61 protein-coding genes and 1 pseudogene (1 of these 62 only partly in view) are annotated in these 55,095 nt (G+C 69.7%); 20 read left to right on the top strand and 42 right to left on the bottom strand.

Annotation, left to right across the window (positions count from 1 at the left end; all coding sequences use genetic code 11):
* Positions 1 to 237 precede the first annotated feature (237 nt).
* Together EBN03_RS19755 and EBN03_RS19750 are read left to right on the top strand one after the other, a co-directional pair.
* Complete coding sequence (locus tag EBN03_RS19755; RefSeq protein WP_122189548.1) at positions 238 to 471, top strand: BldC family transcriptional regulator; 234 nt, start codon at positions 238 to 240, stop codon at positions 469 to 471.
* 105 nt (positions 472 to 576) lie between these two features.
* A complete protein-coding gene (locus EBN03_RS19750; RefSeq protein WP_158675682.1) occupies positions 577 to 1,269 on the top strand; it encodes an HD domain-containing protein in 693 nt (230 codons plus the stop codon).
* Between the two features lie 3 nt (positions 1,270 to 1,272).
* Here EBN03_RS19750 and EBN03_RS19745 read toward each other — a convergent pair whose 3' ends face one another.
* Both EBN03_RS19745 and EBN03_RS19740 read right to left on the bottom strand, forming a co-directional pair.
* A complete protein-coding gene (locus EBN03_RS19745; RefSeq protein ID WP_122189546.1) occupies positions 1,273 to 1,665 on the bottom strand; it encodes a hypothetical protein in 393 nt (130 codons plus the stop codon).
* 283 nt (positions 1,666 to 1,948) lie between these two features.
* On the bottom strand, positions 1,949 to 2,854 hold the full coding sequence (locus tag EBN03_RS19740; RefSeq protein WP_233608472.1) for an IclR family transcriptional regulator: 906 nt from the start codon (positions 2,852 to 2,854) through the stop codon (positions 1,949 to 1,951).
* A gap of 212 nt (positions 2,855 to 3,066) precedes the next feature.
* On the opposite strand from EBN03_RS19740, the gene cysD reads away from it, so the two are divergent.
* The 6 genes from cysD (at position 3,067) to EBN03_RS19710 (ending at position 9,573) form a co-directional block, all read left to right on the top strand.
* Complete coding sequence (cysD, locus tag EBN03_RS19735; RefSeq protein WP_122189545.1) at positions 3,067 to 3,972, top strand: sulfate adenylyltransferase subunit CysD; 906 nt, start codon at positions 3,067 to 3,069, stop codon at positions 3,970 to 3,972.
* Positions 3,972 to 5,849, top strand: a complete 1,878-nt coding sequence (gene cysC / locus EBN03_RS19730) for an adenylyl-sulfate kinase (protein ID WP_122189544.1) — start codon at positions 3,972 to 3,974, stop codon at positions 5,847 to 5,849. The genes cysD and cysC overlap by 1 nt, the downstream gene beginning before the upstream one ends.
* Positions 5,850 to 5,922: 73 nt before the next feature.
* On the top strand, positions 5,923 to 7,110 hold the full coding sequence (locus EBN03_RS19725) for a hypothetical protein (RefSeq protein ID WP_122189543.1): 1,188 nt from the start codon (positions 5,923 to 5,925) through the stop codon (positions 7,108 to 7,110).
* A 20-nt stretch (positions 7,111 to 7,130) separates the two neighbouring features.
* Positions 7,131 to 7,919 carry an SDR family oxidoreductase gene (locus EBN03_RS19720; RefSeq protein WP_122189542.1) on the top strand — a complete coding sequence of 263 codons (789 nt, stop codon included), beginning with the start codon at positions 7,131 to 7,133 and terminating at the stop codon, positions 7,917 to 7,919.
* Positions 7,920 to 8,009: 90 nt separating this feature from the next.
* On the top strand, positions 8,010 to 9,146 hold the full coding sequence (locus tag EBN03_RS19715) for a sulfotransferase family protein (RefSeq protein ID WP_122189541.1): 1,137 nt from the start codon (positions 8,010 to 8,012) through the stop codon (positions 9,144 to 9,146).
* 238 nt (positions 9,147 to 9,384) lie between these two features.
* A complete protein-coding gene (locus tag EBN03_RS19710) occupies positions 9,385 to 9,573 on the top strand; it encodes a hypothetical protein (RefSeq protein WP_122189540.1) in 189 nt (62 codons plus the stop codon).
* 4 nt (positions 9,574 to 9,577) lie between these two features.
* Here EBN03_RS19710 and EBN03_RS19705 read toward each other — a convergent pair whose 3' ends face one another.
* Entirely contained in the window at positions 9,578 to 10,231 is a 654-nt protein-coding gene (locus EBN03_RS19705; protein WP_233608471.1) for a nitroreductase family protein, read from the bottom strand.
* 68 nt (positions 10,232 to 10,299) lie between these two features.
* Between EBN03_RS19705 and EBN03_RS19700 the strand changes: the two genes are divergently transcribed.
* Entirely contained in the window at positions 10,300 to 10,683 is a 384-nt protein-coding gene (locus EBN03_RS19700) for a winged helix-turn-helix transcriptional regulator (protein ID WP_122189539.1), read from the top strand.
* A 67-nt stretch (positions 10,684 to 10,750) separates the two neighbouring features.
* Here the strand turns inward: EBN03_RS19700 and EBN03_RS19695 are convergent, their stop codons facing one another.
* Together EBN03_RS19695 and EBN03_RS19690 are read right to left on the bottom strand one after the other, a co-directional pair.
* Positions 10,751 to 11,167, bottom strand: coding sequence for a nuclear transport factor 2 family protein (locus tag EBN03_RS19695; protein ID WP_199742888.1), 417 nt, complete (start codon positions 11,165 to 11,167; stop codon positions 10,751 to 10,753).
* 147 nt (positions 11,168 to 11,314) lie between these two features.
* A complete protein-coding gene (locus EBN03_RS19690) occupies positions 11,315 to 12,355 on the bottom strand; it encodes a LysR family transcriptional regulator (RefSeq protein ID WP_233608470.1) in 1,041 nt (346 codons plus the stop codon).
* On the opposite strand from EBN03_RS19690, the gene EBN03_RS19685 reads away from it, so the two are divergent.
* On the top strand, positions 12,341 to 12,676 hold the full coding sequence (locus tag EBN03_RS19685) for a putative quinol monooxygenase (RefSeq protein WP_122189537.1): 336 nt from the start codon (positions 12,341 to 12,343) through the stop codon (positions 12,674 to 12,676). The genes EBN03_RS19690 and EBN03_RS19685 overlap by 15 nt on opposite strands.
* 159 nt (positions 12,677 to 12,835) lie before the next feature.
* On the opposite strand, the gene EBN03_RS19680 is transcribed toward EBN03_RS19685, so the two are convergent.
* From EBN03_RS19680 to hemL, 7 genes are all read right to left on the bottom strand, one after another.
* Positions 12,836 to 13,045, bottom strand: coding sequence for a hypothetical protein (locus tag EBN03_RS19680; RefSeq protein WP_122189536.1), 210 nt, complete (start codon positions 13,043 to 13,045; stop codon positions 12,836 to 12,838).
* 52 nt (positions 13,046 to 13,097) lie between these two features.
* Complete coding sequence (gene ccsB, locus EBN03_RS19675) at positions 13,098 to 14,072, bottom strand: c-type cytochrome biogenesis protein CcsB (RefSeq protein ID WP_122189701.1); 975 nt, start codon at positions 14,070 to 14,072, stop codon at positions 13,098 to 13,100.
* A 4-nt stretch (positions 14,073 to 14,076) separates the two neighbouring features.
* Positions 14,077 to 15,705, bottom strand: a complete 1,629-nt coding sequence (resB, locus tag EBN03_RS19670) for a cytochrome c biogenesis protein ResB (RefSeq protein ID WP_122189700.1) — start codon at positions 15,703 to 15,705, stop codon at positions 14,077 to 14,079.
* Positions 15,706 to 15,707: 2 nt separating this feature from the next.
* Positions 15,708 to 16,523 carry a cytochrome c biogenesis CcdA family protein gene (locus EBN03_RS19665; RefSeq protein WP_122189535.1) on the bottom strand — a complete coding sequence of 272 codons (816 nt, stop codon included), beginning with the start codon at positions 16,521 to 16,523 and terminating at the stop codon, positions 15,708 to 15,710.
* The gene (locus EBN03_RS19660) at positions 16,520 to 17,110 is read right to left on the bottom strand and encodes a TlpA family protein disulfide reductase (protein WP_122189699.1); all 591 of its coding nucleotides are present in this window, start codon (positions 17,108 to 17,110) and stop codon (positions 16,520 to 16,522) included. Before EBN03_RS19660 ends, EBN03_RS19665 begins: the two co-directional genes overlap by 4 nt.
* A gap of 110 nt (positions 17,111 to 17,220) precedes the next feature.
* Positions 17,221 to 17,826 (bottom strand): histidine phosphatase family protein, encoded by a 606-nt coding sequence (locus EBN03_RS19655; protein ID WP_122189698.1) that lies wholly within the window; start codon positions 17,824 to 17,826, stop codon positions 17,221 to 17,223.
* 95 nt (positions 17,827 to 17,921) lie between these two features.
* Complete coding sequence (gene hemL, locus EBN03_RS19650; protein ID WP_233608469.1) at positions 17,922 to 19,253, bottom strand: glutamate-1-semialdehyde 2,1-aminomutase; 1,332 nt, start codon at positions 19,251 to 19,253, stop codon at positions 17,922 to 17,924.
* A 163-nt stretch (positions 19,254 to 19,416) separates the two neighbouring features.
* Here hemL and EBN03_RS19645 point away from each other — a divergent pair, with 163 nt between their 5' ends.
* A complete protein-coding gene (locus EBN03_RS19645; RefSeq protein WP_122189533.1) occupies positions 19,417 to 19,806 on the top strand; it encodes a hypothetical protein in 390 nt (129 codons plus the stop codon).
* A gap of 10 nt (positions 19,807 to 19,816) precedes the next feature.
* On the opposite strand, the gene EBN03_RS19640 is transcribed toward EBN03_RS19645, so the two are convergent.
* The 4 genes and pseudogenes from EBN03_RS19640 to hemB all read right to left on the bottom strand — a co-directional run bounded on the left by EBN03_RS19640 (position 19,817) and on the right by hemB (position 22,536).
* Positions 19,817 to 20,050, bottom strand: coding sequence for a hypothetical protein (locus tag EBN03_RS19640; RefSeq protein WP_122189532.1), 234 nt, complete (start codon positions 20,048 to 20,050; stop codon positions 19,817 to 19,819).
* Positions 20,051 to 20,286: 236 nt separating this feature from the next.
* A pseudogene (locus EBN03_RS19635) lies at positions 20,287 to 20,763 on the bottom strand (hypothetical protein); the annotation flags it as partial.
* 247 nt (positions 20,764 to 21,010) lie between these two features.
* A complete protein-coding gene (locus EBN03_RS19630; RefSeq protein ID WP_122189531.1) occupies positions 21,011 to 21,562 on the bottom strand; it encodes a hypothetical protein in 552 nt (183 codons plus the stop codon).
* Complete coding sequence (gene hemB, locus EBN03_RS19625) at positions 21,559 to 22,536, bottom strand: porphobilinogen synthase (protein WP_122189530.1); 978 nt, start codon at positions 22,534 to 22,536, stop codon at positions 21,559 to 21,561. Before hemB ends, EBN03_RS19630 begins: the two co-directional genes overlap by 4 nt.
* A 225-nt stretch (positions 22,537 to 22,761) precedes the next feature.
* Between hemB and EBN03_RS19620 the strand changes: the two genes are divergently transcribed.
* Positions 22,762 to 23,034, top strand: coding sequence for a hypothetical protein (locus EBN03_RS19620; RefSeq protein WP_122189529.1), 273 nt, complete (start codon positions 22,762 to 22,764; stop codon positions 23,032 to 23,034).
* Positions 23,035 to 23,036: 2 nt separating this feature from the next.
* Here EBN03_RS19620 and EBN03_RS19615 read toward each other — a convergent pair whose 3' ends face one another.
* From EBN03_RS19615 to EBN03_RS19595, 5 genes are all read right to left on the bottom strand, one after another.
* A complete protein-coding gene (locus EBN03_RS19615) occupies positions 23,037 to 24,596 on the bottom strand; it encodes a bifunctional uroporphyrinogen-III C-methyltransferase/uroporphyrinogen-III synthase (RefSeq protein ID WP_122189528.1) in 1,560 nt (519 codons plus the stop codon).
* Positions 24,593 to 25,591, bottom strand: coding sequence for a hydroxymethylbilane synthase (gene hemC / locus EBN03_RS19610; protein WP_407671191.1), 999 nt, complete (start codon positions 25,589 to 25,591; stop codon positions 24,593 to 24,595). The genes EBN03_RS19615 and hemC overlap by 4 nt, the downstream gene beginning before the upstream one ends.
* A gap of 89 nt (positions 25,592 to 25,680) precedes the next feature.
* Positions 25,681 to 27,114: a glutamyl-tRNA reductase gene (locus EBN03_RS19605; protein WP_122189526.1), complete on the bottom strand. Its 1,434-nt coding sequence runs from the start codon at positions 27,112 to 27,114 to the stop codon at positions 25,681 to 25,683.
* Complete coding sequence (locus EBN03_RS19600; RefSeq protein WP_122189525.1) at positions 27,111 to 27,920, bottom strand: redox-sensing transcriptional repressor Rex; 810 nt, start codon at positions 27,918 to 27,920, stop codon at positions 27,111 to 27,113. Before EBN03_RS19600 ends, EBN03_RS19605 begins: the two co-directional genes overlap by 4 nt.
* 344 nt (positions 27,921 to 28,264) lie before the next feature.
* A complete protein-coding gene (locus EBN03_RS19595) occupies positions 28,265 to 28,543 on the bottom strand; it encodes a glutaredoxin family protein (RefSeq protein ID WP_122189524.1) in 279 nt (92 codons plus the stop codon).
* Positions 28,544 to 28,873: 330 nt separating this feature from the next.
* On the opposite strand from EBN03_RS19595, the gene EBN03_RS19590 reads away from it, so the two are divergent.
* Positions 28,874 to 29,794, top strand: a complete 921-nt coding sequence (locus EBN03_RS19590) for an HAD family hydrolase (protein WP_407671190.1) — start codon at positions 28,874 to 28,876, stop codon at positions 29,792 to 29,794.
* A 1-nt stretch (position 29,795) separates the two neighbouring features.
* Here EBN03_RS19590 and EBN03_RS19585 read toward each other — a convergent pair whose 3' ends face one another.
* The 9 genes from EBN03_RS19585 to EBN03_RS19545 form a co-directional block, all read right to left on the bottom strand.
* Entirely contained in the window at positions 29,796 to 30,833 is a 1,038-nt protein-coding gene (locus EBN03_RS19585; RefSeq protein ID WP_122189523.1) for a lysophospholipid acyltransferase family protein, read from the bottom strand.
* Complete coding sequence (locus tag EBN03_RS19580) at positions 30,830 to 31,903, bottom strand: NAD-dependent epimerase/dehydratase family protein (protein ID WP_122189522.1); 1,074 nt, start codon at positions 31,901 to 31,903, stop codon at positions 30,830 to 30,832. Before EBN03_RS19580 ends, EBN03_RS19585 begins: the two co-directional genes overlap by 4 nt.
* A 202-nt stretch (positions 31,904 to 32,105) precedes the next feature.
* Entirely contained in the window at positions 32,106 to 32,207 is a 102-nt protein-coding gene (locus EBN03_RS19575) for a 30S ribosomal protein bS22 (RefSeq protein ID WP_003402602.1), read from the bottom strand.
* A 252-nt stretch (positions 32,208 to 32,459) separates the two neighbouring features.
* Positions 32,460 to 32,684: a helix-turn-helix domain-containing protein gene (locus EBN03_RS19570; protein ID WP_122189696.1), complete on the bottom strand. Its 225-nt coding sequence runs from the start codon at positions 32,682 to 32,684 to the stop codon at positions 32,460 to 32,462.
* Between the two features lie 207 nt (positions 32,685 to 32,891).
* The gene (gene proC, locus EBN03_RS19565) at positions 32,892 to 33,713 is read right to left on the bottom strand and encodes a pyrroline-5-carboxylate reductase (RefSeq protein WP_122189521.1); all 822 of its coding nucleotides are present in this window, start codon (positions 33,711 to 33,713) and stop codon (positions 32,892 to 32,894) included.
* 64 nt (positions 33,714 to 33,777) lie between these two features.
* Positions 33,778 to 34,617, bottom strand: coding sequence for a thioesterase family protein (locus EBN03_RS19560; protein ID WP_122189695.1), 840 nt, complete (start codon positions 34,615 to 34,617; stop codon positions 33,778 to 33,780).
* A gap of 178 nt (positions 34,618 to 34,795) precedes the next feature.
* Positions 34,796 to 35,695: a sugar phosphate isomerase/epimerase family protein gene (locus EBN03_RS19555; RefSeq protein WP_122189520.1), complete on the bottom strand. Its 900-nt coding sequence runs from the start codon at positions 35,693 to 35,695 to the stop codon at positions 34,796 to 34,798.
* Between the two features lie 13 nt (positions 35,696 to 35,708).
* Complete coding sequence (locus EBN03_RS35130) at positions 35,709 to 37,736, bottom strand: hypothetical protein (protein ID WP_233608489.1); 2,028 nt, start codon at positions 37,734 to 37,736, stop codon at positions 35,709 to 35,711.
* Entirely contained in the window at positions 37,733 to 38,752 is a 1,020-nt protein-coding gene (locus tag EBN03_RS19545) for a Ppx/GppA phosphatase family protein (protein WP_122189519.1), read from the bottom strand. The genes EBN03_RS35130 and EBN03_RS19545 overlap by 4 nt, the downstream gene beginning before the upstream one ends.
* Before the next feature lie 186 nt (positions 38,753 to 38,938).
* Between EBN03_RS19545 and EBN03_RS19540 the strand changes: the two genes are divergently transcribed.
* The 3 genes from EBN03_RS19540 (at position 38,939) to EBN03_RS19530 (ending at position 40,861) form a co-directional block, all read left to right on the top strand.
* Positions 38,939 to 39,739, top strand: coding sequence for a hypothetical protein (locus tag EBN03_RS19540; RefSeq protein WP_122189518.1), 801 nt, complete (start codon positions 38,939 to 38,941; stop codon positions 39,737 to 39,739).
* 296 nt (positions 39,740 to 40,035) lie between these two features.
* Positions 40,036 to 40,395: an LSm family protein gene (locus EBN03_RS19535; protein ID WP_122189517.1), complete on the top strand. Its 360-nt coding sequence runs from the start codon at positions 40,036 to 40,038 to the stop codon at positions 40,393 to 40,395.
* Between the two features lie 112 nt (positions 40,396 to 40,507).
* Positions 40,508 to 40,861, top strand: a complete 354-nt coding sequence (locus EBN03_RS19530; RefSeq protein WP_122189516.1) for a hypothetical protein — start codon at positions 40,508 to 40,510, stop codon at positions 40,859 to 40,861.
* 104 nt (positions 40,862 to 40,965) lie between these two features.
* On the opposite strand, the gene EBN03_RS19525 is transcribed toward EBN03_RS19530, so the two are convergent.
* The 8 genes from EBN03_RS19525 to EBN03_RS19490 form a co-directional block, all read right to left on the bottom strand.
* Positions 40,966 to 41,655: a response regulator transcription factor gene (locus tag EBN03_RS19525; RefSeq protein ID WP_122189515.1), complete on the bottom strand. Its 690-nt coding sequence runs from the start codon at positions 41,653 to 41,655 to the stop codon at positions 40,966 to 40,968.
* Positions 41,652 to 42,920, bottom strand: coding sequence for a sensor histidine kinase (locus EBN03_RS19520; RefSeq protein WP_122189514.1), 1,269 nt, complete (start codon positions 42,918 to 42,920; stop codon positions 41,652 to 41,654). The genes EBN03_RS19525 and EBN03_RS19520 overlap by 4 nt, the downstream gene beginning before the upstream one ends.
* 408 nt (positions 42,921 to 43,328) lie before the next feature.
* The gene (locus EBN03_RS19515; RefSeq protein WP_147471642.1) at positions 43,329 to 44,063 is read right to left on the bottom strand and encodes a S1 family peptidase; all 735 of its coding nucleotides are present in this window, start codon (positions 44,061 to 44,063) and stop codon (positions 43,329 to 43,331) included.
* A 264-nt stretch (positions 44,064 to 44,327) separates the two neighbouring features.
* A complete protein-coding gene (locus EBN03_RS19510) occupies positions 44,328 to 45,065 on the bottom strand; it encodes a phosphoglyceromutase (protein WP_122189694.1) in 738 nt (245 codons plus the stop codon).
* 34 nt (positions 45,066 to 45,099) lie between these two features.
* Positions 45,100 to 46,005 (bottom strand): ROK family protein, encoded by a 906-nt coding sequence (locus EBN03_RS19505; protein ID WP_122189693.1) that lies wholly within the window; start codon positions 46,003 to 46,005, stop codon positions 45,100 to 45,102.
* Between the two features lie 105 nt (positions 46,006 to 46,110).
* Positions 46,111 to 46,614, bottom strand: coding sequence for a type III secretion system chaperone family protein (locus EBN03_RS19500; protein WP_122189512.1), 504 nt, complete (start codon positions 46,612 to 46,614; stop codon positions 46,111 to 46,113).
* A gap of 73 nt (positions 46,615 to 46,687) precedes the next feature.
* Entirely contained in the window at positions 46,688 to 48,037 is a 1,350-nt protein-coding gene (gene mshA / locus EBN03_RS19495) for a D-inositol-3-phosphate glycosyltransferase (protein WP_199742887.1), read from the bottom strand.
* 47 nt (positions 48,038 to 48,084) lie between these two features.
* On the bottom strand, positions 48,085 to 48,906 hold the full coding sequence (locus EBN03_RS19490; RefSeq protein ID WP_122189510.1) for an alpha/beta fold hydrolase: 822 nt from the start codon (positions 48,904 to 48,906) through the stop codon (positions 48,085 to 48,087).
* A gap of 55 nt (positions 48,907 to 48,961) precedes the next feature.
* On the opposite strand from EBN03_RS19490, the gene EBN03_RS19485 reads away from it, so the two are divergent.
* Positions 48,962 to 49,693: an SDR family NAD(P)-dependent oxidoreductase gene (locus EBN03_RS19485; RefSeq protein WP_122189692.1), complete on the top strand. Its 732-nt coding sequence runs from the start codon at positions 48,962 to 48,964 to the stop codon at positions 49,691 to 49,693.
* Positions 49,694 to 49,696: 3 nt separating this feature from the next.
* Here the strand turns inward: EBN03_RS19485 and EBN03_RS19480 are convergent, their stop codons facing one another.
* Positions 49,697 to 50,908, bottom strand: coding sequence for a L,D-transpeptidase (locus EBN03_RS19480; RefSeq protein WP_122189691.1), 1,212 nt, complete (start codon positions 50,906 to 50,908; stop codon positions 49,697 to 49,699).
* Positions 50,909 to 51,028: 120 nt separating this feature from the next.
* Entirely contained in the window at positions 51,029 to 52,135 is a 1,107-nt protein-coding gene (locus tag EBN03_RS19475; RefSeq protein WP_407671181.1) for a UDP-N-acetylmuramate dehydrogenase, read from the bottom strand.
* Positions 52,136 to 52,161: 26 nt separating this feature from the next.
* Between EBN03_RS19475 and EBN03_RS19470 the strand changes: the two genes are divergently transcribed.
* The 3 genes from EBN03_RS19470 to EBN03_RS19460 are packed head-to-tail and all read left to right on the top strand — an operon-like array spanning position 52,162 to position 53,962.
* Positions 52,162 to 52,647 carry a DUF2505 domain-containing protein gene (locus EBN03_RS19470; protein ID WP_122189508.1) on the top strand — a complete coding sequence of 162 codons (486 nt, stop codon included), beginning with the start codon at positions 52,162 to 52,164 and terminating at the stop codon, positions 52,645 to 52,647.
* Between the two features lie 11 nt (positions 52,648 to 52,658).
* Positions 52,659 to 53,183, top strand: coding sequence for a DUF2505 domain-containing protein (locus EBN03_RS19465; RefSeq protein ID WP_122189507.1), 525 nt, complete (start codon positions 52,659 to 52,661; stop codon positions 53,181 to 53,183).
* Positions 53,144 to 53,962 carry a class I SAM-dependent methyltransferase gene (locus tag EBN03_RS19460; protein ID WP_122189506.1) on the top strand — a complete coding sequence of 273 codons (819 nt, stop codon included), beginning with the start codon at positions 53,144 to 53,146 and terminating at the stop codon, positions 53,960 to 53,962. The genes EBN03_RS19465 and EBN03_RS19460 overlap by 40 nt, the downstream gene beginning before the upstream one ends.
* 107 nt (positions 53,963 to 54,069) lie before the next feature.
* On the opposite strand, the gene purU is transcribed toward EBN03_RS19460, so the two are convergent.
* Positions 54,070 to 54,951, bottom strand: coding sequence for a formyltetrahydrofolate deformylase (purU, locus tag EBN03_RS19455; RefSeq protein WP_122189505.1), 882 nt, complete (start codon positions 54,949 to 54,951; stop codon positions 54,070 to 54,072).
* A 137-nt stretch (positions 54,952 to 55,088) separates the two neighbouring features.
* Positions 55,089 to 55,095 carry the 3' end of a GNAT family N-acetyltransferase gene (locus tag EBN03_RS19450; protein ID WP_122189504.1) on the bottom strand. It continues 533 nt past the right edge of the window, so 7 of the gene's 540 nt are visible here — the last part of the coding sequence; its start codon lies off the right edge, out of view — the gene reads right to left on this strand; the stop codon is at positions 55,089 to 55,091.

The following is a 55,095-nucleotide window of genomic DNA, read 5'->3' as shown; positions in this document are numbered from 1 at the left end:
GTCCGGAGGGGCGCGAAGGCGGTAGTCGGGTGTGGCCCAGACCACGCTCGGACAGCGTAAAAATGGTCGCCAGAAGTTGTCTGGACCCCGTCTGATCTGCGTTTTTCAAGCAGTACGGCGATCCGTTTTGTCTATTACTTCCCCTTTACCAAAGTTAGATCATTCGAGTACGTAGGGGTACTAGTGCAACGATGTCGCTATCTGATGAGGGAACGTCGAGAACGGAAGGGTTTGCGAATGACTGTGATCACCGCGACGAACCGCACTTTCGGGTCCGTCACCGGGCAGGAGAGCCTTCTTACCCCGGGCCAGGTTGCGGCTTTGTTCCACGTCGACCCCAAGACCGTGACCCGGTGGGCACATGCGGGCCGGCTGGGTTCGCTGCGCACTCCCGGCGGCCACCGCCGCTTCCGTGAGACGGAGGTCATGCAGCTGCTGAAGTCACTCACTACTGAAGCCACGCGTATCTAGTTCTCCCCGATCCCGGATCGGCGGCGGCTGCGGCGGAATACTCCGTCGCAGCCGCTTTTTCGTCCGCTACCGTGTGGAGAACGGCGATCCGAGGAGGCCACCGGCGTGAACCAGCAGACCCCCGCAGATCGAACTCCGGACAACGACGCCGGCGAGCCGAACGCCCGGCAGTTCGCCGAAATCGCCCACGGGGACCAGAGATACGGCGACGGCCCGTACGTGAACCATCTCGCCGCCGTCCGCGCGGTACTGGCCGATTTCGGCTTCGGCGGCGACCTCGGGCAGGCGGCCTGGCTACACGACGTCCTCGAGGACACCCCCGTCACCCGCGCCGAACTCGAATCACGCTTCGGCGCAGCGGTTACCGACCTGGTCTGGGCGGTCACCGGAATCGGCTCCGACCGCAAAGAGCGAAACCTCGACGCCTACCGCAAGATCGCCGCCCACCCGCGCGCGGTGATCCTGAAACTCGCCGACCGCACCGCCAATGCCGAAGCCAGTCCACCGGATTCGAGCTGGATGGCGATGTACCGCGAGGAGCACCCCGGTTTCAGCGCGAAGCTGCGCCCGCTGCTGGCCGCCGACGAAACCGTCACCGCCATGTGGTCCCGCCTGGAGCGCCGGCTCAGCCTGCACGTCCGCGAAGCCGACCGGGCCTGGCCCGAGATCGACCGGCTCGCCCGTTCCGGCGCCCACAGCGCGGCCCTGGACCTGCTGCAATCGGCCTTCGGTGTCGAACGCGACGAAGCGGAAAGAGTTCTCGCCGAGCGCGGTCCGGGGCAAGACCGGATCGGTTAGGCGTCAGGGGCGCGACACCCGCAACTGGACGACCGGCACGCCGCCCTTCATGTCCCACTCGACGGTGTCAACGCGGAACCGCCCCTGGTCCAGCAGCAGGACCTCCTCGCGCGCCGGAATGCGCCAGCCGGCAGGCCAATCCAGGTCGATCGGGTCGGTGCGGGCCGCGCGGCCGTCGGCGGGGGTGACGTAGACCTCGACGGCCTGGCCGCCGGAACGGCGCTTACCGGCGCATTCGGCCTTGTGCGCGTCGATCAGCTCGTGCAACAGTTCCGCGCGCACGGTACCGCCGTGCCCGGAGAAGATCACGCCACCGCACCCACGGCATTCGACTGCCGTCTCCACGGGCATGAAAACCTTCTCCGCCTTCGGGACCCGGGTCTCCGTGTCGGTCATGCCGTCGATCCTCCTCGCACCTCCGCCCGCCTGCCAACCACGAGCGACACCCCGGCACACACGCCGGGTGATCCGACAACCGTAACGCCTCGCCTCCTTCACGGTGGGAGCAGCCGGACAGGTGCCCGAACTGGTCAGCGCACCGACCGCGACATGGGGATGCCCCCAGCGTCGCCGGGGCAAACACTCGCCACACCGGACTTCGGCCCGAGCGCACGATCATCGGCCCGAAACGACGGAAATCGCCTGCTATGGGCGAACATTGTGCGCTCAGGCCGGTGACTCAGCCGAGGTGACCCGCCGCGACCGTGCCCGCTGCGGCCACTGTCGCGGCGGCCAACTCGTGGATTCCGGCCTTTGACAACGTGGTGTCCGGGCAGGCGACCACGGATGCGATCACCTCGCCGCCGGCTGACGTGATCGGGGCGGCGATGGAGACGACCGCGTTGTGCTCACCGAGCTCGTCGGGCAGGTAGTCGATGGTGATGAGATCGGTGATCAGCGCGCCCAGGCCCTGCCGCAGCGGGTCGGTGGCGGGGGAATTCCGCAGCGCGGCAAGCACGTCCATCATGGGCCGGGAGTCGTCGGCGAGGCGCTCGACCGAGTAGCCGCGCTCGGCGATCGCGTCCAGCACCACCGCCAACCGCTCACGATGCGCCGGGATCGCGGAGTCGAGCCAGGCGCGCCGCTCGGGCTCCGGTGCCCAGGCGATGAATTCGCGGCACAGGGGCGGCGCCTTCGGCAGCCGGCGGCCGGCCCGGATCCACGGGACCGACGGGTCGCCGACCACCTCGGTGATCAGGATGGAGTCGGCTTCGCGCTCGGCCAGGAAGACCGGCACGTCGTGGCCGGCGGCGAGTTCGCGCAGGGCGGGCAGCGCGCGCCGGCGCAGCGGGAACGAGGCCTCGGCTCGGCGGGCAACCGTGACCAGCTCCAGCCCGAGGCCGTAGTTGCCGTCGGCGTCGCGGACCGTCCAGCCTTCGGCGGTGAGCTGAGTGAGGACCGCGTGAGCGGTGGCCCGGGACATGCCGGTGGCCCGGACGATCCGGGCCAGCGACAGCCGTTCGGCCGGGTGCCGGGAGAGCAGTTCGACGGCGCGCACGACCCGCTTGGTCGGCGGCGAGGCATCGGTATCGATCGGACTCTCCGGCGCGAGCAGCTCGCCGGCGGCCCCGTTGGCATCGGTCACAGCACATCCCTTGTTCACACGGCAGCACGCGGACACCGGAAACGGGTCTTGACCGCGGCACGGTCGCGACCTATCGTCAGTGTCACATTATCGAACAATAGCGTCGAGTATTCGACATTGCAACCCGGCCCTCCTGCCGTTCGGAGCATGCGACCTGTTCGAGGTGACGGATAGCCGACACGGCTAGTGGACGTAGCAAGCGAGACGACATCATGCGCACGGGATACGAGTTGCCGCATTCGACTGCCCTGGAGGCGGAATCGGTGCACATCATCAGAGAGGTCGCCGCCACGTTCGAACGTCCGGTGCTGCTGTTCTCCGGCGGCAAGGACTCGGCGGTGCTGCTGGAACTGGCGCGGCGCGCCTTCTGGCCCGCTCCCCCGCCGTTCCCGCTGCTGCACATCGACACCGGGCACAACTTCGACGAGGTCATCGAGTTCCGCGACCGCACCGTCGAGCGGCTCGGCATGGACCTGGTCGTCGGCAGCGTGCAGGACGACATCGACACCGGCCGGGTCGTGGAACGCGCGGGCGAGACCCGCAACCGGCTGCAGACCACCACCCTGCTGCGCACGCTGCGCGAGCACCGCTTCGACGCGGCCTTCGGCGGCGCCCGGCGCGACGAGGAGAAGGCGCGCGCCAAGGAGAGGGTGTTCAGCTTCCGCGGCACCGACGGCGGCTGGGACCCCCGTGCGCAGCGCCCCGAGGTCTGGAACCTCTACAACGGCCGGCACCGGCGCGGCGAGCACATCCGGGTGTTCCCGCTGTCCAACTGGACCGAGCTCGATATCTGGGAGTACATCGAGCAGACCGATATCGAGCTGCCGTCGCTGTACTACGCGCACCGCCGCACCGTCGTCGAGCGGGACGGAATGCTGCTGTCCGCCGGCAGATTCGTCACCCCCGAACCGGGTGAGCAGACCCGCGAGGCCACCGTGCGCTTCCGCACCGTCGGCGACGCCACCTGCACCGGGTGCGTCGAATCCACCGCCGCCACCGCGGCCGAGGTGATCGCCGAGACCGCCGCCGCCCGGATCACCGAGCGCGGCGCCACCCGGGCCGACGACCGAATCTCAGACTCCGGCATGGAGGATCGCAAACGAGAGGGCTACTTCTGATGCGCCGCAACATGTTGCGCCTGGCCACCGCGGGCAGCGTCGACGACGGCAAATCCACGCTGATCGGGCGGCTGCTCTACGACTCGAAGAGCCTGTTCACCGACCAGCTCGACGCCCTGGCCCGAACCCCCAGTGCCCGGCCGGATCTCGCGCTGATCACCGACGGTCTGCGCGCGGAACGCGAGCAGGGCATCACGATCGACGTGGCCTATCGCTACTTCGCCACGCCGCGAAGGAAATTCATCGTCGCCGACACCCCGGGACACGTGCAGTACACGCGCAACATGGTGACCGGCGCGTCCACCGCGGACCTGGCGCTGATCCTGGTCGACGCGCGCAAGGGCATCTCCGAGCAGACCCGGCGGCACGCCTTCCTGTCCGCGCTGCTGGGGGTGCGGCACCTGGTGCTGTGTGTGAACAAGATGGACCTGGTCGAGTGGTCCGAGCAGCGCTTCGAGGAGATCCGTTCGGAATTTTCCGATTTCGCCACCAAACTCGACGTCGGCGACCTGACCTTCATCCCGGTCTCCGCGCTGCTCGGCGACAATGTGGTCGAAACCTCTGCGAACACACCGTGGTACCCCGGTCCGTCGCTACTGCGGCATCTGGAGGAGGTGCACATCGCCTCGGACCGCAACCTGATCGACAACCGGCTGCCCGTGCAGTACGTGATCCGCCCGCACGGCGACAGCCCGCGCAGCTACGCCGGGACGGTGGCCGGCGGAATCTTCGCTCCCGGTGACGATGTGGTGGTGCTGCCGTCCGGACGCACCAGCCGGATCACCCAGATCTGGGGTCCGGGCGGCACCAAGGTCGAGGAGGCGTTCACCGGGATGGCGGTGGCGCTCACCCTCGACGACGACATCGACGTCGGCCGCGGGCACATGCTCGCCCGGCCCGGCAACCAGCCACGCATGGACCGCGATCTCGACGCCATGGTGTGCTGGTTCTCCGACACCACCGAACTGCGGGCCGGCAACAGCTACGTGCTGCGCACGGCCACCCAGCTGACCACGGTGCGGGTCAGCACGCTGGACTACCGGCTCGACGTCAACACCCTGCACCGGCAAGCGGACGCGGATCACCTGTCGCTCAACAACATCGGGCGGCTCACGCTGCACAGCCACCAGCCGGTCATGTTCGACGCCTACCGCGACAATCGCGCCACCGGCAGCTTCATCCTGATCGACGAGGCCACCGACCAGACCGTGGCCGCGGGCATGATCACCGGGCGCAACCCCGGGAAGCCCGAGGTGGCGGCGCAGGTCCGCGGCGAACGGCCGCCGCGCTCCGACGTCACCTGGCACCGCTCGGCCGTCGACCGCGAGGGACGCCTCAGCGCCGGCGCCACCGTATGGCTCACCGGGCTGTCCGGTTCCGGGAAGTCCACCATTGCAGTGGAATTGGAGCGGCTGCTGATCGAGGCCGGGCGGCCCGCCTACCTGCTCGACGGGGACAATCTGCGGCACGGCCTCACCCGGGACCTGGGGTTCAGCGACGACGACCGGCGCGAGAACATCCGCCGGGTGGCCGAAGTCGCGGCGCTGCTCGCGGACGCCGGTGTGGTGGCGATCGTTTCGCTGATCAGCCCGTTCCGGGAGCAGCGGCGCCTCGCCCGGCAACTGCACGACGACCGGCGACTGCCGTTCCACGAGGTCTTCGTCGACACCCCGCTCACCGAATGCGAGCAGCGGGACCCGAAGGGGCTGTACAAGCGGGCCCGCGCCGGGGAGATCCCGCAGTTCACCGGTATCGACTCCCCCTACGAGCGACCGCAATTCGCCGAACTGATCGTTACACCGGACGACGGCAGCCCGGCCGACATCGCCCGTCGCATCCGCCGTGAACTTCGCGAAACGCCCTGGGGCCCGGCCTGAACGGTCAGCGCCGGAGGCGCGGCGTGACCACGCAGGCCCTCCGCTCAGGCCGAAACTACAAGGAAGAGGACTGATGGAACAACCGAACCCCCCGCTCACCGAACCGTTCCTCGCGGCGGTGGCGGAGTCCGAAAAGCTCGTTGCCGACGCCGATTTCATCCGGGACGAGGCGGACCTCGCCGAAGGGTACGACTATCTGCAGGGCAGCATCGCCGCCGTGCTGCAACTGTCCCGCGCCCACGGCACCTCGCATCCGTACTTCGTGAGCTCCACCGGTCCGTATACCAAGATGGGCCTGGACAATCCGGATACGCTCTACTACCACGCCACGATCGAACCAGGTGCCGAGTACCTGGTCACCGGCGTGCGCGGCAGCACCGTGGACCTGAGCTTCCAAGTGCTGCAGGGCAATTACACGGCCGCCTCGGTCCCCGGCGGTGAGGACGCCTTCGACGACCGGCGGCTCGAGATCGCCGCGGACGGCAGCTACGCGCTGCGCTTCGGCCCGCCGATCGACAACCCGCCGTCGAACTACTTCCCGCTCGGCGAAGGTGCCTCGATGCTCGCCGTGCGCGAGGTGTACGGCGACTGGAACGCCGAGCAGAAGGGCAAGATCCGCATCGAGCGGGTCGACACCGTCGGCACCGCACCGGCGGAACCCGATGTGGCGCGGCTGCGCAAGCGATACCAGGCCGCCGGGCGAATGCTGGTGACCCGCATGCACACCTGGTTCAACTTCCCCAAGTGGTTCTACCTGGACCTGCCGGTGAACACGCTGACCGAGCCGCGGCTCACCCCGGGCGGGCTGAGCACGCAGTACTCGTCGGTGGGCCACTTCGATCTGGCGCCGGATCAGGCGCTGGTGATCACGGTGCCCAAGTCCGACGCGCCGTACATGGGCTTCCAGCTGGGTAGCCGGTGGTACATCTCGCTGGACTACGTGAACCACCAGACCAGCCTCAATCACGCTCAGGCGCAGGTGGATCCGGACGGAATGATTCGGATGGTGGTGTCGGCGAGCAATCCCGGGATCGCGAACTGGATCGAGACCACCGGGCGCAGCCTCGGGATTCTGCAGTTCCGCTGGCAGCGGGTGGACCGGCCGGTCACACCCGCCGAGGGGCCCACCATCGAGCTGGTGCCGGTCGACAAGGTCGCCGAGCGCCTGCCCTACTTCGAGCGCAATCGGATCGACGCGCACGGCTGGCAGGAGCGGATCGCCGCACGTCAGCGTGGTTTCGCAGAACGGATGCTGGGGTGAACACCCCAGGAGGAGACGATATGAGTACGAATCTGCTGGCCGGCAAGGTCGTCGTGGTGAGCGGCATCGGTCCCGGTCTGGGCCGTTCGCTCGCGCTGGAGTCCGCCGCGGCGGGGGCGAACGTGGTGCTGGCGGCGCGCACCGAGTCACGGCTGCTGGAGGTGGCCGGGGAGATCGAAGCGGCCGGTGGTGCGCCCACCCTGTGTGTGCCGACCGACATCACCAGCGACGACGAGGTGCAGAACCTGGTGGCGCGCACCACCGAGACCTTCGGCAAGGTGGACGCGCTGATCAACAACGCCTTCTCGGTGCCGTCCATGAAGGCGTTGGCCAAGACCGACTTTCAGCAGATCCGCGACAGCGTGGAGCTGACCGTGCTGGGCGGGCTGCGGATGACGCAGGCCTTCACTCCGGCACTGGCGGAGACCGGGGGCGCGGTCGTGATGATCAACTCGGCCGTGCTGCGGCACTCCGAACCCCGGTACGGCAGTTACAAATTGGCGAAGTCGGCGCTGCTCGCCATGTCGCAGACCCTGGCCACCGAGCTGGGCTCGAAGGGCATCCGGGTCAATACCGTTGCGCCCGGATACATCTGGAACGACCAGCTGAAGTGGTACTTCGGTGAGATCGCCAAGAAGTACGGCATCACCGTCGAGCAGGTCTACGAACAGACGGCCTCGAAGTCGGATCTGAAGCGATTGCCCGAGCCCGACGAGATCGCCCGCGCCGCAGTCTTTCTCGCCTCGTCCTGGGCGAATGCGATTACCGGCCAGACCCTCGACGTCAACTGCGGCGAATACCACGTCTGATCGCGACCGGGCCGGAGGAGACCGACCGCGTCTACCGGATCGGCGCGGCGAGCAGGCGAATCAGCACAACCTGAGGAGAATTGCGTAGCAATGACCGCACGCATCAACGTCGGCACCGTCGACGACCTACACGCCTCCGCGACGAAAGTCGTGGGGCTCACCGACTTCGGCGCCGACAGCGACTACCGGGAGGCGCTCGGCGTCCTGCTGGAGTCCTATCAACGCGATGCCGGGCTCACCGAACTCGGCAGCAAGATGAACCGGTACTTCCTGCGCGGCGCGCTCGCCGCCCGCGCGCTCAGCGAAGCCGGCTTCAAGGCCAACCCGGGCTACGCGGACACCGTGATCGACCGCCCGATCTTCGTCACCGGCCTGCCCCGCACCGGCACCACCGCCCTGCACCGCCTGCTCGCCGCCGACCCTCAGCACCAGGCGCTGGAGATGTGGCTGGCCGACTTCCCGCAGCCGCGCCCGCCGCGCGACACCTGGGCCGACAACCCGATCTATCAGGCGCTCGACGCCGGGTTCGCCCAGCACCGGGTGGAGCACCCGGAGTTCATGGGCGTGCACTACATGAGCGCGGCCGAGGTCGAGGAGTGCTGGCAGCTGTTGCGCCAGAACGTCACCTCGATCTCGTACGAGTCGCTGGCTTACCTGCCCACCTACTCGCAGTGGCTGCGCGGCCAGGACTGGACGAATTCCTATGCGCGACACAAGAAGAACCTGCAGCTGATCGGTCTCGGCGACACCCGCCGCTGGGTTCTGAAGAACCCCAGCCACCTGTTCGCTCTGGACGCGCTCATGGCCGTCTACCCCGACGCCCTGGTCATCCAGACGCACCGCGACCCGCTGCAGGTCATCGGCTCCTCCTGCAGCCTCTCCGAGCAGGCCGCCGAAGGCTGGTCCACCGCCTTCACCCCCGAGCGAATCGGCAGCACCCAGCTGGAACTGTGGTCCCGTGGACTCCGCGAATTCACCACGGCCCGAGCTAAATACGACCCGGCACAGTTCCTCGACATCGACTTCGAGGACCTGCGCGCCGACCCGATGGGCACCGTGGACAAGATCTACTCGTCCTTCGGCCTGGAACGCACTGAAGCCGGCATCGCCGCCATGCGGGCCCTCGACGACGAGAGCAAGTCCGGCGACCGCCGCCCGGTCCACAACTACACGCTGGAAACCTACGGCCTGACCGAAGCCCAGGTCAGAGACGCTTTCGCCAGCTGAACCGCGGTCCCGAACGAGCGAACCCGGTGTGCGACAAGCACACCGGGTTCGCTCGTCTCAGGGTGTAGGAGCTGGGGCCGTCGCCCACAATCTGTCTGCGACATAATGTCCAACCAAGACGACTGCTTCGAGCTCGGCAGCCGCATGCCAACCCGGAGCACCCCCGACCGGCACCCCAGCAACCCTCCGGCAGCACAGGGGCATACTGGACACCGGCCCCTACGACCGGAGGTGCGACATGTCCCATCAAGACCGCGAAAACCTCTCCCAGGACGCCCGCCGCAAGGAAGGTAACGAGCGCTCCGGCTGGCACGGACACCCGCATGAACGCGAAGCGGAAACTTCCGGCGAACGTCGCGAGGAGAACGTCGAAACCGAACAGGCCACCCGGCTCGCCAACACCGAACTCGGGGAGGACCCGCTGTAGCGGGCTAGGGGTTCGCCGCTGGATAGCGGTCGCGGAACACGGTGCGGTCGACTGCTCGCCGGCCGGGGTGGATCCGCTGCTCGGCGGCGTACCCGACCGACATGAGCAGGGCGACGGCCAGGTCGGGGCGGTCCTCGATACCGATCACCTGCTTGACCTTCGCCTCGTCCCAGCCGTTCATCGGCGAGGTGGACAGACCCAGCTCGGTGGCCGCCAGCATCACGTAGGTGGCGGCGATCATGGCGTCCTTGACCGCGTATTCGCGCAGCAGCCCGTGCGCCGCCAAGCCCTGCTGGAATTCGGTGGCGGCCGCCGCGAAGCCGGTCACGAACTCCTCACTCCACGCGCCGCGGCGGCGGGCTGCTTCGTACACGTCACTCCGATCCGCCTGCCACGCTTCGGTTTCGGCGACGAAGACGAGCATCACCGGCGCCTCCTGCGGCTGCGGTTGCCCATCGGTCGCCCAGGTCAGCCCGTCGCGACCGGCCGGATCAGTGATCACGACAATCGACCGATCCTGCAGGTTCCAGCTCGACGGCGCCTCCATGGCCAGTTCGAGCAGGGTGTCGAGGGTGGCCGCCGGGACCGGGTCGGGGCGGTAGTGCCGCACCGTGCGGCGGGTGCGGATGGCTTCGGTCACCGAGATCATCGTGTTCATGCCACTAACTATCGGAGAGTGACAATCCAATGGGAAGAAGGCACTAATTAGTGCGTTACTCTCGAATTGTGACCACTGTCGTTGAATCCTCCGGCCTGCCCGCCGACGCGTACTCGGCCAAGTGCCCCACCCGCCAGGTCCTCGACCACATCGCCGGCAAGTGGACCGTCCTCGTCATCGACGCCCTCAGCCAGGACGGAACCATGCGCTACACCGACCTGTTCAAGCGCATCGACGGCGTCTCCCAGAAAATGCTCACCCAAACCCTCCGCAGCCTGGAAACCGACGGGTTCCTCACCCGCACAGTCCATCCCACCATCCCGCCACGCGTCGAATACCAGCTCACCGCCCTCGGCCGCAGCCTGGCCGAACCGATCGCCGCACTACGCACCTGGACCGAACTGCACATCAACGAGATCGAACGCGCCCGCCACGCGGCGGCTGACCGCTGACCGCGCGACACCGACAATCGGCCGAGCAGACCGCCCACGAACGGGACCGAGGCCGCACCCCAGCGGTTCAGGCCTCCTCGGACAGCACCGCCAAGACCGCCGCGGTGTCGTGGTAGTAGGGCCGGAACTCGGTGATCAGGCCGTCTCGGAAGCTGATCCATTGCAGCAGAGACGTTTCCAGCACCCGGCCGGTGCGGCGCGCGCGCAGCCTGCCCCGGCTGTAGACCACGATCCGATCGCCCTCGGCGAGGAACCGCTGCTCGTCGAACCACAGTCCGTCCCAGCTGGCCTCCATGGCGGTGAGGAAGTCGCGGAAACCCGCGTGGCCCTGCCAGCGGCCGCCGTAGGGCAGGCTCGGCGCCTGGTCCATGACGATGTCGTCAGCGAGATGCCTTGCCATTTCCTCGAATCCGGCTCCTTCGGTGAGGAAGGCCGCCTCAGCGGCGTAGAAGGCTTCCAGCGTGGTCATCGCATCCATGATCATGCCCCGATCCTCGCCGGGCATCTGGCACCGGCGCTGGCGAGAATCGGCCGTGGCGGTGAGTTGCAGGACCGCGACCCGCGGACTGGCTAGTTCGTCGACGCGCGGGAAGGAGGAGATCACCAAGCAGCGCCGGCCCCGAGCCGAGGTCTACGAATCGCCTGTGCTGCCAGTTTCGGTGGCCGCCGTACCGTTGAGCCAATTCGTCTCTGCAGCAAGATCTTTTGCAACCAACCGGACACGCTGATGCATCGGCAGCAGCGTGTACGGCAGCACCAGGCAGGTGGTGAGCACTGCGGCCGTCCGCAGCGGACGCCACGTCAGACCCGGCGGATGCGCCGACAGGGCGGCCTCCCCGGCCAGAGAGACGGCCGCACCGCTGCGCACCACGCGCTGCGACAAGTCGAAAGCGACTATGGGGGAATGGAAGCGAGGAACCGGACCGGCCCCCAATAGCCCGACGAGTTGGTCGTGGGCCACCGGGTTGGCGGCCCGCTCGTGTAGCTGGACGGGATATCCCGCCAGATCGGCGACGTCGATCTCCGCGTTCGCCGCCAGCGGATGGTCCGCCGCAAGCTGGACACCGATTCGCTGCTGCCGCAAGGGAAATCGGCGGACGCCTCGCCCCGGCTGTTCGGCACGGGTGATACCCACATCCAGTCTGCCCTCGGCAACCGCCGGCGAGATCTCAGGTGTCGGCATCGGTGCGGCCGTGACATCCAGGCCCGGCAGCGCGCGCACCAGCGCGTCGACCAGCATGGGGGCGGTCTCGGCGCCGGCGCTCAGGCTGTACCCGATCCGCAGCGGCCCGGCCGCACCGGCACCGATCCGGCGCGCCGCATCGAAGGCACGGTCCACCGCCGCCAGTGCGGCCGGCGCCGATTCCACCAAAGCCGTTCCCGCCGGGGTCAATTCCACCGTCCGCGTTGTGCGAACGAGCAGCTGTGTACCGAGATCCGCTTCCAGCCGCCGGATCCGGGCACTCAACGCGGGCTGCGCGATGCCGATCCGTACGGCCGCCCGCGTGAAGTGACGCTCCTCGGCAACCACCAGGAAGTAGCGCAGACTCAGAATGTCCGGCCCCACGGCGCCTCCAGCGGATTGATAACGATCGGCGCTGAGTCTAGTGCCAATCCGTCTTTCCCCCACCGCCGCCCACACCCTTAACGTGCAGGTATGCCGAATATTCAACTGTCCGCCGTGATCGAGATCCGACCCGAATTCATCGCCGACTTCGAACGAACCGTAGACGACCTCACCACCGCCGCAGCCGCCGAGCCAGGCCTACTCGAATACCGCATCTGGCGTGACCGCACGGACCCCCACCGCTTCCTCATCCTCGAGCGCTACCTCGACCAGCAAGCCCTCGACACCCACCGGGCTCTCCCCACCGTCCAGGCATTCGTCACCGCCCTCCCCACTTGGCTGGCAATCAGCAGCCGTGCCGCCCTCCACACCACAGAAGAATTCGGCACCATCCCACTGAACACCGCCGTCCCCACGCAAAGCTGATTCGACTGATTCCTGTGCTACCCGCCGCGCAGCTAAGGAACAACCAGCAGCTGGCCGACTTTGGATCTCACGATCGAGAAGCGCCTACGATCGAGTGTGGCGACGGTGATTTGTCCCGGCTGTTGACGAGCGCGACGATCGGCCCGGTGTCGACGGCAATCACTCGGCCGCGCCGCGGTCGAGTTCGTCGCGAACGATCTCCTTGGCATGCTCGGCCAGGTCCGGTTCTGCGGCGGCGACGCCCGCGCTACGAAAAGTCCGGCGACCGGCCTTACCCATCAGCTGACGCAGCACCTCGGTAGCCGCCGGCACCTGATCATCCGGAACCGATTCGGCCAGCCGAATCAGCTCCTCATGGCTCGCGCTCATGACGACAATGTAGGTCGGCCGGACCCGGGCAAGTCCGCACAGACGACAGCTGTCAGTTCAGCCCCGCGTAGCTGTGCAGCCCGCTCACCACGATGTTGATGATGAACAGGTTGAACAGCATTGCCACGAACCCGGCCAGGTTGATCCACGCCGACTTGGTTTCGCGCCAACCCGAGGTCGCCCGCGCGTGCAGATAAGCCGCGTAGATCACCCAGGCGATGAAGGAGACGGTTTCCTTCGGGTCCCAGCCCCAGAAGCGGCCCCAGGCGGACTCCGCCCAGATCGCGCCGAGGATGATGCCTGTGCCGAAGATCGGGAAGCCGATGATGGTGGTGCGGTAGGCGAGGCGGTCGAGGGTGCGGGCGTCGGGGAGGCGGCGAGCGATGGCGCCGAGGATGTTGTCGGACTCCGCGCCCTCGGGCTGGGCCAGGCGGAGCAGGAACAGGAGGCTGGCGACGCCGGCCACCAGGAATACGCCGCTGCCGAGGCTGATCACGGTGACGTGGATGGGCAGCCAGTAGGACTTGAGGGCGGGGACGACGGGGGCGGCGTCGGCGTAGAGCAGGGTGCCGGCCAGGAACATCAGGATCAGGACCGGGACCAGCAGGAACGCCCACATGCCGCGGTACTTCTGTTCCCGCAGCAGGATCACGCCGAGCGTGACCGCGCCGGCGGTGGCCATGGTGACGAACTCGTACATGTTGCCGAGCGGGAAGCGGTGAGTCGCGAAGCCGCGCAACACGATTGCCAGAATGTGCAGGCCCAGTGCGACGAACAGCACCGCGAACGCCATGTTGCCGAGGCGGTCCGGCAGCGGCTTCGACGGCTTCGGCGCCACCCGGCCCGGGCCGGCACCGGCGGGCACGGTGTCGCCGACGCCGGCGGCGACCAGTTCCCGTTCCTCCGCCCGCTGCGTGTACGCCAGCGCGAACTGCACCACCAGCATGACGAAGACCAGGCAGTAGACGACGATCGCGGACTTGAAGGCGAGATCGCTGTAAGAGGCGATGGTGCTGTCGATGGGCATCGTGTCAGTCTCCCGGTGTGGGCGGTTCGCCCAGCAGTCGTTCACGGAGGCGGTCGAATTCGCCACCCCAGCCGGCCTGGTCGGTGCGGGCCAGACCACCCATTTCTACTACAGTACGTCGTTGATCCTCGGAGGTGGTGTCAGGGTAGGCCCGCAGCCAGATCCGGCGGCGTTTCACCACCAGCGACACCAGCAGCCCCGCCATCATGCTCAACGCACTCAACAGCACCCAGCTCTGCGCCGGATTATGCGAAACCTGCAGGTTGGCGAACTGCTCGGCGCCGTCGAAGGTGACCTTCGTGCCGTCGCCCAACGTCGCGGTCTCCCCCGGCTTCAGGTTCACCCGCTGGTCCTTCACCAGCCGGCCCTGACTGATCATCTGCGGGTCCAGCGCGAACAACGACTGCGGCTTCCCGGTGTCGAGCCCGGTCTCGCCGCGATAGATGTCGACCGCCACCGCCGGATCGTTCATGGCCGGGAACTGCGAGGTCAACAGGGTTCCGTGCAGGAACGCGGTCGGCGCGAACAGGCCCTCGATCGCGACCTGATGCTTGCGCCGCTCGTCCTCGTTGGCGAACATGCCGCCCGGCGGGTCGAACCGCAGCACCCCGCTGGACAGGAAGGTGGAACCGTCGTCCGGCCGCCACTGCACCGCCTCGGTGCGGGTCTGCCCGTCCGGGTAGGTGATCGTGAACTTCGGCGCGTACCCGTGGCCCTGCAGATAGATCCGGTCACCGGCGACCCGCAGCGGGTGATTGACCTGAATCGTGGTGTCGCGCCACGTGTTCGACGCGATGTCGCCACCGGTCTGGTACCCGATGTGCGCGGTGAACATCGAGGCCTCACCGGTCGGCAGATAGTCGGCCTGGAAGTCCTGCACCCGCACACACACCGGCGTCAGCCCGGTCCCGTCCACCACCTGCCCGGCCCGGAACGAGTCGAACACGGCCGGCGACGTAGTGCAGAAGCCCGGCCCGCCGTCGGCGATCACGATGACATTGCCCTCGTACCCGAACAGCTTGCCCAGCGCCACCGAGGTCAGCAGCCCGACCAGCGACAGATGGAACACCAGGTTGCCGAACTCGCGCAGATACCCCTTCTCCGCCGACAGCGTGACGCCGTCCTGCTCGGCCCTTTCGATCACCCGCCACCCGCGCAGGCCCTTGCGCGCCCGGGCGATCACATCGGCCGGCGCGGCGTCCAACGTCGTCGCCTTCGCGTGGTGCGGCAGCCGGCCCAGGTTGCGCGGCACCTGCACCGGCGGGGTGCGCAATGCCTTGTAGTGGTCGAATACCCGCGGCACGATGCAGCCGACCAGCGACACGAACAGCAGCGCGTAGACGGCGGTGAACCAGAAGCTGCCGAACACGTCGAACAGTTCCAGCCGGTCCATCCACGGTCCGAGCGTGGGCCGGTCGGCGATGTACTTGTCGACCTTCGGCGCGTTGAGGCTGCGTTGCGGCAGCAGGGCGCCGGGGATCGCGGCCAGCGCGAGCAGGAACAGCAACATCAGCGCGGTACGCATGCTGGTCAGCCCGCGCCACGTGTTGCGCAGCAGGGCGAAGGCACGGCGCGGCAGTGACTGCCGAGGCGGCCGCGCCGGGGCGGCCGGGGTGAGAGTCGAAGTAGTCATCATCAGATCGGGAGAGTCACTCGGTCAACGAAAACGTCGCGCACATAGCCGACGAACTGGTCCCACACGCCGGTCACCAGCGCGACGCCGACCGCGACCAGCAGCACACCGCCGATCACCTGAATGGTGCGGGAATGGCGGCGCAGGAACCCCACACCGCGCAGGGCCGACGCGGAACCGAACGCCAGCACGACGAACGGCAGCCCCAACCCGAGGCAGTAGGCCACGATCAACACGACACCGCGCACGGCCGTAGTGCCCTCGGTGCCGGCCGATACGGCCATCACCCCCGACAGCGTCGGACCCAGGCACGGCGTCCAGCCGAGCGCGAACACCGCCCCCAGCAGCGGCGCACCGAGCACGCCGGTCATACGCCGCGGATGCATACGGGTGTCACGCTGCAGCGCCGGGACCAGGCCGAGGAAGGCCAGACCCATCACGATGGTGACCACACCGCCGATCCGTTGCAGCAGATCACGATTCACGTTCAACGTCTGGATCAAGCCGAACACGGTCACCGAGGCCAGCACGAACACCACGGTGAACCCGGCCACGAACAACCCCGCCGCGCCCGCGACCCGCAGCCGACCGGACTTCTCCGCCACCGCGGTCCGCTGCGCCTGCCCGACCGTCGCCGGCGGCGCGTCGGCGCCCACCAGGCCGGCCAGATACGACAGGTAGCCGGGGACGAGCGGCACCACGCACGGCGACGCGAACGACACGAGTCCCGCCAGCAGGCACGCGCCGAGCGCCAGCACCAGCGGCCCGGTGGCCGCGGTCTGCTGGAACGAGGTGCCGACGTCGGCAAGGACGGTCACAGGTCCGGCTCCGCCGCGATGCGGTCGACGGCCTGCTGCAGGTCGTCGGCGGTCAGTGAACGCAGGAAGACCTCGGCCACGCGGTGCTTGCGATCCAGGATCAGCGTGGTCGGGATGACGCTGGTGGGGAACTTGCCGCCGAGCGCGATCAGGGTGCGCATCGCCGGATCCCAGATCGACGGGTAGCCGATGTGGAAGCTGGTCACGAAGTCCTGCGCCTTGTCCTGCTGCGGATCCCGGACATTGACACCCAGGAACGCGACCCCGCGGTCCTTCGACTTCTCGTACACCTGCTGCAGCGCCGGCGCCTCACCGCGGCACGGGCCACACCATTGGCCCCAAATGTTCAGCACCACAACCTGATTCGGGAAGTCCGCGATACCGGTGGTCTTACCTTTGGTCATCAGATCGGGTCCGGAGAGGTTACCGATCGTCCCGCGCGAGGCCGGCGGGTCGTAGCTGATGTCGGTCTTGCCGCCGGGCGACACGAAATCGAAGGTGCCGCCGGTCGCCACCGCGTCCTTACCGGCGGACGAACACCCCGCGACCACCGCGACGACAGCAGCCGCCGCCGCGACCACCCGCACGTACCGCCCGAAACCCGACGCCGGCCCCCGCCCGCTCACGCTGTGTCGATGAGGCGTGAGCGGAGGGCCTGCGTGGTCACGCTTCGCTACCGCCTCCGGCCCTTGACCGCTCACGCCCCGGTCACCTGAGGATCCGACGCCCCCGCGGGCTCGGAGTACACGATGTCGACGAGGGTGTCGCCCAGGTAGACCAGCGAGGTCACCGACGCCAGCGAACACTGCCGGTTGCGGGGGTCGTGCCAGAGCCGCTTGCCCTCCAGGAAACGGCGCAGCGTCCACACCGGCAGCTGATGCGACACCAGCACCGCCTCGTGCCCGATCGCTTCCGCGCGCGCCTTGTTCACCGCGGCCAGCATGCGGTGCGCGATCTGCAGGTACGGCTCACCCCACGACGGGGTGAACGGGTCGCGCAGCTTCCACCAGTGCCGCGGCTTGCGCAGCGCGCCGTCACCGACCGAGACCCGCAGGCCCTCGAAGGTGTTGCCGGCCTCGATCAGGTTGTCGTCGGTGCGCACCGCCAAGCCGTGTTCGGCGGCGATCGGCGCGGCCGTCTCCTGCGCGCGCTGCAGCGGAGACGCCACCACCAGCGCGATGTCGTGGTCGGACAGGGCCTTCGCGACCATCGTCGCCTGGTTGCGGCCGTTCTCGGCCAGGGTGAAGCCGGGCAGACGGCCGTAGAGGATGCCCTTCGGGTTGTAGACCTCGCCGTGCCGCATCACATGCACGATCGTTTCCAGGTCGGCGGGCAGCGGCTGCGGGTCGAGCGCCGGGATCTCGGAAGGGATGACGCCGGATTCGAGCTGAGGATCGGTCACGCGCTGGGTCCTTCGGGTGTGGCGGCCGCCGCTGCCGCGGCCGCGGCAGGCAGAGCGGTGGCGATGCGGTCGAATGCGTCCTCGTCGAGCGCGGCCGACACGAACCAGGCCTCGAACGCGCTCGGCGGCGCGTACACCCCTCGATCGAGCAGGGCGTGGAAGAAGGCTGGGTAGCGCCAGGTCTGGCTTGCCTTGGCGCCTGCGTAGTCGGTCACCGGCTGATCGGCGAAGAACACGCTCACCATATTGCCCGCGAATTGGACCTGGTGCGGCACACCGGCCGCCACCAGCGCCTCGGTGAACAGCGCGCCCAGCCGGTCGGCGTTGCGGTCCAGTGCCGCGTACACCGCGTCGTCGGCGGCACGCAGCGTGGCCAGGCCGGCGGCGACCGCGACCGGGTTCCCGGACAGGGTGCCCGCCTGATAGACCGGGCCGTTCGGCGCGAGGTGGTTCATGATGTCGGCGCGGCCACCGAACGCGGCGGCGGGCAGGCCACCGCTCATCACCTTGCCGAAGGTGTACAGGTCGCCGGCGACGCCGTCGCGCCCGAACCAGCCGGAACGGCTGACCCGGAAGCCGGTCATCACCTCGTCCATGATCAGCAGGGCGCCGTTGTCGGCAGTGAGCTTGCGCAGGCCCGCGTTGAAACCCGGGACCGGCGCGACCGCGCCCATGTTGCCGGCGGCGGCTTCGGTGATCACACAGGCGATCTCACCGGGGTGCGCGGCGAACGCGGCAGCCACGGCGTCGAGGTCGTTGTAGGGCAGGACCAGCGTGTCGCTCGCTTGCGCGCCGGTGACGCCCGGCGAGGTGGGCAGGCCCAGCGTCGCGACGCCCGAGCCGGCGTCGGCGAGCAGCGCGTCCACGTGCCCGTGGTAGCAACCGGAAAACTTGATGATCTTGCTGCGCCCGGTGAACCCGCGCGCCAGCCGGACCGCGCTCATGGTCGCCTCGGTCCCGGAACTGACCAGCCGCACCCGCTCGACCGGCGACACCCGCTCGGCGATCGTCTCGGCCAGCACGATCTCCGCCTCGGTCGGCGCACCGAACGACAGCCCGCCGGTCGCGGCCCGCTGCACCGCCTCCACCACTGCCGGATGCGCGTGGCCGAGAATCATCGGCCCCCACGAACACACCAGATCGACATAGTCGACCCCGTCGGCGTCGGTCAGATGGCAGCCCTGGGCGGAGGTGATGAAACGCGGGGTACCACCCACCGACTTGAACGCGCGCACCGGCGAGTTGACCCCGCCCGGAATGATCGCGGCGGCACGTTCGAAGAGCTGAGCGGACACCGGCACCTGCGTTGCGCACGGAGAAGAACTCACGGCTCCCAGTGTCGCAGCCCGGCCGCACCGGTCTGCGACAGGGTGTAGGAGAGTGTGGCACGCGACAACACGCCGGGGCACGATATTCGTCAATCGGTCGCTGCGCGGTTGCCGCCGCATACCCTCGATCCGTTCATTCCGGTTCGAACGGGCGGAGGTTCTCATGCGGAAAGTCCTGCTGAGCGTGGCCATCGGAGCGTTGCCGGTGTGCGCCATCCTGGCCGGAACGGGCACGGCGAGTGCGCTGGAACCCGTCAGCCAGCCGGATCAGGGCCGGATCGGGGTGAACCTCACCCACGACGAGACGGTCGCGCTGGCCGACGGCCCGATCCCGGCACTACTGAGCATGGTGGTGTCCCCCAGCCACCTGGGCGCCGGCCTGCAGCCCGACACTCAGCTCGACCGCGACCCCAACGGCGGGGTGCACGCCTCGATGCGGCAGGTGATCATGGAACCGGCCGCGCACCCGGACGGCACCGTCACCATCTACCTCGACGCCCCGGGCTCGCACGGCCCGCGCATCCTCGACATCTACGAGCACTGGCAGCACTGAGCGGCCCGGTTCAGCGATTCAGCAGCCGGTCGCACAGGTCGATCAGCGCCACCCCGGCGAGCGTCCCGAGGGCGGCCGCCGACCCGAGCCAGGGGCCGACGTAGCGGGTCGCGGTGAAGGCGGGTTGATCGCCGACAGCGGGGAATTCGCTGGTCCGGACGCCGAGCCGGGAGCACACGAGCGCGGCCGCGACACCGACGATCAGGACCGTCAGGTCGGCGAGGATCCACCTGGTCCGGGTCACTGCGCCTGCTGCTCGCCGGAGTCGGATTCCGGGGCGCTGCCGGCGATGTCGCCGGTCTCACCTGCGGTACCGGCCGCGGATTCGGCTGCGGCACCAGCGGATTCGGCTGGGGCTGCGTCTCGAGCGGCACCAGCGGATTCGGCTGGGGCTGCGTCTCGAGCGACAACCGCGGATTCGGCTGAGGCTGCGTCTCGGGCGAGAACCGCGGATTCGACGGCGGCGCTGTCCGGACCGGGTTCCGCTGCCGCGCGGCCGACGAGCGCGGCTTCCAGCTCGGCCCGCAGTGTGTGGTGATCGCGGGCCCAGGCCTGCACCATGCCGCCGCTGCGCAGCAGCAGGCCGATCCCCGTCCGCCGGCGCGGCACCCCGCTCAGCTCGCCGAGCGCGCGGGCGGACTCCCATTTCTCCTCGTCGTGGGAGTCCTCGTCGCGCGGCGGCAGGATCTCCGCGATATCGGCCAGGTCGAGTACCTCGGTACCGTCGCGCAGGGCGGTGTCGGTGAGTTCCACGCTCGCGTGCCGCCGGCCCGCGACCACCTGCAGCGAGACGAACCCGGCCAGCAGCAGGGCGCAGAAGGTCAGGCCGAACCAGTGGACGCGGTGCGTGACCAGGAGGTCGCCGATCAGCACGATCAGGCACAGCACCGGGCCGTACGCGACCGTGCGCCAGCGCGCGCCCGGCTCGGCGAACCTCGGTACCTGCGACGAAACCACGATCAGCGAGTCAGCCCCGGCATGATCAGCGCGGCGAGCATGAGCAGCCCGCACGCGGCCACGATCGCGAGGAAGACCAGCTCGCGCCGCAGGCTCGACACCTGATGCTCGACCGTACGCACCGTTGCCTCCGATCTTTCCGGAGGTGATCTGGGAACTTCCGGATGCCCATCAACGTTCTCGCCCAGCCGTTGTGACTGGTTTCACCATACTGCGCCGCGCCGCGGGGACAAATTCGGTTCCGCTCTCACCGCCCGACAGCACGGAACCAGATCTCGGAATCCTTTCGGTGACAAAGGAATACGGCACCACCGAGCAGGACGCCCTGCAGGATGGCCGCACCACCGGACACCAGGTTGCCGAGCCCGCCGCCGATGATCCCGGCGTCCGCGCCGGCCAGGCCGCCCAGCAACGTGCCGATCGCGCCGAACACCGCCAGCACACCCAGCCCGTCGGCCAGCCCACGGGCCCACAACCGGCCGCGGGACAGCTGCGCGACCACACCCGCGACGCCGACGATCAGCGCCAGGCCGATCACCGCCATGGCGATGGCGGCGAACCCGGCCCAGAACCCGACCTGCTCGGGAGTCATGTCCTGCTGTTCCAGGCCCTGCTGGGCCAGGCTGTTCCGGTTGGCGAAGATCGTCGCCGCGCCGGCGAGCACCCGGACCACACCGGCCGCGATCGCGCCCTGCCACAGCAGGACCGCGGTGCGCACGTCCTCCGGCTGCGCCGGCGGGCCTTCCGGTCGTGCCGCGGGGTCCGCCGGCGGATGCCACTGGGTCACCTGATTCGTCACACCAGCCAATGCGCGGCCTCGGCCGCCCAGTAGGTGAGCACGATGTCGGCGCCCGCCCGGCGGATGCTCAACAGCGACTCCAGGATCGCGCCGCGACGGTCGATCCAGCCGCGTTCGGCGGCGGCGGTGATCATCGCGTACTCGCCGGAGATCTGGTACGCCGAGACCGGGACCGTGGAACGGTCGGCGACCTCGCGCAGGATGTCCAGGTACGACATGGCCGGCTTGACCATGACGATGTCGGCGCCCTCGGCCAGATCCAGGTCCAGTTCGCGGATCGCCTCGCGGCGGTTGGCCGGATCCTGCTGGTAGGTGCGGCGGTCGCCCTGCAGTGAGGAACCGACGGCCTCGCGGAAGGGCCCGTAGAAGGCGGAGGCGTACTTGGCGGCGTAGGCGAGGATGCCGGTGTCGGCGAAACCCTCGGAGTCGAGGCCGAGCCGGATCGCGCCGACCTGGCCGTCCATCATGCCGCTGGCGCCGAGCAGGTGCGCGCCGGCCGCGGCCTGGGCACGGGCCATCTCGACATAGCGGTCCAGGGTGGCGTCGTTGTCGACCGAGCCGTCGGCGGCGAGCACACCGCAGTGGCCGTGGTCGGTGAACTCGTCGAGGCAGGTGTCGGCCATCAGGACGGTGGCGTCACCGACTTCGGCGGACAGTCGGCGCAGGGCGCGGTTGAGGATGCCGTCCGGGTCGCTGGCCTGGGTGCCGTTCGCGTCCTTGTCCTCGGGCTTGGGCACACCGAAGATCATGAGCCCGCCGACACCGGCCGTGACCGCCGCGTCGGCGGCCTTGCACAGCGAGTCGATCGAATGTTGTTGCACGCCCGGCATCGAGCTGATGTCGCGCGGCCCGTCGAGGCCGTCGGCGACGAACATCGGGAGGACCAATTGCCTTGGCTCGAGGGATGTTTCGGCGACCAAGCGACGCATGGCAGGCGTCCGCCGCAACCGCCGGGGGCGGTCGATTCCAGTCATATCCGCACAGTACCGCTTCCGCGGAACCGGTCGCACGGCCGAGTGGGGATCATCGCAGATCCATCCCCCTCGACGCGGCACACGTGAGGGGAGCCGACGGCCGGTAGTGGTCTGCGGCAACGATTCTCGTCCCCTACTTGTCGGTGCCCGCCGGTATGATCGAAGACATGTTCGACAGTGGTTCGGCCGTCGGGTTCGAGCCACCTGTTTCGAGGGGAGGATCCCGTGGCCACCACCGAGCCCACGATCATCGACCGTCCGTACCGTCCGCTGACCAAGCACAAGCTGCCGGCCGGCCGCCCGCGCTCCTGGTACGTCATGCACAACCGCCGGTTGAAGGCGATGCGGCTCGCCATCGCCCTGCTCGAATCCGGGGTCTATCGCGCCGACCTGGCCGACAACGACACCATCCGCCGCACCGCCAGCCTGGTCGGCATCCATCCTCCGTCGGACAAGACCTGCCGCCTGGTCCGCGACATGATGCGCACCCGGCGGTAGGCCTAGCGGCGGCGGCTCTTCTTGCGCGGCGGGGGCAGCAGGCCCTCGGCGCGCAGGTGGGCCGCGTGCTCGGCCAGAGCGTCGACCAGCGGGCCGACCTGGGCAACCTCGGGCTGCACGTCCACGCGCAGGCCGAACTCGATGGCCGTCTCGGCGGTCTTCGGGCCGATGCACGCCACGATGGTGCGGGCGTGCGGCTTACCGGCGATGCCGACCAGATTCCGCACCGTGGACGAGGAGGTGAACAGCACGGCGTCGAAACCACCGGTCTTGATCATCTCGCGGGTCTCGGCCGGCGGCGGAGAGGCCCGCACGGTCCGGTAGGCGGTCACGTCGTCGATCTCCCAGCCGCGGTCGCGCAGACCCTCGGCCAGGGTTTCGGTGGCGATATCGGCCCGCGGCAACAGCACTCGGTTGACCGGGTCGAAAACGTCGTCGTAGGGGGGGAAGTCGGCCAGCAGACCCTCCGAGGACTGTTCGCCGCTGGGGACCAGTTCGGGGTTGATGCCGAACGAGCGCACCTTCTCGGCCGTCGCCTCACCCACGCAGGCGATCTTCACGCCACTGAAAGCGCGTGCGTCCAAGCCGAATTCGCCGAACTTCTCCCACACCGCGCGGACCGCGTTGGTGGAGGTGAAGACCACCCACTGGTAGCGGCCGTCGACCAGGCCCTTCACCGCGCGCTCCATCTGCGCGGGGCTGCGCGGCGGCTCGACCGCGATGGTCGGGACCTCCATGGGAATCGCGCCGTGGGTGACGAGCTTCTCGCTCATCTCCCCCGCCTGCTCCTTGGTGCGCGGCACCAGCACGGTCCAGCCGTACAGGGCACGCGACTCCCACCAGGACATCTTCGACCGCTTCTCGACCTCCTTGCCGACCGTGACCACGAGCGGCCCGACCAGCTCGGAGGCGGTGGCGTTCAGGGTCGCCAGGGTGGCCTCGATGGTGCGCTGCTGGCGGCTGGTGCCGCGCACGGTCACCGCGACCGGCGTCTGCGGCGCCAGACCGTGTTCGACCAGCGCGCTCGCGGTCTCGGCGAGATGCCCGGAGGTCGCGTGCAGCACCAGCGGGCCGGGGGCCGCGGCCACCGACGCCCAGTCGACCTCACCGCGGACATCGACCTCGGTGTGCCGGGAACCGAGCGCGATCCCCGCGTAGGCAGGCACCGTGGTCGCCGACGACAGCCCGGGCAGCACCTCGAAGGTCATGTGCGACCGGGTGACGGCGTTGACCTCGGCGATCACCGAATCGGTGGTCAGCGGGTCACCCGACACCAGGCGGACCACGTCGGACCCGTTGCGTGCCTCGGCGACCAGGGTCTTGGCGACCTCGGCCGGATCGCCCAGCGCGGGGCGCACATCGACGGCCGCGGTGCCGTCCTCTCCCGGCTCGACCGCCATGCCGATCAGGGCGAGCACGCCCCGGTCCACGTCGGGATCGGTGAACGCCAGCGTCGCCCGCGCGAGCACCTCGCGTGCCCGAACCGTGAGCAGTGCCGGGTCACCGGGACCCGAGCCCACGAACAGGATCCGGCCAGGGTGCTTCTTGGTGGCTCGACTCATTTGTCGTTCTCCATCGGACTGGAATTGGTCAAGTCTGCGGGGGTGGGGGCGGCTGCCTCCTGCGCGGGACCGCCCACGTCGGGCGGGGTGGTGAGCAAGTCGCGCGCACCGAGCTCGAGCAGCTCGCGCGCCAGGCTCCGGCCCAGTTCCTCGGCCGCCGTGAGCGGCCCGACGACCGATGCCCGGATCACATCGGAGCCGTCGATGGCGGCCGCACAGCCGCGCAACGACAGTTCCTCCACTATTCGGCCGTTGTCGTCGAGTGATTCGACGACCTCGGCCAGCGCGCCGATCGGCGCCGTGCAACCGGCTTCCAGTTCCGCCAGCAGCGCCCGCTCGGCCACGATCGCGGCCCGGGTACCGGCATCGTCGAGGGCGGAAAGGATCTCCACCATCGCCGTGTCGTCGCTGCGGCACTCCACGGCCAGCGCGCCCTGGGCGGGCGCCGGCAGCATCTGCACCGGCTCCAGCGCCTCGGTCACCGCGCCCAGCCGGTCGATGCGGGCCAGACCGGCCCGCGCGACGACCACCGCGTCGAGTTCACCGTCGGTCACCTTGCGCAGCCGGGTGTCCAGGTTGCCGCGCAACGGCACCAGATCCAGGCCCAAGCCGAGCGCGCGCAGCTGCGCGACCCGGCGCGGCGCGGAGGTACCGACCTTGGATCCGGCCGGCAGCTCGCCGAGCACCAGGCCATCGCGGGCCACCAGCGCGTCGCGCGGGTCCTCCCGCGGCGGGATGGCGGCGATGGTGAAGCGCGGGTCCGGCGCGGTGGGCAGGTCCTTGTAGGAGTGCACCGCGATGTCGATCGTGCCGGCGGCGAGCTCGTCGCGCAGCGCCGAGGTGAACACGCCGACGCCGATCTGCTGCACCGGATCCGAGGACTGGTCACCGGCGGTCTTCACGATCACCAGTTCGGCGGGCTGGCCGTTGGCGATCAGCGCGTCGCGGACGGTCCCGGACTGGGTCAGGGCCAGCAGGCTGCCCCGGGTGCCGATCCGCCACGGAACCGCGGCGGTACCGGACGGGTGTTCCCCGCCGTCACCGGCACTGAAGGTGAGAACCGAATCGCTCACGATCGACTCCGTCATGATGCTGTCGTCCCCTGTCCGGCACCGGGGTGGCCGCTGCCACCGAGGTGCCCGGTCGTGAAGTCGTCGGCCAGTTCACCCAGGGCCGCAACTTCCATGGGCGTCGCAACTGCTTGCGCCGCACCGGGTTTGAGTTCGAAAAGTTCCCGCAACGCCTCGGCGTAACTGTCGCCACCGGGCGTGGATGCCAGCTGCTTCACCCGGACCGTGGGCGCGTGCAGCAGCTTGTCGACCACCCGGCGCACCGCGCGGGCGACCTCTTCCCGCTCGTCGGTGCCGAGCGCGGGCAGCTTCGACTCCAGCCGCAGCAGTTCCGCCTCGACGACCTCGGCGGCCCGTTGCCGCAGCGCGGCGACGGTCGGGGTCACTTCGGCCATCCGCTGGCCGGTGAGGAATTTGGCCAGCTCCTCGGCGACGATGGTGCGCGCGGCCGCGGTGTCGTCGGCAGCCGCACCGGCCGCCGGATCGCGCTGCAGCGTCTCCATGTCGATGACGGTCACGTCCGGCAGGCCGGCGACCGCGTGGTCGACGTCGCGCGGCAGACCGAGGTCGCAGATCACCAGCTGGCGCGAATCCTCGCGGCCGGCCAGCGCCCGGTGCGCGTCGGCCAGGGTCACGACGCTGCCGACCGCGCCCGTGCTGGTCAGCACGATGTCGGCGTCGGTGAGCGCCCCGACCAGACCGGACAGGTCGGTGGCCGACGTGGGCACACCGTGCATGGTCTCGGCGGTGTGCGCGAGCCGCCGCGCCCGGTCCAGAGTCCGGTTGACGACGGTGATCCGGCCGATTCCGGCGCGCGCCAGATGCGCGGCGGCCAGGCCGCCCATCGCGCCCGCCCCGACCACGACTCCGACTCGGCCCGCGAGCGTGTTGTCGCTGCTGTCGCCGGTACCGGCCGCGAACACCGTCCGGGCCCGGTCCAGCGCCACCGACACCACCGAGGCACCGGCCCGGTCGATACCGGTCTCCGAGTGCACCCGCTTGCCGACCCGCAGCGCCTGCTGCGCCAGCTCGTGCAGGGTGCGGCCCGCGGCGGAATGCTTGTCGGCGGCGGCGTAGGCGGCGCGGATCTGGGACAGAACCTGCTGTTCGCCGACCACCATCGAATCCAGGCCGCTGGCCACCGCGAACAGGTGCTCGGCGGCCGCTTCGCTGTATCGGACGTAAGCGTGCTTGGTCAGTTCCGGCAGCGGCAGCCCGGAGTGCCGCGACAGCAGCTCACCGATCTCGGCCAGGCCGCCGTGGAAGGCGTCGACGACCGCGTAGACCTCGACCCGGTTGCAGGTGGAGACGATCATGGCCTCGGAGACGTGCTGCGAGGCGAGCATGCGATCGGTCAGCTTCGGCCGGTCGTCGTCGGTGATCGCGACCTTTTCCAGCACCGCGACCGGAGCACTGCGGTGTGAGATTCCGACCAGTAGCACGCTCATTGTGCGACCACCGTCCCCTTGCTGTTCGGTGCCATCGGTTCGGCCACCCGGCGGATCGGGGTGGCGACGGCCGCCATGGTGGACACGGCCGCGACCCAGGACGGCGGCGCGGCGGGCAGGTCCTCGCGGGCGGCCGCGGTCCGGGTCCATTCGAACGACAGCATCTGTAGTTCGACACCGAGATCGACGCGTCGCACCTCGACCGAGGGCGGCGTGGTCAGCGCGAGGGCGGAGAAACTGAGGATGCCGTGCACTCCGGCGGCGACCAGCGCGTCGCACACCTGTTGGGCGGCGCCGTCGGGAACCGCGAGGACGGCCATGGTGGGTTCGAGTTCGCCGACCGAGGCCGCGAGGTCGCGGATGTCGCGCACGATCAGCTCGCCGACCGACGTGCCGATGACCTGCGGGTCGTGGTCGAAGATGCCGACCATGGTGAAGCCGCGGCGGGCGAAACCGCCGTAGCGGGCCAGCGCCCGGCCCAGGTGACCGGCGCCGACCAGGATCACTCGGTGGCCTTCACTGAGCCCGAGCACGCCTTCGATCCGGGTGCACAGCTTGGCGACGTCGTAGCCGACGCCACGCACCCCGTTGGGGCCGAGGAACGACAGGTCCTTGCGAAGTTTGGCGGAACCGACACCCGCCGCGACGGCGAGCTCCTCACTCGATACGATGGCAACGCCTTCGTCGGAGAGGGCTGTCAACACCCGGAGGTAGGTCGCCAACCGGGACACCGTAGCCTGGGGGATGTCCTTACCTAGAGCTTTGCCGGAGACGCCTGGGGTGGGCGGCTCGTGCTGCTCTGTCACGTCGTTCGGCTCCTCGTCCGGCCGGGGTTTCGGGTATCCGCGGTGTCGGGGTTGTTCGGTCGCTCTGGTCCACGCCGGCGTCGCGAGCAGGCGCCGAAAACGGTGTCTTCCCAGGTTTCGGGCGGCCTCCGCGGCCTCGAGTGGGCGGGTTGCGTGACACCACCGTAACCGCTTGTGAAGCCATGCACAAAGTCGGTGAAATCCGTCACTCACCAGGTCCGCCCGAATATTGAACCTTGTCGGCCCGGTGGAGCCCGGCCAACGCGCCGAGTGCGCGCGCACGTCCGGGGCGTACCCGCCGCCGCGACGGCGGTGTGGCCCGGCGGTGGACCGGGCGGGATCGGTTACCGCGCGGCGCCCGCGCCGCGGTTCAGCGTGGCCCGCAATCGGGGTTCGTCGACCTCGAAATAGCTGTGTTCCCGGCCGTCGACCAGCACCACCGGTACCCGATCGCCGAATTCGGCCCGCAGGCCAGGGTCGGTGGCGGCGGCCGCGTCGACGTCCACGCAGCCGGGCACGATGCCGTAGTCCGCGCAGATCGCGGTGAGCTGCTCGAGCGCGACGGCGCAGAGATGGCAGCCGGCGCGGGTCAGCAGGGTCACATCGGGAGTGGGTTCGGTCATCTCTCCATTAAATGCGCAGCCCGCCGGGGTGCCGCGGGCGCGCCGCCGGAAACGACAAGGCCGACAACCCCGTCGGTGCCCTCGGATAGGGTGGTTGTGCCTGCCGCAGCCTCCGGGCCTCAACCGCCGGGCGCGGTTAGGGTCGGTCTCCTAGGGTGGGCGTGTTCGCACGACGGGCGGAGGATTGCGGTGCCGGAACCATCGGAACACACGGGATCTGCTGAGCCGGGCCCCGCAGACAACGGCGCTGCCGACGCGGGTCCCGCGAAGGCGGGATTCGGCTTCATCGCAGGCAGGTTCGGTGAGTTCCCCGCGCGCTGGGGTCACACCCTGTCCAATTTCTCCTACAGCCCGTTCGGCCCGAGCGAGGAAGAGGTGCGCGCCAATCTGGCCGGTGCGGCCAGCGCCGACGCCGCCCTGGCCCTGCACGACGCCGAACTCGCCGAAGCCGGTGAGGATTCGGAGATCCTGCGGGATCTGACCGCGGCCGCCTTCTTCGACGTCGACAACACCATGGTGCAGGGCGCGTCGATCGTGCACTTCGCCCGCGGCCTCGCGGCCCGCAAGTACTTCAAGACCAGCGATCTGGTCGATATGGCCTGGAAGCAGGTCAAATTCCGGGTGACTGGCAAGGAGAGCCAGGGCGATATGGCCTCCGGTAAGGAGAAGGCGCTGTCCTTCATCGCCGGCCGTCCCACCGCCGAACTGGCCGCCCTCGGCGAGGAGATCTACGACGAGATCATCGCCGACAAGATCTGGCCGGGCACCCGCGCACTGGCCCAGATGCATCTGGACGCCGGCCAGCAGGTGTGGCTGGTCACCGCCACCCCGGTCGAGCTGGCTCAGGTCATCGCGAAACGCCTCGGCCTGACCGGCGCGCTGGGCACGGTCGCCGAGAGCGTCGACGGCGTGTTCACCGGCCGGCTGGTCGGCGATATCCTGCACGGCCTCGGCAAGGCGCACGCGGTGCGGTCCCTGGCGGTCCGCGAGGGCCTGAATCTCAAGCGCTGCACCGCATATTCCGACAGCCACAACGACGTTCCGATGTTGTCGCTGGTCGGCACGGCCGTCGCCATCAACCCCGACTCCGACCTGCGCGAGGTCGCCAAGAACCGGGGTTGGGAGATCCGCGACTTCCGCACCGGCCGCAAGGCCGCCAAGATCGGCGTGCCCACCGCCTTGGCGCTGGGCGCGGCGGGCGGCGCGGCGGCGGCCATTCTGACCCGCAAGCGCGACGCCAGAGCCTCCTGAGTTACCCCAGGAAAGTGTTGCGGCGCTTGGTGAGCAGCTTGTACAGCGTGAGCTGGATCGTCTCGCGGACCTGGTCGGTGATCTCGAACATGGTCATCGGGTCGTCGGCCGCCTCCGGCTCGAAACCGGCGGTGCTGATCGGCGTGCCGAACTCGATGTACCACTTCGACGGCAGCGGGACCATGCCGATCGGGCCCAGGTGCGGGAACAGCGGCGTGACCGGGAAGTACGGCAGGCCGAGCAGCCGGGCCAGCGGCGCGATGTCGGCCAGCTTCGGGTAGATCTCCTCGGAGCCGACGATCGACACCGGGATGATCGGTACCCCGGTCTTGACCGCGGCCGACACGAATCCGCCGCGGCCGAACCGTTGCAGCCGGTAGCGCTCGGAGTAGTTCTTGCCGACGCCTTTGAAGCCCTCCGGGAAGACACCGGTCAGTTCGCCGTTGCGCAGCAGGCGTTCGGCGTCGGCCGGGCAGGCCAGGGTGTGGCCGGCCTTGCGGGCCAGGCCGCCGATGAACGGCAATTCCAGCACCAGGTCGGCGGCCAGCAGACGCAGCGTGCGCTGCTTGGGGTGCCGGTCGTGCAGCGCCAGCTGCAGGATCAGGCCGTCGAGCGGGACGACGCCGGCGTGGTTGACCACCAGCAGCGCGCCGCCGCTCTCGGGGACGTTTTCGATGCCGGCCACCTGCACCCGGAACCACAGGTCCGCGAGCGGGCGCAGCGCCGGCAGCATGACCGATTCGAGCAGGTGCTCGTCGAGGCCGAACTCGTCGATCTGGTAGTCGCCGGTGAGCCTGCGGCGGGCGAAGTCGGCGGTGCCGCGGATGCCGTCGCTCAGCACGCCGCGCACCATCTCGCCCAGGCTCTGCGGCGGGCGCGGTGCCGCCTCGGCCAGTCGCGCGGTCAGCGAGGTGACCGGGCTGTCCGGCAGCAGGTGGGCGACATCCTTGACCTGACTCAGCTTGCGGCGCGCGGTCGATCGATGCCGGGTCTCGACATCGACATCATGAAGCTGGATAACCTTGGCCACTTCACTCATTGCGGTGCGCTCCCTATCCGGCCGACCAGGCCGAGAAGTGTGTTTTCAGCTGCGTCGATCCAGCGTGGATCCAGGACGGGCCGCAGCGCTGCGCCCCCGATGTAGTCGTCGAAGGCCTGAACCGTGGTCCAGCGGGGTTCGAAACCGAGTTCGGTCCGCATCCGGGTGGTGTCGAGACCGCATCCGAACAGGAAATAGTCGATCTGTTCCGAGGTGAACGCCTTCATGATCGGGCTCATCAGGTTGCGGCCGACCGATTTGAAGACGAAGTAGGGCACCGGCAGCTCGATGCGGCCGGCCCGGCGCAGGGCCTGCGAGAGCAGCAGGGAACCGTCGCCGGCGACATTGAAGGTGCCACCGGGTGCCGACAGGGCGGCATGGACGAGGGCGGCGATGCCGTCCTCCTCGTGGATCAGCTGCATCCGCGGATCACGGCCCAGAATGCTGGGAGTTATCGGAGATCGCAGATACTGCACACCGTATCCAGCCAGCTTGGGTCCGACCAGCGGCGGGAAACGCAGAATTGCCGCGGCGATATCGGGGCGGCGCCGCGCGAGCCCGCGAACAAATCCCTCGACCTCGATCAGGTCGCGGCCGTAATCACCGCGCGGTGGTGTCCGCGCGCTCATTTCCTCGGTGAATTTCGCCGGGTCCTTGGCACTGCAGCCGTATACCGACGAGCTGGACCGCACGACCACCCGCCGCACGCTCGGTGCCTTCTGGCAGGCTGCGAGCAGCTGCATCGAGCCGAGCACGTTGAGGTCCTTCATGGCGGTGCGGCCACCGCTGGACGGTGGCCGCGACAGGATCGCCGGATGCACGACCGTGTCTACTTCGTTACCGTCGATCACCTTACGGATCAGGGGATTACGAATATCGGCCCGAACGAACTCGGCGCGGCCCATGCGGCGGAGTAATTCGGGACTGGGTTGCCGGGCGTCGACCGCGATGATGCGTTCGACGGCGTCGTCGGCCGCAAGGCGGGACACCACATTGCCGCCGAAGAACCGGCTCACGCCGGTTACCAGGACGACTCGTGGCTTGTGCCCGTCCCGCACGCCGTTTCCCATGCCGAACACCACCCTCAGCAACCCCCATCGCCATCTTCCCGTGTCCAACTGTAGCCGCTGCTACCCGGAGCTCCTATGGAATTAACCACGTTCTAACGTATGGCCCGTGTCACGAAAACGGGGAATGGGTTAAAAATTAGAAATTTCAAAAATAAAAGCCCGCCATCCGAGTCGATGGCGGGCTTCGAGCAAACGCGCAGCGTCACTTGCCGAGTTTGCGTCGCTGCACACGAGTGCGGCGAAGCAGCTTGCGGTGCTTCTTCTTGGACATCCGCTTCCGGCGCTTCTTGATCACAGAACCCATCGGGCTGTTCCTCGCGTTCTCTCTCTAGGCTTCCAGTATTCGCGCTCCCCGGTGCCGGCAAAGGACCACGCCACCGGCAGGCGAACACGCCGAGGGTCGATGATACCGGTCCGGCGGTCGGCGGCCGAACGGGGATCGGTCGCCGCCGTCACACGTGGCCCGGTGGCCCTGATCGCGGGCACCGGAACAGACCGTATGACGAACCGACAGGACACCGGCGGACCCGCGGGGCCGCCGGTAGCCGAAACCGGTTCATCCGGCGTCGAAGTACGAGGTTTCGAGATAGTCGTGTACCGCCTTGGCATGCACCCGGAACGACCGGCCGACCCGCACCGCGGGCAGCTCACCGGAGTGCACCAGCCGGTACACCGTCATCTTCGAGACTCGCATCAGATTCGCCACCTCGGCGACAGTGAGGAACTGCGTCCCTCCGCCTATCGCGGGGCCTGAACCAGAGGAGCTGCTTGCAGACATCATCGTGCCACTGACCTCCGGCACGCCCGCGCCGCCGGCTTCCCCACCGGCGGAACAGACACGCACGTGCTCCTAGCAGCTTAGCGGGACCAGTGGGATAGCTGCGACGGGTGTGAGAAATACAGTTGTCCCCGCCTGAACCCGGCCGTCATCGCGCGTTCACCATGCACCGCGATCCGGCACCCCCACGCGGGCCGCTCCGAAGCCGGATTACGAAGGGGTAGCTCCCAGTTCGCGCGCACGCCCTTCCGCCGCGTGCAGCGCCTCCTGGAACGCCGAGCGGACTCCGGCCCGTTCCAGTTCCCGCAGAGCAGCCGCCGTGGTCCCGCCCGGCGAGGTCACGCCCGCGCGCAATTCGACCGGAGTCTTTCCGGACTTGGCCAGCAGGGCCGCGGAACCGAGCATCGTCTGCGCCACCAGCTGCGTGGCCACGTCGCGGCCGAGCCCCAGGCCCACACCGCCGTCGATCATCGCCTCCACGACCAGGAAGAAGTAGGCCGGACCCGAGCCCGATACGGCGGTGACCGCGTCCAGCTGCGCCTCGGTGACGGTCACGACCGCGCCGACCGCCGACATGATCTCCCCGACCTGCGCCAGCTGCGCCGCGGTGGCACAGCGGCCCGGCGCCAGCGCGCTCATCCCCTCGCCGACCAGCATCGGCGTATTCGGCATGACCCGCACGACGGGCGTCCCGACCGGCAGCAGCGATTCGATGGACGCGATGGTCACACCCGCGGCCAGCGACACCACCAGCTGGTCGGTCTCCGGCCGGTCCAACTCGACCTTGCCGATCTCTCCCAGCACCACCGGCACCACCTGCGGCTTGACCGCGATCACCACGATGTCGGCCCACTGGGCGGCCTCGGTGGCGGTGGCGCGCACCTGCACACCGAGCCGTTCGGACAGCTGTTCGGCGCGCGCGGGGGACGGCTCCACGACGGACAGGTCCGTGGCCACGTGCCCGGACTCCAGCAATCCGGCGAGCAGCGCTTCGCCGATCTGTCCGCCGCCGACCACCGCAATTTTCGTCATGCCGCCCAGATTATCCGGTACCGGGCCACATTTCGGGCGCGGGGCGAATCCGGCGGCGACGCGCTCAGCGCGGCTGCGGAATCAGCGCCAGCTGACGGCTCTGTGCCACGACCGCGCCGGTGGCGTCGAGCACCAGCTGGTCCTCGTCGAACATGCGCGGCCCGATCTCGCGGGCGGTCGCGATGACCCGCAGCCAGCCCGGCGTGGGGCGGCGGCGCAGGTAGGTGGTCATCTGGACGGTCGGCGCCCAGCCGAACCGGCCCAGGTTCATGGTGACCGGCGGGGACATGTCGGCAGACATGATCGCGAAGAACGCGAACACGTCCTCGTCGCGCTGGTCGCCCGGGCGCGGGCGGATCCAGATCCGCAGCCGCGGCTCACCGGTCTCACGGTCCAGGAACCGCGCCCAGCCCGGGTCGATGGCCATGTCGGCGCCTTCGGAGACGTGCACGATCTTGCCCATCGGGCTGCCGATGTAGCCTTGCGCCGCGGCGAAGGGCTCGGCCGGCATGTCGTCGGCGGCGGACGCGGCGTACTGCGGGGGCTCGTCGCCTTCGAGCTGCCCGAAGGTGAAGGTGGTGTGCACGCAGAGGCGCTCACCCTGGTACATGTCGACGTCCACGAGCGCGATCTGACGGCCCGTCTTGCGCACGGTGACCTGGTACTCCACCGTGCCAGGTTCCGGAGCACCCAGGAAGTCGCTGGCGGCCGCGATGGGCATCATGTGCGCGAGGTCCGGCTGCGACTCGCGCAGCCGGCGGGTGGCGGCCGCGGCACCGGCGGCGACCATCGTGCCGCCGTGCACCTTGGGGCCGATGGTCCAGATCGGGCCGATCTCGCCGCGGTAGCGACCGTCACCGAGGGCGGTCAGGGCGCAGACCCGGCTGAACGGCGCGTCGTCCACGGTGGGATCCGACAGCTCCACGCTCTCCTCACCGATCACCTCGGTCACCTGCGACTCCTCTGTCTCGACCACCTCGGCAGCGCTGACCGGGCCAGCGCTCGTACACCGTATAAGTGTTCCGGATCGGGCGCCGAATTCCTACCCGATGTGACCGATCGTGCATCCCGGCCGGCACGAGTCAGCCCAGCACGCCGGACCGCTCCGGCTCCGGCGCCGGCTCCACATCACGCAGGTGGGTCCGGGCGAAGGTCAGCGACCGGTTCAACATGGCGGCCCGATCCGCGGTGGTCCGCGCGTTCTGCGTGTTCACCTCGAGCACCGCCTGACCGCGGAAACCGTGGCGCATCATCGCCGCGCACACCTCGACGCACGGCTGGGTCCCGTCGCCCGGGATCAGATGCTCGTCGTGCGCCGCGCCCCGACCGTCGGCCAGATGCAGATGCGCCAGCCGAGAACCCATGCGGGACAACAACGCCAGCGGATCCATCCCCGCCGTCGAGGTATGCGACAGATCCAGGGTGTAGTGCCCGAACCCGACATCGGTCGGATCGATGGACGGACTGAACGCGCTCATCGCCAGACCGGGACCACCGCGGCGCTCCAGCCGCCGCACCGCGCCCGTGGTGCGGCCGAACAGGGTGTCCGCGCGCATCGGGAACATGTTCTCCACCGCCACGATCACCTCCGAACCCGCCTCCAGCTCCGCGACCTGATCGGCGAAACCGTCCGCGTACCGGCGCTGCCAGCGGAACGGCGGGTGCACCACCACCGTGCTCGCGCCCAGCGTCTCCGCGGCGCGCACACTGCGCTCCAGCTTCGCCACCGGATCCGGGCCCCAGACCCGTTGCGAGATCAACAGACACGGTGCGTGCAACGCCAGCACCGGAATCCCGTAGCGCCGCATGTACATCTGGACGGTATCGATGTTCTGGCTGGCCGGTTCCGCCCACACCATCAGCTCGACACCGTCGTAACCGACCTCGGCGGCGTAGCGGAACGCCGCCTCGGTGTTCTCCGGGTAGACCGAAGCGGTGGACAATCCGACCCGGACGGGCGGGGTCTGTCCCGAGGTGGTCACGACAGCTCCTGGCTCAGTTCGTGCTCAGCATGAATGCCAATGGTCCCAGAGTGACGAAACTTCCGACCAGGACCGCCATCACCGTGCTGAAGATGTCATCGCTGCGGCGCAACACCCGCACCAGCGCCACTAGGCCGAGGATCACCACCACCGCCAGGGCGAGCGCCACGAACGGCAGGACGTCCCACATCTTCTCGAAGCCCTTGAACATCAGCATGCCGGCGACGGCCGCACCGGCGACCTGCAGTCCGAGCATGGTCCACGGCCGGTCCGCGAGACCCGCGCCCGCGCCCCGAGCCGCCTTCGACCGGCGTGCGACCCGGTCGGAGACCGCCAGCCGGCGCATGGACTCGTCGGCGCGGCTGCGCGGCTTACCGCCCTGGCCCTTGCCGGGCGGCGACTTGCGGCCGTTCTTCGGGCCGGGCCGGCGCGGGCGCTCGGACCGGTTGTCGAAGTCCTCGTCGGGCTCGGCGCCGACCGGCTCGAACAGTTCGGTCCGGCTCTCCGCGAGCGGCGGCTGCTCCGGCCGGCCACCGCGGCGCCCGGCACCGAGCGCCGCCGGGCGGGACCAGCCACCGCGGCCACCGCGCTCGTCGTGATCGTGAAGGTCGTCGTGGTCTTCCGGTGCGCGACCACCGCGACCGCGCGGATCCTGGTCGTCGCGCGGGCCCCGGTTGCCCCGGCCCGCGTGCGGACCGCGTTCCGGTGCCGGGCCGCTTTCCTGGTGTGCCACACGGCCGTTCGGCTCGTCACGCTGGGCGCGTCGGTCCCGGCGGCTGCGCGGCTGCTCTTCGACGCCGTCGAGTTCGGGGCCGGCGTCGCGGACCGGGGCGCGGTCGCCGCGCCGGCGGTTGTCGCGTCCACCGCGGCCGCGTCCGCCCTCTGGTCCACGCTCGTCGGCGCCGCGGACCGGGCCACCGCTGCGGGCCTGACGGTCCAGGGCCGCCAGGGACCAGACGGCGGTCGGCTCACCCGAGGTGTCGTCGACGGGAAGATCGGGACGCTGCTGCGGCGGAGCGTCCACGCGGCGGCGCGCCGACCAGGCCGGCAGTGCCGGGCCGGAGCGGTCGCCGCGGCCACGCGGCGGCTGCTGTTCGGCGGGCAGTTCACGCACCGAGCGTCCCGAATCTCGCGGCGGCAGTGGCGGTTTCGGTTCCGGTCCACGCGGTTGCGGCGGCTGCGGTTCGCGCAGCGCCTGGGGGGCGGGTCCGCGCGGCGGCTGCGGTTCCGGACCGCGCTGCGGCGGCTGCGGGCCCCGCTGCGGTTCGGGACGCGGCGGCGTCCAGCCGTTCTGCCGGGGGTCCTGCGGCGGCGCCCAGGCCTGCTGCGGCTCCGGCTCGCGCGGCGGCGTCCACGTGGGCGCCGCGCCGCCGCTGTAACCGAGCAGGTCGGCGGGACCGGGCTCGTCGTCGTCCTTGCGCCGGCGGCGGCCACCGCGGGCAGGTGCCGGCTCGGCCGCGGGCACACCGCCGGCCAGCTGCTGTTCGAGCGCCTCGCGCTGTTCCCGGCGGGCCCGCCGGCCACCGGAGGCGGGCGCGGCGGGCGGGGTGAAACCGGCCGCCGGGGCCTCGAACCCGCCGGTGGACGGACCGTAGCCGGGCTGCGGCGCGGGTTGCTCTGCGCGGGAACGCCTTCCGCCGCGACCGGACTCACGCGCCGGCGGCTCCGGCGGGGTCCACTGCGGTTCCGGCGCGGGCGCCTGCCACTGTGGCGCGGCCGGGGGTGCCTGCCACTGCGCGTCCGACGGCGGCGGGGTGCGGCGACCGCCACGCGATTCGGCGAGCGGATCGAAGTAGGTGATGGGTCCCGACACCGGCGACTGCTCCGGTGCGTACCCGTCGGGCGCCGGATAGGTGTCGGAGGCGGGACCCGCGTGCGACGAGTTGCCCTCCGGCACGACCGGCAGGTCGCCGGTCAGCTCACTGACCGAGATACCCCGGCCGCCGCGCCGCCGGCGCCCGCTGGAGGACGCCTGGGCGTTCTTCCCGCCGTTGCGGGCGATGAGTTCCGCGACAGACAGCTGAGAGGATTTGTCACTCATTTCGACACCGTTTCGATCGTGTCGGTTACGACGGCCGTACGGCCATTGCCGGTCGCCGGTTCACCGGCGTTGCCCGTGCCCGGCTCGCCGGCCAGGTCGGAGTCCAGTTTGCGCAGGATCAGGCCCTCACGCAGCGCCCACGGACAGATCTCCAGGCTCTCCAGGCCCAGTGCCCGCATGCTCGCCTCGGCCACCAGCGCGCCGGCCACCAGCTGCTGGGACCGATCGGAGCTGACGCCCTCCAACTCGGCGCGGTCGGCGGCGGTCATCCGCGAGATGAACGCGATCAGCTGGCGCAGGCCCGACGCGGTGAGCTCGCGGCGGGCGCGGGGACCGGCCGACGACGGCGCGGCGCCGGTGAGCCGGGCCAGCGAACGGAACGTCTTGGAGGTGCCGACCGCGAGGTCGGGGCGGCCCGCATCGAGCAGCTGCTTGGCGGGCAGCGTGAGTTCGGCGTCCAGCCAGTCGCGCAGGACGGCGACCTTGCGCTTGCCCGGCGGATCGTCGCGCAGCCAGTCGCGGGTGAGGCGGCCGGCCCCGAGCTGCAGCGACAGCGCCACGTCGGGTTCCTCGTCGCCACCGTTGCTCATCTCCAGCGAGCCGCCGCCGATGTCGAGGTCGAGGATGCGGCCGGCGCTCCAGCCGTACCAGCGGCGGACCGCCAGGAAGGTGAGCCGGGCCTCGTCGACTCCGGTCAGCACGCGCAGCTGCACGCCGGTCTCGGCCCGCACCCGGGCCAGCACGGCCTCGGAATTCGCCGCTTCCCGCACCGCGGAGGTGGCGAAGGCCATAAGTTGAATACAGCCGGAAGTCTTTGCGATAGCGGCGAATTCGGCGACAGTGTCGGTGAGCCGCTTGGCGCCGGCGGTGGTGATGCGGCCGGAGTCGTCGATGCTCTCCGACAGCCGCAGGGTGGCCTTGGTGGAACTCATCGGCATCGGGTGCGCACCGCGATGCGCGTCCACCACGAGCAGGTGGACGGTATTGCTCCCTACATCGAGGACACCTAGCCGCACATGAACACGGTAACGGTTGCGCAGCGGTCGCGGAGGGTGCCGGTCGTCTCTTCGGCATCTTTGCGTCACATTTGCTGCTCCGGAAGGCTCCGGGCGCCACGGCGGCCGCTGGAACTGTTAGCGTCTGGCACTGTGACCTCAGGTGCATCCAGCAGCGTGCGATCCGGTCCTCCAGCTGCGGGAAAGATGGTCCCGACGCCCGAAGTCGAGCCCGATTTCCCCCGCGAGTGGGTCGAATTCGTCGACCCCGCGAACGCGGAGCACACCATCGTCGCGGACCTGACCTGGCTGCTCTCCCGGTGGACATGCGTGTTCGGGACTCCGGCATGCCAGGGCATCCTCGCCGACCGTCCCGACGACGGCTGCTGCTCGCACGGCGCGTTCCTGTCCGACAACGACGACCGCAAGCGACTGCGGGACGCGGTCCGCACCCTGACGCCGCAGGACTGGCAGCTGATCGACGTGGCCCGCGGCCCCGACGGCAAGGTCAAGCAGAAGCTGTTCCTGGAGCACGACGAACTCGACGACGAACCGGCGCTGCGCACCCGCCGCGTCGACGGGGCCTGCATCTTCCTCAACCGGCCCGGATTCGCCGGCGGCGTCGGCTGCGCCCTGCACACCATGGCCCTGCGCACCGGCGTGGAACCGTTGACGGTGAAACCGGACGTCTGCTGGCAGCTGCCGATCCGGCGCACCCAGGACTGGGTCGACCGCCCCGACGGCGTTCAGATCCTGCGCACGGTGATCACCGAGTACGACCGGCGCGGCTGGGGCCCCGGCGGCGCCGACCTGGACTGGTACTGCAGCGGCTCCCCCGACGCGCACACCGGTTCGCGCCCGGTCTGGCAGTCGTACGCGCCGGAACTGATCGAGCTGCTCGGGCAGCCCGCCTACGACGAGCTGGCCCGCCTCTGCAAGCGCCGAGAAGGCTTGGGCCTGATCGCGATCCACCCCGCCACGGCCCGGTCGTCCGAGCCCGACGAATAGCCCCACCGAGCAGCTACTTTCACGATTCGCGCGGCGGAATTCCTTATCGCGCAACCAGATCCGATCGGGCGAACGCGAATCTCCGCATCGTTGCGGCGCCGCGACGAGTCACGCGCGAACGCGACAACCCTGCGTAGCGCCGGAAAATTGCGGTAGCGCGGAGAAAAACGAGCGCTAGTCCGGGCGAAAAGTCCGAATTCGCGCGGATATCTCACGATTGCGCGCACAGGTGTCGATCGCACGCCATGCGGCATTTACCTCATCGTGATAGGTATCGGACCATGATGAGGAAATTTGTGACTGCCGCCGTCCTGGCCTCCGGTTCCGCACTCGTGGCCATGCCGGCCGCCCACGCCGACGACGCCCCCGCCGCCGACCCCACCCAGTACTCGGACGTGACCGCCAAGTTCGTGGATTTCCGCGACGCCGAGGTCACCAACGAGATGACCACCGCCGTCACCTCGCTGAAGCTGCAGGTGCAGCAGGCCCACCCGATCATCGTCAGCCCCTACGGCACGACCAAGATCATCGCCTGCCGCGGCAACGGCGCCGACGTCGCCTACTACGACTGCCAGCAGCACGACGACTTCGGCTGGTTCCCGCTGCACACCGTCAACTACCCGGTACTCGGGACCATCTACACCTCGATGCTCTAGCGGCGGCGTAGCGCGCGGGCGGGCGCCGTCGGCCGACGGCGCCCGCCGCGACACGAACTCGCGCCGGCCCGGCCTGTGCAACATCGGCGCCGCGAGGCCCGATGATCCCGGCATGAAGAAACTGTTGCTCGCCGCGGCCGCCGCAAGCGGAGCGCTGCTTCTCGCCCCCACCGCCCTCGCCCACGCCGAATGGCCCGCCGAGGACGACGGCCTCTACGGCTGGAACGCCTACTCCGACCGCACCGGCTCGTTCGTGTCGGTCTTCGACGCCCGGGCCTGGCTCGGCGGTGGCAGCTCGGCCCAGCTCGCACTGGTCAGCCCGTACGGGGTGTCGCATCCCATCGAATGCCGGGGCGACGGCCACTACGTCCGGATGCACGCCTGCCAGCAGCTCGACAACGACGGCAACTGGCACGAACTCGACTCGTACCCGATCGGTCCGTGGACCCTGTACGCCTACCGCTGACCGCCACACCCACGGCCGGGCGCCATATCGCCTCGGGCCGCGACCGCGGGCCCGAGGCCCCGGCCGGGCGTGATCACGCCGCGGCCGCAAGGCCCCTCGACGCCTTATGCCTCGAGCTTGTATCCCAGGCCGCGAACCGTGACCAGGTGCTCGGGCTTGGCCGGGTCGGCCTCGATCTTCGACCGCAGCCGCTTCACGTGCACGTCCAGGGTCTTGGTGTCACCGACGTAGTCGGCACCCCACACCCGGTCGATGAGCTGGCCGCGGGTCAGCACCCGGCCGGAGTTGCGCAGCAGGTATTCGAGCAGGTCGAACTCCTTGAGCGGCAACGTCACCGACTTGCCGTTCACCTGCACGGTGTGCCGGTCGACGTCCATCCGGACCGGACCGGCCTCGAGCACGCCGCTCTCGTTGTTGCCGTCGATCTCCTCGCCGGCGCCGCGGCGCAGCACCGCGCGGATGCGCGCGATCAGCTCGCGGGCCGAGTACGGCTTGGTGACGTAGTCGTCGGCGCCGAGCTCGAGCCCGACCACCTTGTCGATCTCGCTGTCCCGCGCGGTCACCATGATCACCGGCACGCTGCTCTTGGTACGCAGCTGCTTGCAGACGTCGGTGCCGCTCATGCCGGGGAGCATCAGATCGAGCAGGACGATGTCGGCGCCCGAGCGGTCGAATTCCGCCAGCGCGGACGGGCCGTCACCGGCGATGGTGACCTCGAACCCCTCCTTGCGCAGCAGGAACGCGAGCGGATCGGCCAGCGACTCCTCGTCCTCGACGATCAGCACACTCGTCATCGGGTTGCCTCCACACCGTTGGTTCGGGCGCGTGCCACCGGGCGCGCGCCACTGTCCTTCATGCCTGCCGGAGTGTTTCCGGCGGGACTTCTCTGGGCCGCGTCGGCGGCCTCCTCGTCCTCGCTGACGGCGTCGGACGGGGCGGCCGGGATCCGGAGCGTGAATGTGGACCCGGTGCCCAGCTTGCTCCACAACGCAATCTCACCATTGTGATTCGCCGCGACGTGTTTGACTATGGCCAGTCCGAGCCCGGTACCGCCGGTCGCACGAGAGCGGGCCTTGTCGGCCCGGAAGAAGCGCTCGAACACGCGCTCCTGGTCCTCCTTGGCGATACCGATGCCGCGGTCGGTGACCGCGATGTTCACGCAGCCCCCGCGCAGCGACCGGCTCACCGAGACGTGCGAGCCCTTCGGCGAGTAGTTGATGGCGTTCTCCACCAGGTTCGACAGGGCGGTGACCAGCAGGGTCTCGTCGCCCAGTACCTCGAGTCCGGAGTTGGAGTCGGTGCTCACGGTGATGCCGGCGGCCTCGGCGGAGATGCGCGAGCGCTCGATGGAGGTGTGCACGACCGAGTCGACGTCCACCGCCTCCAGCTGCGGCAGCTTCTCGGCGCCCTGCAGCCGCGACAGCGCGATCAGTTCGGTGACCATGTTGCCCATGCGCCGCGCCTCGGTCAGCAGCCGCTCACCGAAGTGGCGGACCGAGTCGGGGTCGTCGGCGGATTCGAGCAGCGCCTCGGCCAGCAGGCTCATGGCGCCGACCGGGGTCTTGAGTTCGTGGCTCACGTTGGCGACGAAGTCGCGGCGGGTGGCCTCCATGCGGGCCTGTTCGGAGTCGTCGTCGGCGAACAGGACCACGAAGGTGGATTCGTCGCGGGAGAGCGGGCGGGCGACACCGCGCACGGCGATGCGGCTGCGGCCGGGGACCGGGTGCTTGGCGGTGAGATCGAAGTCGACGTCCTCGCCGACCGCCAGCACCTTCTCCACCGCCGACCAGGCGCGCTCGTCGAGCAGCCGGTCGCGGACCAGGCCCAGTTCCTCGGCGCGCGGGTTGACCAGCACCACGTCGCGGTATTCGTCGACGACGGCGATGCCGCTCTCGGAGGCGAGCACGATCAGGTCCAGCACCTGGGACATGGTCAGGCCGTTGTCGTCCTCGCCCCGCTGCGACTGCCGGGCGTTGACATACGGGATGAGCAGCCCTCCGACGGCCAAGCCGACGACGGCCGCGAGGACCGCCAGCATCACAGCCTGAGGAACACTCACAGGAGAATCGTACGATTACCGACACGGCTCCAGAGCGCGGGAGCGGGAAGTTTCGCGCAGGTCACAGCGGATTACCGTGTCGTTGGCCCGGTGTTCACATCCCGTTGGCCGGGCGCCGGGTCCCGGCCAATCCCGGAGTGCTCGAGCCACATTCGCCCATTGCGTTGGCGCATCACACATCTCACGACCCGGCCGCGTACGGCCCCGATCCCATTGTGCCCAACCGCGGCCACGCACCCCCTTCGATCGCCTCCGATGTGAGATGCGACTCAACATCCACAGCCGCTCGCTCTTACCCGGCGTGCGGGTCGCGCGCACTCGCGGCGGGAGTGGTCCGGAAACGACCGCGCCCGGCCCGGCGGTGGTCCGCGGGGCCGGGCGCGGTACGAACGCCGCCGAGATCCGGGATCAGATCAGGTGGAAGCCCGCACCCGGGCCACCGCCGCGATCGATGTCGGCCAGTACGCCCGCGAAGTCGGTCGCCAGCTCCGGCTCGTGGATGAGGTCGCCGGGACCGGTGCAGTCCGGCAGCGGGATGTCGATCGGGCCCGCGGTGAAGTCGGTGCCGGCGACGACCATGCCGACCACCCGGTTCCCCTCGAGCACCGGGGCACCCGAGTCGCCGTGGTTGGCGCACAGCTCGCTACGGAAATAGGTCGAGTGCGTCTCCCAGATCGGACCACAGGTGAAACCGGTGGTGCGGCCGTTCTTGCAGGCCAGGTCACCGACGCGCGGATGACCGCCGACGGTGTCGATCACCGTCGGGCCCACCTGGCGGACCGGCGCCACCTTGCCGGGGTTCAGCACGATGACCGCCCAGTCACCGGTCGAGCTCTTGTTGACGATCACGCCCACCGAACCCGCGTGCAGGTTCTCCTCGGCGGCCACCCGGGCACCGATCTCACCGCAGTGCCCGGCGGTGAGGGCGACCAAGTCGTTGTCGCGGTCGGTGCCGACGGCGGTGATCGTGCACGCCGACGCCGACGTCGCGTCGGAGAGGTCCTCGATCAGGATTCCCGAGCCTCCCCCGAGCGGGACCGTCGGGTCCGCGTGCGCGGTCCCGGCGGTCGCCAGACTGCCGACGGCGAAGACCGCCGGCACCAGGGCACGACCCAGCCTGCGGGTCCGGCCCTTTTCGATCATGGTGTTCTCTTTTCTGCTGCAGCGAGGTTGTCGCCGACGCCGCAGCCCGCGGTACCCACCCCGGGCCGACGGATCGGATTCCCCCTGCGCAGTAGACCGTTCAGCGGCTGCGTCACGCCGAACGGCTGGACGCTACCAGCCCGCCGGGCACCCGTCCACGCATATGGATGCACGGCTGGGAACAGGTACGTGAACAGGTCCGGAAACGCGAAAACGCCGTGACCGCAACCGGTCACGGCGTTCGTCCCAGCGGGACTCAACGCGTCACTTGCCGCCCTGGTTCGCGACGGCGGCGGCGCCCGCGGCGGCGGCCTCCGGGTCCAGGTACTTGCCCGGGCCGATCGGGCGCAGGTTCTCGTCGAGCTCGTAGACCAGCGGGATACCGGTGGGGATGTTGAGTCCGGAGATGTCCGCGTCCGAAATGCCGTCGAGGTGCTTGACCAGGGCGCGCAGCGAGTTGCCGTGCGCGGCGACCAGCACGGTCTTGCCGTCGGTCAGCTCCTTGGAGATGGTCGACTCCCAGTACGGGATCAGACGGTCGACGACGTCCTTGAGGCATTCGGTGGCCGGAACCTGGATGCCGTCGTAGCGGGCGTCACCGGCCTGGCTGTACTCGTCGTCGACGGCGATCGGCGGCGGCGGGGTGTCGTAGCTGCGGCGCCACTCCATGAACTGGTCGTCGCCGTAGGTGTCGCGGATCTGAGCCTTGTTCTTGCCCTGCAGGGCGCCGTAGTGGCGCTCGTTGAGCCGCCAGTCGCGCACGACCGGGATCCAGTGCCGGTCGGCGGCGTCCAGCGCGAAGTTGGCGGTGTTGATCGCGCGGCGCAGCAGCGAGGTGAACACGATGTCGGGAAGTACGCCCGCCTCGGCCAGCAGTTCGCCGGCGCGCTTGCCCTCGGCCTTGCCCTTGTCGGTCAGGTGCACGTCCACCCAGCCGGTGAACAGGTTCAGGGCGTTCCATTCGCTCTCGCCGTGGCGCAGCAGCACGAGGGTGTACGTCATGGCGGTCATTTTTCCACGACGCGAATTGCCCTGTTCACCGGCCTCCGCGCAGGTCGCCGGTCTCGGCGGCGGCCAGCAGCGCGGCACCGGCGAGGGTCGCGCCGGCGCTGATCCGCGACCGCACGACGGTCAGACCGCGCACGAAGCTCAGGCCCGCGTGCCGGGTCACCGCCGCGTGCAGCGGATCCCACAGTGGCGCACCCGATTCGGCGAACCCGCCGCCGATCACCACCCGGTCCAGATCGAGTAGCGCGGCCGCGGACGCGACCGCGCGGCCGAGCGCGTCACCGGCCCGGGCGAGCGCGGCGACGGCGACCGGGTCCCCGGCGTGCGCGGCGGCGGCGAGTTCGGCGCCGGTGGTTCCGGTCCAGCCGTGTGCCCGCGCCCAGCGCGCGCTCGCCATTCCGCTCGCCACGGCCTCGACACAGCCGAATCCGCCACAGGCACAGGGCTCGTCGGATCCGGAGACCGCGAGATGGCCGATGTGCCCGGCGTTTCCGGTGCGCCCGTGCGCGACCCGGCCGTCGAGCAGCAGGCCGCCGCCGACGCCGGAGGACACGGTCATGGCCAAACCGTTTGCCACACCACGTAATTCACCGAAGGTCCGTTCGGCGAGGGTGAGACAGACCCCGTCGATGGCCAGCCGCACCCGGGCCGCCGGGAACAGCTCACGCACCGCGTCGACGAGCGCGAAACCCGCAGCCCACTCCGGAATATTCACCGGCGCAACAGATCCGGTGTCCTCGTCCACCGGTCCGGCCGAACCGATGCCTACCGCATCTACCCGCGCGTCCCCGGCCACCGTCCGCAACAGGCCCGCAGCCGCCGCCCAAACCCCGTTGGGCGGCACCGGAACTCGCCGCACATCGCGCACCTGCCCGCCGTCCGCCACACCCGCGGCCAGTTTGGTGGCGCCCACGTCCAGCGCCAGCACCGTCACACCGACACCTCGCCGGTCGGTTCCGGCGCACACCGGCGGTTCCCCTGGTCGTTCCCGCCTCGACTCGGCAGTACTTGTGGCGCACCGTGTTTCCGGTTCACGCGCTCATTCCTCTTCCGGCGTCACCAGATGTTCGAACGCGCGCAGATTCTTCAGGGATTCACCGCGCGAGACCCGCCACTTCCACTCCTTGCGGATGGAGGTCGCGAACCCCAGCTCCAGCAGGGTGTTGAAGTCGGCGTCGACGGCCTCCAGCACCTGCCCCAGCACCCGGTCCAGTTCGTCGGGTGTCACGGACTCCACCGACATGCGGCCGACCAGGTAGATGTCGCCCAGCCGGTCCAGGGTGTAGGCCACACCGTACAGGCGGCGGTTGCGGCGCAGCAGGAACTTGTAGACGCCCTCGAAGTTCTCGTCCGGCTTGCGGCACACGAAGCTCTCCAGGCGGACCCCGTGCTTGCCGACGGTCAACCCGACCACGGTCTTGAGCTTGCGCTCGCCCGGCAGCACGACCACGAACGTGCCGGAACCGTCCCGGCTGTGCTCGATCTCGCGGTCGACGAGGGTGTCCGCGATCAGCTGCGCGGTCTGCTCCGCCTCGGTACCCATGTGCCTCCCTGCCCGCGCACGCCGTCGCGGGCGCGCCGCGAACTGCTTCGGATCGGCCAGGACATACCGGACGCTAGTGGAGGACGCCGGCCCGGCGGCGCCACAACGCCCGCGACCGGGCCTGACTCTCGGCACTCACGGTACCGGTCGCGCGGGAATCGGCCCTCCGATACCCCGCCAGCGCGCGCCCGTAACTGTCGAGCAGGCCGTCGGCCGTGTGCGCCCAGGAGAAGCCGGCGGCGTGCTCGGCCGCGGCGGCCCGCATGGCCCGCAGCCGGTCCGGGTCGTCGAGCAGCGAGCGCAGCGCGGCCGCCCAGTCGCCGGTGCCGTGCCCGTCGACCAGCAGGCCGGTCCGGTTGTCGCGCACCGCGGTGCCCAGGCCGCCGACGTGCGCGGCCAGCACCGGGGTGCCCGCGGCCTGCGCCTCGATGGCGACCAGGCCGAACGATTCGTTGTAGCTGGGCACCGCGACCAGGTCGGCGGCCCGGTACACCTGCACCAGCCGCTGCGGCGGCTGCGGTGGCAGGAAGGTCACCCGGTCGGCGATGCCGAGTTCGGCGGCCAGGTCCATCAGGGCGTGCGGCCGTTCCAGGCCGCTGCCGGACGGGCCGCCGACGATGAGCACCCGCAGCCGGCGGTCCGGCTGCGCATACAGCACCTCGGCCGCAGCCCGCACCAGCACGTCGGGTGCCTTCAGCGGCTGGATCCGGCCCACGAACGCGACGATCTGCTCGTCGGCGGCCAGACCGAACTCGGCGCGCGCGGCGGCCCGATCACCGGGCCGGTAGCGGGTCAGGTCGGCGCCGGGCAGCACCACATCGATCCGGTCCGGGTCGGCGCCGTAGTAGGCGGCCAGCTGCCGTGCCTCGTCGGAGGTGTTGGCGATCAGCCGGTCCGCTTCCATGGTCAGCTGCTTCTCCCCCACCTCGCGGGCGGCCGGTTCCGGGCTGTCGCCCTCGGCGAGGTAGGCGTTCTTCACCGCGGCCAGCGTGTGCGCGGTGTGCACCTGCGGCACCCGCCAGCGGTCGCGGGCCAGCACACCCACCTGGCCGGACAGCCAGTAGTGGGAGTGGATGAGGTCGTAGTAGCCGGGCAGCTGCCGGGCCTCCTGGCGCAGCACCTCGGCGGAGAAGGGGCACAGCTGGGTGGGCAGATCGTGCTTGTCCAGGCCCTCGAACGGACCGGCCACCACGTTCCGGACCAGGACGCCGGGTGCGGCCTGCACGACGGGCTCGTCGGCCGAGGAGGTGGCCCGGGTGAAGATCTCCACCTCGACGTTGCGGCGGGCGAGCTCGAGGGCCGTCTGCAGCACGTAGACGTTCATGCCGCCGGCGTCGCCGGTACCCGGCTGGGCCAGTGGTGAGGTGTGCACCGACAGTACGGCGATTCGGCGCGGACGTTCACTCACCTTTTCAGTGTGCACCCACCACTGGGGAGTGCGACGCGGCCCGGGTCACCTAGTGAGGACCGTCACAAGGTCTCGGCGAAGCCGGTCACCTCCGCCACGAACCGCTCGGGGTCTTCGATGAAGAGCCCGTGTTGCGCTCCCTCCCAATAGGATTCGCGCACATCCGGGACGGCCTCGGCGATGTAGCGCCCGTCGGTGACCGGCACGACGGGGTCGTCCGTGCCGTGCATCACCAGCACCGGAATATCCAAAGATTCGAGCGTCGCGCTGTTGTCTATCGTGCGATAGAACAGGGCCTTGCGTACCCGCGGCAGCGTGGCCAGGCTGAGCCCGAACATGCGCTGCGCGTCGACGCCCTTGTCCCGGCCGGGCCCGACCGAGGCGTTGCCGAACGCCGCGAACCCGCGCATCGCCCGCCCCGCACCCTCCGCGAACACGTCCGGAATGGCCTCCTTCATGACCCGCCCCTGCTCGGCACCCGGCACGCCGGGCCCGATCGAGGCCAGCGACCCGCAGTACACGACCCCGGCCACCGCGTCCGTCCCGTGCACGCTCAGGTAGTCGGTGAGCACGATCCCGCCGTACGACCACCCCAGCAGTACCGCCCCGGAGTCGACGCTCTCGGCCGCGAGCACCGCCGCCACGTCCCCGGCCCAGGCGACCGGATCGTCGTAACCCGCCTCGGGGGCATCGGAGTAGCCGTGGCCCCGCAGGTCCACCGCGATCACCCGAAAACGTTGCGCCAGAAGTTCTTCCGCCGTCCCCCAGCAGCGCAGCGAGGCCGCCCAGCCGTGCAGCAGCACCAGCGGCCGCGCACCCTGCGGGCCGGTCACCCGGTACACGATCTGAGTTCCGTCCGGGCTGACCACATTTCGAACCGACATGCGCGCAGCGTACCGACCGGTGCTGTTCGGCTGCCCGGGTCCTAAGCTGACCCGCATGAGCACTCGTACTGCCGTCGTCACCGGCGCGAGTTCCGGGATCGGCGAGGCGACCGCCCGGGAACTCGCGAAACAGGGCTACCACGTCTACATCGGCGCCCGGCGGGTCGACCGGCTGGAGCGGCTCGCGGCGGAGATCGGCGGCACGGCGCTGCCGCTCGACGTCACCGACGACGCCTCGGTCGAGGCGTTCGCCGCCGCGATCGAACACGCGAACGTGCTGGTCAACAATGCCGGCGGCGCGAAGGGCCTGGCCCCGGTGGCCCAGGCGGACCTCGACGACTGGCGCTGGATGTGGGAAACCAACGTGCTCGGCACGCTGCGCGTCACGAAAGCCTTGCTGCCCAAGCTGATCGCGTCCGGCGACGGCCTGATCGTCACCATCACCTCGGTGGCGGCGTTCGAGGCGTACGAGAACGGTTCCGGCTACACCTCGGCCAAGCACGCGCAGGCGGTGCTGCACCGCACGCTGCGCACCGAATTGCTCGGGCAGCCGGTTCGCCTGACCGAAATCGCCCCGGGCGCAGTCGAAACCGAGTTCTCGCTGGTCCGCTTCGGTGGTGACGCGGAACGGGCGGCCAAGGTGTACGAGGGCATCGACAACCTGGTCGCCGACGATATCGCCGAGATCGTCGGCTTCGTGGCGAGCCGGCCGCCGCACGTCAACCTGGACCAGATCATCGTCAAGCCCCGGGATCAGGCGGCGGCGGGCCGCTTCCACCGCCGGTAACGGTCAGCGTGGGGCGGGGGCCAGCGCAGTCGGCGAGGCCACCGGGGCGCCGGAGGCGACCGGGGGCTCGCCGCCGAGAGCGGACATCGACTTCCAGGTCTCGTAGTCGATGGACCAGTCGTAGATGTCGCCGTCCACCGCGGACAGTTGCAGGCGGGTGCCGCTCACCTCGACCGGGTCGCCGTACATGGCGGTCGGGAAGTAGGTGGCCGCGTCCTCGGTGCTCAGGTTGATGCAGCCGTTGGTTACGTTCGAATTACCTTGCGCGGCAGCCGATTCCGGGTTCGCGTGGATGAATTCGCCGTTGTCCGAGATCCGGACCGCCCAGCGCTCGTGGACGTTGGAGTATCCCGCGGCCGGATTGGACATGTAGAAGTCCTGGTACTTCTCGGTCACCACGTGGATCCCGGACCGCGTCACGTTGCGGTCCACGTCGCCCTCGCCGTAACTGCACGGGAAGTCGAACAGCAGCGCACCGTCCCGGTACACCTGCACCCGGTGCGAGGACGCCACGCCCTTGACGATCTGGCTACGGCCGATGGTGAAGTTGGAGCTGATGTCCTGGTCGCCGAACGCGCCACCGCCCAGGTCCTGCCCGTACAGCTTGGCCGTGAACTGCACCGTGGTGCCCGGCTGCCAATACTCCTTGGGCCGCCAGTGCGCGCGGGAACCCTTGTCGCTCGGCGGCAGCCACGCCCAGCTGCCCTCGGTCGGCGGATTGGTCACCATCGACAGCGCCTTCTCGACGCCCGCCTTGTTCTCCACCGGGCCCATGAACTGCAGCATCAGCGGCGCCGCGATGCCGACCTCCTGGCCGTCCCCGATATTGATGTTGGCGCCGAGCGTCTTGGCCGGGTTCACCACACTGAACTTGCCGGTGATCGGCACCGGTTTCCCGTCGGTGCCGATAGCGGTCCCCGACCAGGAGTAGGTGACGCCGTAGCCCAGCGGCTCGGTGACCTTGAACCCGGACTTGTCCGCGCTCAGCTGGCCGGTGACCTGCTTGCCGTTCGGGTTGGACAGGGCCACCTGGTCGATGTGACCGTTCGCGACCGACAGCGACACCGGCGCCAGCGGATTCACGTCGGTGGCACCGTCGGCGGGCTCGAATGTCACCTTCGCGACCGGCGCGGCCGGTGCTGCCGGACCACTGCCGGAGGGGCCACTGGACTTGGTGCAGGCGGCCAGCACTGCGGCGGAGGCCAGCTGGGTCATCCCGATCAGCAGGGCACGGCGATTGGTGGCTCGACGAACAGTCACTTGCTCGAATTTACCGAAGGTCCCGGAGCGGGAGCCGCGTGTCTCACTGGAGCCACGCCGTACCGGGCGCGTCGGTCACACCGTGATGCCCACTGTGACCGGTTCCGGTTCCAGCTCGACCGTGAACCGTTCCGCCACTCCGGATCGCACCGCGCGAGCCAGCTCGACCAGATCCGCCGCGGTCGCCGCGCCGCGGTTGGTCAGGGCCAGCGTGTGTTTCGTGGACAGCCGGGCCGGGGCACCGGGACCGGGGTGTCCCTTGCCGAAACCGGCCCGCTCGATCAGCCAGCCGGCCGAGAACTTGATCCCCTCCGGCGTCTCCCACGAGGGCACTGTGACTTCACCCACATGCGCGGCGATCGCGGCGTGCACCGCGCTCGCGCGCTCGTGCGGGACCACCGGATTGGTGAAGAACGAGCCGGCACTCCAGGTGTCGTGATCGCCGTCGGCGAGCACCATGCCCTTGCCGGCGCGCAGCCGCAGCACGGTCGCGCGCACGAGGTCCGCCGGGCGGGTCTGCCCCTCCTCGGCGCCGAGGCTCTGGGCCAGCTCGCGATAGCGCAGCGGCGCGCTCTGCCCCGAGGGATCCAGCTCGAATTCCACCGCGAGCACCACGGCCGCGTCGCTGTGCTTGAGCACCGACGTGCGGTAACCGAACCCGAGATCCTCGGGCAGCACCCAGTCGATCGCTCCGCTCGACCGGTCCAGGATCCGCACCCGCCGCAACAACTGCGCAACCTCGACGCCGTAGGCGCCCACGTTCTGCACCGGCGTCGCCCCCGCCGAACCCGGAATCCCGGACAGGCATTCGAGGCCGCCGAGCCCGGCGGACACGGTCGCCGCGACGACCTCGTCCCACACCGCACCCGCCTCGGCGCACACGCTGTCGGTCCCCAACTCGACCCCGGCGGCGGCGATCCGCACCACGACACCGGGGAAACCGTCGTCGGAGATCAGCAGGTTGCTGCCCCCGGCCAGCAGCAGAACCGGGATCCCGGCCGTGTCCAGGGCGCCGACCGTGGCGACCAGCGCATCGGTCGTGCGGCATTCGGCGACCACCGCCGGACCGCCGACCCGCAGCGTGGTCAGCTCGGCCAGCGGCTGCCCGGGCCGCAGGCGCGCGCCGGTGGATGCCAGCAGGTCGGACAGCTCGTCGAACGGCACCGTCGCAGATGTACGCACAAGCACAAACGGTAGCGTGTTCCACCATGGCGACACCCCTGGCATACACCGCGCACTACGCTCTACCGGCCGCGAAGGTCCGTGCGGCGCTGTCGGACGAGCAGTACTGGACGACCCGGCTCGCCGAGGTCGGCGGCCCGGGCGCGCACCTGGACTCCTTCAGCTCCGACGGCGCGCGGCTGAAGGTCGAGATGACCCAGGCGATCCCCGCCGCCGATCTGCCCGCGCAGATCACCGCGGTCCGCCCCGGCGACCTGATCATCCCGCGCGCCGAGACCTACGACGGCGACTCCGGCACCTTCCAGGCGCACGTCGAGGGCGCACCCGCGCAGGTACACGGCACCGTCACGCTGAGCGGTGACGAGAACTCGTCCACCGTGACCGTGGCCGGCACCGTGGAGGTGGCGATCCCGCTGTTCGGCAAGAAGATCGAGGCCGCGGTCGCCGAGAAGTTGACCGAGTTGCTGGCGCGGGAAGCCGAATTCACCGGCAGCTGGGTCGCGGCCCACTAGGCTCTCCGCCCATGGTCCGCAGACTCGATTACTCAGCACGGTATCCACTGCGCACGTCCCACGAGCTGTACGCGACATTGGCAGATCAGGACTACTGGGAAGCCCGGATGGCGGAGATGCGCAAGCACAGTCCGAACCATCTGACCGCGTTCTCGGTGTCCGAGAACGGGATCCGGGCCGAGGTCCGGCACGTGGTTCCCCGGGATTTGCTACCCGATCTGGCGCGCACGGTACTGCGCAAGGATATGGAGATCACCCGAGTCGAGAACTACGGCCCCGAGGGCGCGCAGGTCGAGGGCTCGTATACCGCGACCATCCCCAGCGCGCCGGGCAGCCTGGGCGGCACCATGCGGCTGTTCACCACCGAAACCGGCTGCACCCTGCGGTATTCGTCGGTCGCGAAGGTGAACATCCCGTTCGTCAACAGATCGCTCGAACAGCTGATACTGGTCAACCTGGTCGAGTTGTTCCGAGCAGAGGCAGAATTCACCGAACAGTGGTTGAGCGAACGGAAACCGGTCGGCGAGCCCGGCTAGCCGCGGGCACGGCGCGCCCGGTCGGCGCGATCACGCGGGGCACCACCGGGATCAACCGGCTGCGCCGCAGCGACCGCTGGCTGGTGCACGACCGGCTGGTCCGCGAACGGCTCACGGCCGCAACGGATCCGCTGGTCGTGGACCTCGGGTACGGTGCCAGCCCGGTCACCACCCTGGAACTGGCCGCCCGGCTGCGCCGGGTGCGCCCCGACGTCGCCGTGGTCGGGCTGGAGATCGACCCGGAGCGGGTCGTCCCCGGCCGCGACGGAGTCCGGTTCGCCCGCGGCGGTTTCGAGCTCGCCGGCCTGCGCCCGACCCTGGTCCGCGCGTTCAACGTGCTGCGCCAGTACCCCGAGTCGGCGGTGCCCGGCGCGTGGGAGTTGTTGCGGGACGGCCTGTCTCCCGACGGCCTGCTCGTCGACGGCACCTGCGACGAGTTGGGCCGCCGCTGTGCCTGGGTGCTGCTGGACCGTACCGGGCCGCGCTCGCTGACCCTGGCCTGGGACCCGTTCACCGTGGACCGGCCCTCGGATCTGGCCGAGCGACTGCCGAAGATCCTGATCCACCGCAACATTCCCGGCGAACGCATCCACACCCTGCTCACCGCCGCCGACCGCGCCTGGGCGCACGCGGCGTCGCTGGCGCCCTACGGCCCCCGAGTCCGGTGGCGTGCCGCGGCTGCGATGTTGCGCGACAACGGTTTTCCGCTCGCCGATCCCCGCAGGCGCCTGCGCGACAACGTCATGACGGTACCGTGGGCGGCCGTCGCGCCACTCTGAGCACGCGAATCATCGACTGCGCCAGGCGAATCAGAAGCCCGCGCGAATCATCGACTGCGCCAGGCGAATCAGAAGCCCGCGCGAACGATCGACTGCGCCCGGCCGAATCAGTCGAATACGACCGTGCGCCGCCCGTGCACCAGCACCCGGCCTTCCAGATGCCAGCGCAACCCGCGCGCCAGCACCACCCGCTCGATATCACGCCCCAGCCGGACCATGTCGTGCACGGTGTCGGCGTGGTCGATGCGGGTCACGTCCTGCTCCAGGATCGGCCCCGCATCCAGTTCCGCGGTCACGTAGTGGCAGGTCGCGCCGATCAGCTTCACGCCGCGGGCGAACGCCTGATGGTACGGGCGGGCGCCGACGAACGACGGCAGGAAGCTGTGGTGGATGTTGATCGCCTTGCCCGCCCAGTGCTGGCACAGGTGCGGCGGCAACACCTGCATGAAACGGGCCAGCACCACCGCGTGCGGATCGTGTTCGTCGACCAGCGCCCGCACCTGCTGGAACGCCGGGCCTCGCTCGGCCGGGTCCTTGGGGAAGGGCACGTAGTGGAATTTCACGCCGTGCGCCTGGGTGAGTTCGGCCAGGTCCGGGTGGTTGCCGATGACGGCTTCGATGGTGGCGGGCAGTTCCCCGCTGATCGCGCGGCCCAGCAGGTCGTGCAGGCAGTGCCCGTCCTTGCTGACCAGGACCACGGCCCGGCGGCGGGAGCCGGTGTCGAACAGCTGCCAGTCGGTCTGCTTGCCGAGCTCGGCGGCGACCGCGGTGAACCGGGTCCGCAGTTCGTCGAGCCCGAACGGCACGGTCTCGGCCCGGATCGCCTGCCGGGTGAAGAACCAGCCGGTGTCGGTGTCGGAGTGGTAGCCGGCCTCCACGATCGACCCGCCGAACTCGGCGATGAACGACGTGATCTTGGCAATGATGCCGGGACGGTCGGGGCACCCGAGGGTGAGGACGTACCGGCGGTCGGCGGGCGTGGAACTCATGGGTGAATCCTCCCACTTCGGCCCCCTCCGGCAGGCCCGGACCCGCTCGAGGGCCCACCAGGTGGAACGAGCGTCGCGAACCCCGCACCGGCCGCGGCCGCCCGGCTACCCGCCGAAGGAGACCGGATCGGACCGGCTCAAATC

The organism is Nocardia stercoris (genome assembly GCF_003696265.1).
GTDB lineage: Bacteria > Actinomycetota > Actinomycetes > Mycobacteriales > Mycobacteriaceae > Nocardia > Nocardia stercoris.
This window is presented reverse-complemented; position numbering and strand designations above follow the sequence as displayed.

Bases quoted from the DNA above. Each gene is read 5' to 3' on its own strand.
- EBN03_RS19755 (WP_122189548.1), top strand. From the start codon at position 238: ATGACTGTGATCACCGCGACGAACCGCACTTTCGGGTCCGTCACCGGG.
- EBN03_RS19745 (WP_122189546.1), bottom strand. From the start codon at position 1,665: ATGACCGACACGGAGACCCGGGTCCCGAAGGCGGAGAAGGTTTTCATG.
- cysD (WP_122189545.1), top strand. From the start codon at position 3,067: ATGCGCACGGGATACGAGTTGCCGCATTCGACTGCCCTGGAGGCGGAA.
- cysC (WP_122189544.1), top strand. From the start codon at position 3,972: ATGCGCCGCAACATGTTGCGCCTGGCCACCGCGGGCAGCGTCGACGAC.
- EBN03_RS19725 (WP_122189543.1), top strand. From the start codon at position 5,923: ATGGAACAACCGAACCCCCCGCTCACCGAACCGTTCCTCGCGGCGGTG.
- EBN03_RS19720 (WP_122189542.1), top strand. From the start codon at position 7,131: ATGAGTACGAATCTGCTGGCCGGCAAGGTCGTCGTGGTGAGCGGCATC.
- EBN03_RS19715 (WP_122189541.1), top strand. From the start codon at position 8,010: ATGACCGCACGCATCAACGTCGGCACCGTCGACGACCTACACGCCTCC.
- EBN03_RS19710 (WP_122189540.1), top strand. From the start codon at position 9,385: ATGTCCCATCAAGACCGCGAAAACCTCTCCCAGGACGCCCGCCGCAAG.
- EBN03_RS19705 (WP_233608471.1), bottom strand. From the start codon at position 10,231: ATGAACACGATGATCTCGGTGACCGAAGCCATCCGCACCCGCCGCACG.
- EBN03_RS19695 (WP_199742888.1), bottom strand. From the start codon at position 11,167: ATGATCATGGATGCGATGACCACGCTGGAAGCCTTCTACGCCGCTGAG.
- EBN03_RS19685 (WP_122189537.1), top strand. From the start codon at position 12,341: ATGCCGAATATTCAACTGTCCGCCGTGATCGAGATCCGACCCGAATTC.
- EBN03_RS19680 (WP_122189536.1), bottom strand. From the start codon at position 13,045: ATGAGCGCGAGCCATGAGGAGCTGATTCGGCTGGCCGAATCGGTTCCG.
- ccsB (WP_122189701.1), bottom strand. From the start codon at position 14,072: ATGCCCATCGACAGCACCATCGCCTCTTACAGCGATCTCGCCTTCAAG.
- resB (WP_122189700.1), bottom strand. From the start codon at position 15,705: ATGACTACTTCGACTCTCACCCCGGCCGCCCCGGCGCGGCCGCCTCGG.
- EBN03_RS19655 (WP_122189698.1), bottom strand. From the start codon at position 17,826: ATGCGGCACGGCGAGGTCTACAACCCGAAGGGCATCCTCTACGGCCGT.
- EBN03_RS19645 (WP_122189533.1), top strand. From the start codon at position 19,417: ATGCGGAAAGTCCTGCTGAGCGTGGCCATCGGAGCGTTGCCGGTGTGC.
- hemB (WP_122189530.1), bottom strand. From the start codon at position 22,536: ATGACTGGAATCGACCGCCCCCGGCGGTTGCGGCGGACGCCTGCCATG.
- EBN03_RS19615 (WP_122189528.1), bottom strand. From the start codon at position 24,596: ATGAGTCGAGCCACCAAGAAGCACCCTGGCCGGATCCTGTTCGTGGGC.
- EBN03_RS19605 (WP_122189526.1), bottom strand. From the start codon at position 27,114: ATGAGCGTGCTACTGGTCGGAATCTCACACCGCAGTGCTCCGGTCGCG.
- EBN03_RS19595 (WP_122189524.1), bottom strand. From the start codon at position 28,543: ATGACCGAACCCACTCCCGATGTGACCCTGCTGACCCGCGCCGGCTGC.
- EBN03_RS19585 (WP_122189523.1), bottom strand. From the start codon at position 30,833: ATGAGTGAAGTGGCCAAGGTTATCCAGCTTCATGATGTCGATGTCGAG.
- EBN03_RS19580 (WP_122189522.1), bottom strand. From the start codon at position 31,903: ATGGGAAACGGCGTGCGGGACGGGCACAAGCCACGAGTCGTCCTGGTA.
- EBN03_RS19575 (WP_003402602.1), bottom strand. From the start codon at position 32,207: ATGGGTTCTGTGATCAAGAAGCGCCGGAAGCGGATGTCCAAGAAGAAG.
- EBN03_RS19570 (WP_122189696.1), bottom strand. From the start codon at position 32,684: ATGATGTCTGCAAGCAGCTCCTCTGGTTCAGGCCCCGCGATAGGCGGA.
- proC (WP_122189521.1), bottom strand. From the start codon at position 33,713: ATGACGAAAATTGCGGTGGTCGGCGGCGGACAGATCGGCGAAGCGCTG.
- EBN03_RS35130 (WP_233608489.1), bottom strand. From the start codon at position 37,736: ATGAGTGACAAATCCTCTCAGCTGTCTGTCGCGGAACTCATCGCCCGC.
- EBN03_RS19540 (WP_122189518.1), top strand. From the start codon at position 38,939: ATGGTCCCGACGCCCGAAGTCGAGCCCGATTTCCCCCGCGAGTGGGTC.
- EBN03_RS19530 (WP_122189516.1), top strand. From the start codon at position 40,508: ATGAAGAAACTGTTGCTCGCCGCGGCCGCCGCAAGCGGAGCGCTGCTT.
- EBN03_RS19525 (WP_122189515.1), bottom strand. From the start codon at position 41,655: ATGACGAGTGTGCTGATCGTCGAGGACGAGGAGTCGCTGGCCGATCCG.
- EBN03_RS19515 (WP_147471642.1), bottom strand. From the start codon at position 44,063: ATGATCGAAAAGGGCCGGACCCGCAGGCTGGGTCGTGCCCTGGTGCCG.
- EBN03_RS19510 (WP_122189694.1), bottom strand. From the start codon at position 45,065: ATGACGTACACCCTCGTGCTGCTGCGCCACGGCGAGAGCGAATGGAAC.
- EBN03_RS19500 (WP_122189512.1), bottom strand. From the start codon at position 46,614: ATGGGTACCGAGGCGGAGCAGACCGCGCAGCTGATCGCGGACACCCTC.
- EBN03_RS19490 (WP_122189510.1), bottom strand. From the start codon at position 48,906: ATGTCGGTTCGAAATGTGGTCAGCCCGGACGGAACTCAGATCGTGTAC.
- EBN03_RS19485 (WP_122189692.1), top strand. From the start codon at position 48,962: ATGAGCACTCGTACTGCCGTCGTCACCGGCGCGAGTTCCGGGATCGGC.
- EBN03_RS19480 (WP_122189691.1), bottom strand. From the start codon at position 50,908: ATGACCCAGCTGGCCTCCGCCGCAGTGCTGGCCGCCTGCACCAAGTCC.
- EBN03_RS19470 (WP_122189508.1), top strand. From the start codon at position 52,162: ATGGCGACACCCCTGGCATACACCGCGCACTACGCTCTACCGGCCGCG.
- EBN03_RS19465 (WP_122189507.1), top strand. From the start codon at position 52,659: ATGGTCCGCAGACTCGATTACTCAGCACGGTATCCACTGCGCACGTCC.
- purU (WP_122189505.1), bottom strand. From the start codon at position 54,951: ATGAGTTCCACGCCCGCCGACCGCCGGTACGTCCTCACCCTCGGGTGC.